44 protein-coding genes and 2 pseudogenes (1 of these 46 running past the window's edge) are annotated in these 57671 nt (G+C 54.0%); 21 read left to right on the forward strand and 25 right to left on the reverse strand.

Annotated features, from left to right (window positions below; all coding sequences use genetic code 11):
- The first annotated feature begins 22 nt into the window (after nucleotides 1-22).
- The 6 genes from tig (at nucleotide 23) to HBN63_RS11760 (ending at nucleotide 8503) form a co-directional block, all read left to right on the forward strand.
- The gene (gene tig, locus HBN63_RS11735; RefSeq protein ID WP_170049542.1) at nucleotides 23-1333 is read left to right on the forward strand and encodes a trigger factor; all 1311 of its coding nucleotides are present in this window, start codon (nucleotides 23-25) and stop codon (nucleotides 1331-1333) included.
- Between the two features lie 90 nt (nucleotides 1334-1423).
- Nucleotides 1424-2059, forward strand: a complete 636-nt coding sequence (gene clpP, locus HBN63_RS11740) for an ATP-dependent Clp endopeptidase proteolytic subunit ClpP (protein ID WP_090255862.1) — start codon at nucleotides 1424-1426, stop codon at nucleotides 2057-2059.
- A 113-nt stretch (nucleotides 2060-2172) separates the two neighbouring features.
- Nucleotides 2173-3453 carry an ATP-dependent Clp protease ATP-binding subunit ClpX gene (gene clpX / locus HBN63_RS11745; protein ID WP_090255861.1) on the forward strand — a complete coding sequence of 427 codons (1281 nt, stop codon included), beginning with the start codon at nucleotides 2173-2175 and terminating at the stop codon, nucleotides 3451-3453.
- Between the two features lie 149 nt (nucleotides 3454-3602).
- The gene (gene lon, locus HBN63_RS11750; protein WP_160088434.1) at nucleotides 3603-5996 is read left to right on the forward strand and encodes an endopeptidase La; all 2394 of its coding nucleotides are present in this window, start codon (nucleotides 3603-3605) and stop codon (nucleotides 5994-5996) included.
- Between the two features lie 136 nt (nucleotides 5997-6132).
- Entirely contained in the window at nucleotides 6133-6405 is a 273-nt protein-coding gene (gene hupB / locus HBN63_RS11755; RefSeq protein ID WP_010490206.1) for a nucleoid-associated protein HU-beta, read from the forward strand.
- A 220-nt stretch (nucleotides 6406-6625) separates the two neighbouring features.
- Complete coding sequence (locus tag HBN63_RS11760; RefSeq protein WP_170049543.1) at nucleotides 6626-8503, forward strand: SurA N-terminal domain-containing protein; 1878 nt, start codon at nucleotides 6626-6628, stop codon at nucleotides 8501-8503.
- Between the two features lie 69 nt (nucleotides 8504-8572).
- On the opposite strand, the gene fabI is transcribed toward HBN63_RS11760, so the two are convergent.
- The 6 genes from fabI to HBN63_RS11790 are packed head-to-tail and all read right to left on the reverse strand — an operon-like array spanning nucleotide 8573 to nucleotide 16782.
- A complete protein-coding gene (gene fabI, locus HBN63_RS11765) occupies nucleotides 8573-9367 on the reverse strand; it encodes an enoyl-ACP reductase FabI (RefSeq protein WP_090255858.1) in 795 nt (264 codons plus the stop codon).
- 30 nt (nucleotides 9368-9397) lie between these two features.
- Nucleotides 9398-11005 carry an ABC transporter ATP-binding protein gene (locus HBN63_RS11770; RefSeq protein ID WP_170049544.1) on the reverse strand — a complete coding sequence of 536 codons (1608 nt, stop codon included), beginning with the start codon at nucleotides 11003-11005 and terminating at the stop codon, nucleotides 9398-9400.
- Between the two features lies 1 nt (nucleotide 11006).
- Complete coding sequence (locus HBN63_RS11775) at nucleotides 11007-12026, reverse strand: ABC transporter permease (protein ID WP_160088428.1); 1020 nt, start codon at nucleotides 12024-12026, stop codon at nucleotides 11007-11009.
- 1 nt (nucleotide 12027) lies between these two features.
- Nucleotides 12028-13101 carry a microcin C ABC transporter permease YejB gene (locus tag HBN63_RS11780; RefSeq protein WP_160088426.1) on the reverse strand — a complete coding sequence of 358 codons (1074 nt, stop codon included), beginning with the start codon at nucleotides 13099-13101 and terminating at the stop codon, nucleotides 12028-12030.
- Nucleotide 13102: 1 nt separating this feature from the next.
- The gene (locus tag HBN63_RS11785; protein WP_170049545.1) at nucleotides 13103-14956 is read right to left on the reverse strand and encodes an extracellular solute-binding protein; all 1854 of its coding nucleotides are present in this window, start codon (nucleotides 14954-14956) and stop codon (nucleotides 13103-13105) included.
- Entirely contained in the window at nucleotides 14953-16782 is a 1830-nt protein-coding gene (locus HBN63_RS11790) for an extracellular solute-binding protein (protein WP_170049608.1), read from the reverse strand. The genes HBN63_RS11785 and HBN63_RS11790 overlap by 4 nt, the downstream gene beginning before the upstream one ends.
- Before the next feature lie 167 nt (nucleotides 16783-16949).
- On the opposite strand from HBN63_RS11790, the gene HBN63_RS11795 reads away from it, so the two are divergent.
- The gene (locus HBN63_RS11795; RefSeq protein ID WP_170049546.1) at nucleotides 16950-18374 is read left to right on the forward strand and encodes an HDOD domain-containing protein; all 1425 of its coding nucleotides are present in this window, start codon (nucleotides 16950-16952) and stop codon (nucleotides 18372-18374) included.
- Here HBN63_RS11795 and HBN63_RS11800 read toward each other — a convergent pair whose 3' ends face one another.
- Both HBN63_RS11800 and gloB read right to left on the reverse strand, forming a co-directional pair.
- Nucleotides 18375-19955 carry a lytic transglycosylase domain-containing protein gene (locus HBN63_RS11800; protein ID WP_170049547.1) on the reverse strand — a complete coding sequence of 527 codons (1581 nt, stop codon included), beginning with the start codon at nucleotides 19953-19955 and terminating at the stop codon, nucleotides 18375-18377. It lies immediately after the preceding gene.
- Nucleotides 19956-20053: 98 nt separating this feature from the next.
- Nucleotides 20054-20827: a hydroxyacylglutathione hydrolase gene (gene gloB / locus HBN63_RS11805; RefSeq protein WP_170049548.1), complete on the reverse strand. Its 774-nt coding sequence runs from the start codon at nucleotides 20825-20827 to the stop codon at nucleotides 20054-20056.
- Nucleotides 20828-21079: 252 nt separating this feature from the next.
- Here gloB and HBN63_RS11810 point away from each other — a divergent pair, with 252 nt between their 5' ends.
- From HBN63_RS11810 to HBN63_RS11820, 3 genes and pseudogenes are all read left to right on the forward strand, one after another.
- Complete coding sequence (locus HBN63_RS11810; protein WP_160088416.1) at nucleotides 21080-21841, forward strand: methyltransferase domain-containing protein; 762 nt, start codon at nucleotides 21080-21082, stop codon at nucleotides 21839-21841.
- A 37-nt stretch (nucleotides 21842-21878) separates the two neighbouring features.
- Nucleotides 21879-22331: a ribonuclease HI gene (gene rnhA / locus HBN63_RS11815; RefSeq protein ID WP_090255849.1), complete on the forward strand. Its 453-nt coding sequence runs from the start codon at nucleotides 21879-21881 to the stop codon at nucleotides 22329-22331.
- Nucleotides 22332-22585: 254 nt separating this feature from the next.
- Nucleotides 22586-23677 (forward strand): annotated as a pseudogene (locus HBN63_RS11820) (IS3 family transposase).
- Nucleotides 23678-24053: 376 nt separating this feature from the next.
- On the opposite strand, the pseudogene HBN63_RS11825 reads toward HBN63_RS11820, so the two are convergent.
- Nucleotides 24054-24776 (reverse strand): annotated as a pseudogene (locus HBN63_RS11825) (DUF1329 domain-containing protein); the annotation flags it as partial.
- Nucleotides 24777-24833: 57 nt separating this feature from the next.
- Here HBN63_RS11825 and HBN63_RS11830 point away from each other — a divergent pair.
- Nucleotides 24834-26333 (forward strand): DUF1302 domain-containing protein, encoded by a 1500-nt coding sequence (locus HBN63_RS11830; protein ID WP_330219703.1) that lies wholly within the window; start codon nucleotides 24834-24836, stop codon nucleotides 26331-26333.
- 11 nt (nucleotides 26334-26344) lie between these two features.
- Nucleotides 26345-27700, forward strand: coding sequence for a DUF1329 domain-containing protein (locus HBN63_RS11835; protein WP_058182732.1), 1356 nt, complete (start codon nucleotides 26345-26347; stop codon nucleotides 27698-27700).
- 32 nt (nucleotides 27701-27732) lie between these two features.
- Here the strand turns inward: HBN63_RS11835 and HBN63_RS11840 are convergent, their stop codons facing one another.
- The 5 genes from HBN63_RS11840 to HBN63_RS11860 all read right to left on the reverse strand — a co-directional run bounded on the left by HBN63_RS11840 (nucleotide 27733) and on the right by HBN63_RS11860 (nucleotide 34634).
- Nucleotides 27733-30303, reverse strand: a complete 2571-nt coding sequence (locus HBN63_RS11840) for a LuxR C-terminal-related transcriptional regulator (RefSeq protein WP_162237613.1) — start codon at nucleotides 30301-30303, stop codon at nucleotides 27733-27735.
- Between the two features lie 158 nt (nucleotides 30304-30461).
- Nucleotides 30462-31328, reverse strand: a complete 867-nt coding sequence (locus HBN63_RS11845; RefSeq protein WP_170049549.1) for an alpha/beta hydrolase — start codon at nucleotides 31326-31328, stop codon at nucleotides 30462-30464.
- A gap of 193 nt (nucleotides 31329-31521) precedes the next feature.
- Nucleotides 31522-32826, reverse strand: coding sequence for an IS1380-like element ISPa33 family transposase (locus HBN63_RS11850; protein WP_038409882.1), 1305 nt, complete (start codon nucleotides 32824-32826; stop codon nucleotides 31522-31524).
- 432 nt (nucleotides 32827-33258) lie between these two features.
- Entirely contained in the window at nucleotides 33259-34242 is a 984-nt protein-coding gene (locus HBN63_RS11855) for a sterol desaturase family protein (protein WP_079984710.1), read from the reverse strand.
- Nucleotides 34243-34244: 2 nt separating this feature from the next.
- Nucleotides 34245-34634: a DUF4345 domain-containing protein gene (locus HBN63_RS11860; RefSeq protein ID WP_071535718.1), complete on the reverse strand. Its 390-nt coding sequence runs from the start codon at nucleotides 34632-34634 to the stop codon at nucleotides 34245-34247.
- A 93-nt stretch (nucleotides 34635-34727) separates the two neighbouring features.
- On the opposite strand from HBN63_RS11860, the gene HBN63_RS11865 reads away from it, so the two are divergent.
- Nucleotides 34728-35732: an AraC family transcriptional regulator gene (locus HBN63_RS11865; protein ID WP_071535719.1), complete on the forward strand. Its 1005-nt coding sequence runs from the start codon at nucleotides 34728-34730 to the stop codon at nucleotides 35730-35732.
- A gap of 1039 nt (nucleotides 35733-36771) precedes the next feature.
- On the opposite strand, the gene HBN63_RS11870 is transcribed toward HBN63_RS11865, so the two are convergent.
- Nucleotides 36772-37311: a hypothetical protein gene (locus HBN63_RS11870; RefSeq protein WP_055984944.1), complete on the reverse strand. Its 540-nt coding sequence runs from the start codon at nucleotides 37309-37311 to the stop codon at nucleotides 36772-36774.
- Nucleotides 37311-37637, reverse strand: coding sequence for a hypothetical protein (locus tag HBN63_RS11875; RefSeq protein WP_055984948.1), 327 nt, complete (start codon nucleotides 37635-37637; stop codon nucleotides 37311-37313). The genes HBN63_RS11870 and HBN63_RS11875 overlap by 1 nt, the downstream gene beginning before the upstream one ends.
- 755 nt (nucleotides 37638-38392) lie before the next feature.
- Here HBN63_RS11875 and HBN63_RS21690 point away from each other — a divergent pair.
- Together HBN63_RS21690 and HBN63_RS11885 are read left to right on the forward strand one after the other, a co-directional pair.
- Nucleotides 38393-39622, forward strand: a complete 1230-nt coding sequence (locus HBN63_RS21690; protein WP_201011727.1) for an HNH endonuclease — start codon at nucleotides 38393-38395, stop codon at nucleotides 39620-39622.
- A gap of 175 nt (nucleotides 39623-39797) precedes the next feature.
- Complete coding sequence (locus HBN63_RS11885; protein WP_055985741.1) at nucleotides 39798-40037, forward strand: hypothetical protein; 240 nt, start codon at nucleotides 39798-39800, stop codon at nucleotides 40035-40037.
- A gap of 175 nt (nucleotides 40038-40212) precedes the next feature.
- Here HBN63_RS11885 and istB read toward each other — a convergent pair whose 3' ends face one another.
- From istB to HBN63_RS11915, 6 genes are all read right to left on the reverse strand, one after another.
- Nucleotides 40213-40956 carry an IS21-like element helper ATPase IstB gene (gene istB, locus HBN63_RS11890; protein ID WP_055985738.1) on the reverse strand — a complete coding sequence of 248 codons (744 nt, stop codon included), beginning with the start codon at nucleotides 40954-40956 and terminating at the stop codon, nucleotides 40213-40215.
- Nucleotides 40946-42451: an IS21 family transposase gene (istA, locus tag HBN63_RS11895; RefSeq protein WP_154100871.1), complete on the reverse strand. Its 1506-nt coding sequence runs from the start codon at nucleotides 42449-42451 to the stop codon at nucleotides 40946-40948. Before istA ends, istB begins: the two co-directional genes overlap by 11 nt.
- A gap of 376 nt (nucleotides 42452-42827) precedes the next feature.
- Nucleotides 42828-43253, reverse strand: coding sequence for a hypothetical protein (locus HBN63_RS11900; protein ID WP_055985733.1), 426 nt, complete (start codon nucleotides 43251-43253; stop codon nucleotides 42828-42830).
- 22 nt (nucleotides 43254-43275) lie between these two features.
- On the reverse strand, nucleotides 43276-45144 hold the full coding sequence (locus tag HBN63_RS11905; RefSeq protein WP_234493349.1) for an integrase: 1869 nt from the start codon (nucleotides 45142-45144) through the stop codon (nucleotides 43276-43278).
- A 200-nt stretch (nucleotides 45145-45344) separates the two neighbouring features.
- A complete protein-coding gene (locus HBN63_RS11910; RefSeq protein WP_154100872.1) occupies nucleotides 45345-47051 on the reverse strand; it encodes a site-specific integrase in 1707 nt (568 codons plus the stop codon).
- A gap of 3 nt (nucleotides 47052-47054) precedes the next feature.
- Nucleotides 47055-48260: a site-specific integrase gene (locus HBN63_RS11915; RefSeq protein ID WP_055985726.1), complete on the reverse strand. Its 1206-nt coding sequence runs from the start codon at nucleotides 48258-48260 to the stop codon at nucleotides 47055-47057.
- Nucleotides 48261-48383: 123 nt separating this feature from the next.
- On the opposite strand from HBN63_RS11915, the gene dnaQ reads away from it, so the two are divergent.
- The 5 genes from dnaQ (at nucleotide 48384) to nudC (ending at nucleotide 55145) form a co-directional block, all read left to right on the forward strand.
- The gene (gene dnaQ / locus HBN63_RS11920) at nucleotides 48384-49148 is read left to right on the forward strand and encodes a DNA polymerase III subunit epsilon (protein WP_170049550.1); all 765 of its coding nucleotides are present in this window, start codon (nucleotides 48384-48386) and stop codon (nucleotides 49146-49148) included.
- Nucleotides 49149-49276: 128 nt separating this feature from the next.
- Complete coding sequence (locus HBN63_RS11925; protein ID WP_170049551.1) at nucleotides 49277-51535, forward strand: Orn/Lys/Arg decarboxylase N-terminal domain-containing protein; 2259 nt, start codon at nucleotides 49277-49279, stop codon at nucleotides 51533-51535.
- A gap of 237 nt (nucleotides 51536-51772) precedes the next feature.
- Nucleotides 51773-52585, forward strand: a complete 813-nt coding sequence (locus tag HBN63_RS11930; protein WP_170049552.1) for a crotonase/enoyl-CoA hydratase family protein — start codon at nucleotides 51773-51775, stop codon at nucleotides 52583-52585.
- Nucleotides 52586-52635: 50 nt separating this feature from the next.
- Nucleotides 52636-54315, forward strand: a complete 1680-nt coding sequence (locus tag HBN63_RS11935) for a ferrous iron transporter B (protein WP_170049553.1) — start codon at nucleotides 52636-52638, stop codon at nucleotides 54313-54315.
- A gap of 2 nt (nucleotides 54316-54317) precedes the next feature.
- Complete coding sequence (nudC, locus tag HBN63_RS11940; RefSeq protein WP_170049554.1) at nucleotides 54318-55145, forward strand: NAD(+) diphosphatase; 828 nt, start codon at nucleotides 54318-54320, stop codon at nucleotides 55143-55145.
- Here the strand turns inward: nudC and HBN63_RS11945 are convergent.
- A complete protein-coding gene (locus tag HBN63_RS11945; RefSeq protein WP_090255844.1) occupies nucleotides 55113-55898 on the reverse strand; it encodes a TSUP family transporter in 786 nt (261 codons plus the stop codon). The genes nudC and HBN63_RS11945 overlap by 33 nt on opposite strands.
- A gap of 102 nt (nucleotides 55899-56000) precedes the next feature.
- On the opposite strand from HBN63_RS11945, the gene HBN63_RS11950 reads away from it, so the two are divergent.
- Complete coding sequence (locus HBN63_RS11950) at nucleotides 56001-56648, forward strand: hypothetical protein (protein WP_170049555.1); 648 nt, start codon at nucleotides 56001-56003, stop codon at nucleotides 56646-56648.
- Nucleotides 56649-56703: 55 nt separating this feature from the next.
- Here the strand turns inward: HBN63_RS11950 and HBN63_RS11955 are convergent, their stop codons facing one another.
- Nucleotides 56704-57471 carry an SDR family oxidoreductase gene (locus HBN63_RS11955; protein ID WP_170049556.1) on the reverse strand — a complete coding sequence of 256 codons (768 nt, stop codon included), beginning with the start codon at nucleotides 57469-57471 and terminating at the stop codon, nucleotides 56704-56706.
- Between the two features lie 37 nt (nucleotides 57472-57508).
- A protein-coding gene (locus HBN63_RS11960; protein WP_160086808.1) for a phosphotransferase family protein crosses the window boundary here: on the reverse strand, nucleotides 57509-57671 show its end. It continues 905 nt past the right edge of the window; only the last 163 of its 1068 coding nucleotides appear in the window; the start codon falls outside the window, past its right edge; it ends in the stop codon at nucleotides 57509-57511.

The following is a 57671-nucleotide window of genomic DNA, read 5'->3' on the forward strand; positions in this document are numbered from 1 at the left end:
GTCTGTGCAACGAGGATTATCCATGCAAGTTTCTGTTGAAAGTACCTCTGCTCTCGAGCGCCGTATGACCGTTGGCGTCTCTGTTGAGCGCATCGAGACTGAAGTCAACAAGCGTCTGCAGCAGACTGCCCGTCGTGCCAAGGTCCCTGGTTTCCGTCCTGGCAAAGTGCCAATGAGCGTGATCCGTCAGCGTTATGAAGATGCTGCGCGTCAAGAAGCTCTGGGCGACCTGATCCAATCCACTTTCTACGAAGCCGTTGTTGAGCAGAAGCTCAATCCAGCTGGTGCTCCGGCCGTTGAGCCGAAGTCATTCGAGAAAGGCAAGGATCTGGAATACGTTGCAACCTTCGAAGTGTTCCCGGAATTCACCGTTGGCGGCTTTGAATCCATTGCCATCGAGCGCCTGCAGGCTGACGTAGCTGACGCTGACGTAGACAACATGCTGGAAATCCTGCGCAAGCAGAACACCCGTTTCGAAGCTGCCGAGCGCGCTGCCGAAAATGGTGACCAGCTGAACATTGATTTCGTTGGCAAGATTGACGGCGAAGCCTTCGCTGGCGGCTCGGCCAAGGGCACTCAGCTGGTTCTCGGCTCCGGTCGCATGATCCCTGGCTTTGAAGATGCACTGGTCGGCGCCAAGGCTGGTGAAGAGCGTGTAATCAACCCAACTTTCCCGGCTGATTATCAGAACCTGGACCTGGCAGGTAAAACTGCTGAGTTCACCGTTGCTGTTAACAGCATCGCTGCACCTCAGCTGCCTGAACTGAATGATGACTTCTTTGCCCTGTTCGGTGTTAAAGAAGGCGGTCTGGAAGGCTTCCGTGCTGAAGTGCGCAAGAATATGGAGCGTGAGCTGCGTCAGGCCATCAAGTCCAAGGTTAAAAACCAGGTGATGGACGGTCTGCTGGCTGCCAACCCGATCGAAGTGCCGAAGGCGCTGATCAGCAACGAAGTGAACCGTCTGCGTGTGCAAGCTGTTCAGCAGTTCGGTGGCAACCTCAAGCCTGAGCAGCTGCCAGCTGAGCTGTTTGAAGAGCAAGCCAAGCGCCGCGTTGTGCTGGGCCTGGTTGTGGCTGAAGTAGTTAAGCAGTGTGAGCTGAAGCCAGATGATGCCCGCGTTCGCGAAATGATTCAGGAAATGGCTTCGGCTTACCAAGAGCCTGAGCAGGTTGTTGCCTGGTACTACAAAAACGACCAGCAAATGAACGAAGTACGTTCAGTTGTACTGGAAGAGCAAGTTGTAGATACTGTTTTGCAGAAGGCCAACGTGACCGATAAAGCGGTCTCGTACGAAGAAGCTGTCAAGCCGGTAGAAACACCTCAAACCGCCTGATTTCTTTACCTCGTTCGAACACGCCATAAGCCAGCCTCCCCGCTGGCTTATGCGTATTTGTGACATGACTATTTAGGGAGCGAGTGCAGCATGTCCCGCAATCCTTTTATGCATCAAATGTCTGATATCCAAGCTGCTGGCGGCTTGGTGCCAATGGTTGTTGAGCAGTCTGCTCGCGGTGAGCGTGCGTACGACATCTATTCGCGTCTGCTCAAAGAGCGCGTAATCTTTCTTGTCGGTCCTGTAGAGGACTACATGGCCAATCTGATCTGCGCGCAATTGCTGTTCCTTGAAGCGGAAAACCCGGACAAGGACATCCATCTGTATATCAACTCCCCGGGCGGGTCGGTGACTGCGGGTATGTCGATCTACGACACCATGCAGTTCATCAAGCCCAACGTGTCCACCACCTGTATTGGTCAGGCGTGCAGCATGGGCGCATTCCTGCTGACCGCTGGCGCCGAGGGCAAGCGTTACTGCCTGCCGAACTCGCGCGTGATGATTCACCAGCCACTGGGCGGCTTCCAAGGCCAGGCGTCGGACATTGAAATTCACGCCAAGGAAATCCTCTTCATCCGTGCGCGCCTGAATACGCTGATGGCGAAGCACAGTGGACGGACCTTGGAAGAAATCGAGCGCGATACCAATCGTGATAACTTCATGAGCGCCGAAGCCGCTCGTGAGTACGGGTTGATCGATGCTGTGATTGAAAAGCGACCTGCTTAAATATAAGCAGCTCAAAATAGGGCGGGCCGGCTTGTCTGGCCTCCGGCGGGCTTGAAAAAGCCCGCATAAGCCTTCATCTTGTGTTGCAAGCCTATCGGATTTGGATCGAACGAATGACTGACACCCGCAACGGCGAGGACAACGGCAAGCTGCTTTATTGCTCCTTCTGCGGCAAAAGCCAGCATGAAGTGCGCAAATTAATTGCCGGCCCCTCGGTCTTCATCTGCGACGAGTGCGTAGACTTGTGTAATGACATCATCCGCGAGGAGGTGCAGGAAGCTCAGGCCGAGAGCAGTGCGCATAAATTGCCTGCCCCCAAGGAAATCAGCGGCATCCTTGATCAGTATGTGATTGGTCAGGAGCGCGCCAAGAAAATTTTGGCTGTAGCGGTTTATAACCATTACAAGCGCCTCAATCAGCGCGATAAGAAAGATGACATTGAGCTGGGCAAGAGCAACATCTTGCTTATCGGCCCGACGGGTTCAGGTAAGACCTTGTTGGCTGAAACCCTAGCGCGGCTTCTCAATGTACCGTTCACGATTGCAGACGCCACCACACTGACCGAGGCTGGTTATGTGGGCGAGGATGTCGAAAACATCATTCAAAAGCTGTTGCAGAAATGCGACTACGACGTAGAAAAGGCCCAGATGGGTATTGTCTACATCGACGAGATCGACAAAATCTCGCGTAAGTCTGATAACCCTTCGATTACCCGTGATGTATCGGGTGAGGGTGTGCAGCAGGCGCTGCTGAAACTGATTGAAGGCACTGTTGCCTCTGTTCCTCCGCAGGGAGGGCGTAAGCACCCACAGCAAGAGTTTTTGCAGGTTGATACTCGCAATATACTGTTTATTTGTGGTGGTGCTTTTTCTGGCCTGGAAAAGGTCATTCAAGGCCGTTCTACCAAAGGCGGAATCGGTTTCAATGCCGAGGTTCGCAGTAAGGAAGAAGGCAAGAAAGTTGGCGAGTCACTTCGCGCTGTTGAGCCCGATGACTTGGTCAAGTTCGGCTTGATTCCTGAGTTCGTTGGTCGCTTGCCGGTCATTGCAACCTTGGATGAGCTTGATGAGGCGGCCCTGGTACAGATTCTGACCGAGCCGAAGAATGCCTTGACCAAGCAATATGCCAAGCTGTTTGAAATGGAAGGGGTGGATCTTGAGTTCCGTCCTGATGCGCTTAAGTCGGTTGCGCACAAGGCGCTTGAGCGTAAAACCGGCGCTCGCGGTTTGCGTTCGATTCTCGAAGGTGTGCTGCTCGACACCATGTATGAGATTCCTTCGCAGTCGGACGTCAGTAAAGTGGTTATCGATGAAAGCGTTATCGATGGCACCTCCAAGCCGTTGCTCATTTATGAGAACAACGAGCTGCCAGCTAAGGCTGCGCCTGACGCGTAACAGCGTTGTAACATGTTGAAAGCAAGGGGCCTGCGGGCCCCTTTGCTTTTACTGTGTCGACGCTTGTTTTTTGTTGGGGCTGCCCCCATCTTAGGGTTAAGGGTTATCCCATCCGTTCACGGCCATATGGCCGCCGTAGAGCCGAAATCATGAAGACAACCATCGAATTGCCTCTCTTGCCGTTGCGCGATGTTGTGGTCTATCCGCACATGGTCATTCCGTTATTCGTCGGGCGTGAGAAATCCATTGAAGCGCTTGAAGCTGCAATGACGGGCGAGAAGCAGATTCTGCTTCTCGCGCAGAGAAATCCTGCCGACGATGATCCAGATGAGGCTGGCCTCTATCGGGTTGGTACAGTCGCCACCGTTTTGCAGTTGCTCAAGCTTCCAGACGGCACCGTCAAGGTACTGGTCGAAGGCGAGCAGCGTGGTGAGATTGAGCGTTTTATCGAGGTCGATGGTCACTGCCGTGCTGAAGTGCAGCTGATCGACGAAGTTGATGCCGCGGAGCGTGAGTCTGAGGTTTTCACCCGTAGCTTACTGAGCCAGTTTGAGCAGTATGTTCAACTCGGTAAGAAAGTACCTGCCGAGGTGTTGGCATCGCTGAACGGCATTGATGAGCCGAGCCGTCTAGTCGACACCATGGCGGCACACATGGTGCTGAAGATCGAGCAGAAGCAAGAAATTCTGGAAATTACCGATCTGGCTGCTCGGGTTGAGCATGTTTTGGCGCTGCTGGATGCGGAAATCGACCTGCTACAGGTTGAGAAGCGCATTCGCGGTCGGGTCAAGAAGCAAATGGAGCGTAGCCAGCGCGAGTACTACCTGAATGAGCAGATGAAGGCCATTCAGAAAGAGCTTGGTGACAGCGAAGAAGGCCACAACGAACTTGATGAGTTGAGAAAGCGCATCGACAACGCCGGACTCACAGCTGAAGCGCTGAACAAAGCCAATGCGGAGCTCAACAAGCTCAAGCAGATGTCGCCGATGTCCGCTGAGGCTACTGTGGTGCGCTCCTACATTGATTGGTTGGTCAATGTGCCATGGAAAGCGCAGAGCAAGGTACGTCTCGATCTGGCACGCGCTGAAAGCATTCTGGATGCGGATCACTATGGCCTGGAAGAGGTTAAAGAACGCATTCTTGAGTACCTCGCCGTGCAGAAGCGCGTAAAGAAACTCAAAGGCCCGGTGTTGTGTTTGGTCGGACCACCTGGTGTGGGTAAAACCTCACTGGCAGAGTCGATTGCCAGTGCCACAAACCGTAAGTTCGTGCGTATGGCGCTCGGTGGTGTGCGTGATGAAGCTGAAATCCGTGGTCATCGCCGCACCTATATTGGCTCCATGCCGGGTCGATTGATTCAAAAGATGACCAAAGTCGGCGTGCGTAACCCGCTCTTCTTGCTCGATGAAATCGACAAAATGGGCCAGGACATGCGCGGCGACCCTGCGTCGGCGCTGCTTGAGGTGCTGGATCCAGAGCAGAATCACAACTTCAACGATCACTATCTGGAGGTCGACTACGACCTGTCCGATGTGATGTTCCTCTGCACGGCTAACTCGATGAATATTCCGGGTCCGCTGCTGGACCGCATGGAAGTGATTCGCTTGCCGGGTTACACCGAAGCCGAGAAGATCAACATCGCGATCAAATACCTGGCGCCCAAGCAGGTTCAGGCCAACGGTCTGAAGAAAGCTGAGCTGGTGTTTGAGGACGCGGCGATTCGCGACATCATTCGCTACTACACCCGCGAGGCCGGTGTGCGCGGCTTGGAGCGGCAGATTGCCAAGGTGTGCCGCAAAGTGGTCAAGGAGCACTCCACCGAGAAGCGCTTCCAGGTCACCGTTACGGCCGAGTCGCTGGAGCATTTCCTCGGCGTGCGCAAGCATCGCTACGGTTTGGCCGAGCAGCAGGATCAAATTGGCCAGGTCACCGGTCTAGCATGGACCCAAGTTGGCGGTGAGCTGCTGACCATCGAGGCAGTCGTGGTCCCTGGTAAAGGCCAGTTGATCAAGACCGGTTCGCTTGGCGATGTAATGCTGGAATCCATCACCGCTGCGCAGACCGTTGTTCGCAGTCGGGCTAAGAGCCTGGGCGTGCCTGTGGACTTCTATGAGAAGCAGGACATCCACATCCACATGCCGGAGGGAGCAACGCCCAAAGATGGCCCTAGCGCAGGCGTTGGCATGTGTACGGCGCTAGTTTCAGCCCTGACACAGATTCCTGTGCGTGCAGATGTGGCCATGACTGGGGAAATTACCCTGCGTGGGCAAGTATTAGCCATTGGCGGTTTGAAAGAAAAACTGCTGGCTGCTCACCGCGGTGGAATCAAGACCGTCATCATTCCGGAAGAGAATGTGCGCGATTTGAAAGAGATTCCGGAGAATATTAAGCAAGACCTGCAGATTAAACCGGTTAAATGGATTGACGAGGTCCTGCAAATTGCGCTGCAATACGCCCCGGAGCCCTTGCCTGATGCGGCTCCCATGGTTGCAAAGGATGAAAAACGCGAGACTGATTCCAAGGAGCGAATTAGCACGCATTAGCCGGAGGGGTTTCTTGACACATTTTTAGAGCCCTTGTTATAAAGCGGCTCTTATCGTGTCGGCAGGCTCTCCGCACCAGCTTCGCTTACATTTAAAAGCAAGAAATAAACTCAACAGAAATTAAGGGGACTTAAGAGTGAACAAGTCGGAACTGATCGATGCCATCGCTGCATCTGCTGATATCCCAAAAGCTGTTGCCGGCCGTGCGCTGGACGCAGTAATTGAATCCGTTACTGGCGCTCTGAAGGCCGGTGATTCCGTAGTACTGGTTGGCTTCGGTACTTTCGCTGTGAAAGAGCGTGCTGCTCGCACTGGCCGCAACCCACAGACTGGTAACCCAATCAGCATTGCTGCTGCCAAGATTCCAGGCTTTAAAGCCGGTAAAGCCCTGAAAGACGCTGTCAACTAAGCCTCTTTCGGTTTTGCCCAGCAGATCAGTTGAATGGCTGATCTGATGCGGGGCGGGATGTTCAGCCGAGCATGGCTCGCTGAGCACTACGAATCAGCTGCTTGAGTTCGATCCGCTTCGCCAGTTACGAGAAGGCGCATCCACTGATGCGCCTTTCTTCTATCCGGATTTTACCCACACTGCGCGACTGCTTTATTTTTACAGTCGTTCTGGGGGACGCATGCTGCAAAACATCAGGGACAATTCACAGGGTTGGATTGCCAAAACCATCATTGGCATTATCGTCGCGCTGCTCGCGCTGACAGGTGTTGATGCCATTTTTACCAGCACCAGCAACAGCCAGAATGCGGCTGAAGTGAACGGCGAGAAGATCACTACTACTGAACTCAGCCAGGCGGTTGAGATGCAGCGTCGTCAATTGCTTCAGCAGTTGGGGCGTGATTTCGATGCGTCCTTGCTGGATGAGAAACTGCTGCGCGAAGCCGCGCTAAATGGCTTGGTTGAGCGTACTTTGTTGCTCGATAGCGCCAAAGACGCCAAGTTTGCCTTCTCGCAACAAGCGTTGGACCAACTGATCCTGAAAACCCCTGAGTTCCTGGTTGATGGCCAGTTCAATGCAGAGCGCTTTGATCAGGTTATCCGTCAGTTGGGCTACAGCCGTTTGCAGTTCCGTCAGATGCTTGAGCAGGAAATGCTCATCGGTCAGCTGCGCGCCGGTTTGGCTAACAGCGGTTTTGTCACTGATGCTCAGGTGCAGGCGTTTGCCGCACTGGAGAAGCAGACACGTGATTTCGCGACCCTGACTCTCAAGGCTGATCTGAACGCGGTCACGCTCAGCGATGACGACATCAAGGCCTACTATGACGCTCAGGCCAGTGAGTTCATGACTCCTGAGCAGGTTGTGCTGGAATACGTTGAGCTGAAAAAAGACGCTTTCTTCGATCAGGTTGAAGTCACCGATGAGGCCCTGCAAAGCGCTTATCAAAGTGAAATCGCCAACCTCGCCGAACAGCGCCGTGCTGCGCACATTCTGGTTGAGGTCAACGATAAGCTGAATGACGAACAAGCCCAGGCCAAACTGGTCGCGGTGCAGAAGCGTCTTGAGCAGGGCGAAGACTTCGCCGCGCTGGCCAAAGAAGTCTCCGATGACTCGGGTTCGGCAGGTGAGGGCGGTGATCTGGGCTTTGCCGGCCCAGGCGTGTATGACCCGGCCTTTGAAGAAGCACTGTATGCGCTGGAAGAAAATGCCGTGTCTGCTCCCGTGCGCAGCGAGTTTGGTTGGCACTTGATCAAACTCCTGGGTGTTCAGGCGCCGGAAGTGCCGAGCTTCGCCAGCCTGGAAGAGAAACTGCAGCGCGATCTTAAGGCGCGTCAGGTTGAGCAGCGCTTTGTTGAAGTGTCAAAAGACCTCGAAGACGCCGCGTTTGAGTCATCTGACTTGGCTCAGCCCGCTCAGGAACTCGGCCTGGAGGTCAAGACGACCGAAGCGTTCGGTCGCCAGGGCGGCGCTGAAGGTCTGACGGCCAATCGTCAGGTGATTCAGGCGGCATTCAGCGATGAAGTGCTGGAAGACGGCAGCAACAGCAGTGTGATCGAGCTTGATCCGAACACTGTGGTGGTGGTGCGCGTTAAAGAGCACAACAAACCTGAGCAGCTGCCGCTTGAGCAGGTTGCCGATAGCATCCGCGCCCAGTTGACCAAGGTTCGCGCAAGCGAAGCCGTGAAAGCCAAGGGTGAAGAGCAGCTGGCTGCTTTGCGCGACGGTCAGACGCCGGTTACCCAGGCCGATGCCAAGCAGGGCTGGAATGTGGTCGAAGCGGCCACTCGTAGCCAGGAAGGCGTTGAGCCGGTGGTGCTGCAAGCGCTGTTCCGTATGCCTAAGCCTGAAGCAGCTGACAAGCCGACCTCCACCGGCCTCAGTTTGAGCAACGGTGATTTTATGATCATCCGTCTCAATGGCGTGAGCCAGCCGGAGCAAGCGTTGTCAGATGAGGACAAGGCCATGTACAGCCGCTTCCTCGCCTCACGCGTCGGTCAGCAGGACTTCGAAGCGTTCCGCAAGCAGCTGGAAGAGACAGCGGATATCGAACGTTTCTGATCGATATCACTGAAGAATAAAAAAGGCCGCTTAATTAAGCGGCCTTTTTTATTGCTGCGATTTAACTGCTTACTCTTCCATAGCGCCCATGGCGGTGGTGTTGAAACCGCCGTCGACGTACATGATCTCGCCGCTGACGCCCGAGGCCAGGTCCGAGCACAGGAAGGCGCCGGCGTTGCCGACTTCTTCGATGGTCACGTTGCGACGCAGTGGGGTCTGCTTCTCGTTAGCGGCGAGCATCTTGCGGAAGCTCTTGATACCGGAGGCGGCCAGGGTGCGGATCGGGCCTGCAGAGATGGCGTTGACGCGGGTGCCTTCTGGGCCGAGGCTGCCGGCCAGGTAGCGTACACCGGCTTCCAGGCTGGCCTTGGCCATGCCCATCACGTTGTAGTTAGGCATGGTGCGCTCGGCGCCCAGGTAGGACAGGGTCAGCAGGCTACCATTGCGGCCTTTCATCATTTCGCGGCCGGCTTTGGCCAGGGCGACGAAACTGTAGGCACTGATGTCGTGTGCGATGCGGAAGCCTTCGCGGGTGGTGACGTCGGTGAAGTCACCGTCCAGTTGGTCGCCAGGGGCGAATCCAACGGAGTGAACGATGCAATCCAGGCCGTCCCACTTCTTGCTCAGGGCTTCGAAGACCGAGGCGATTTCCTCATCGTTTGCCACATCGCATGGGAAGCACAGGTCAGCGTTCGAGCCCCAATCAGCGGCAAAGCCTTCAACGCGACCTTTGAGCTTTTCGTTTTGATAGGTGAAGGCCAGTTCGGCGCCTTCACGGTGCATGGCTGCTGCGATACCGGAGGCAATGGACAGTTTGCTGGCGACGCCAACGATCAGTACGCGCTTGCCGCTTAGAAAACCCATGGGTGTGATTCCTCTTCCTGTCTACAAGAATTAGCCAGCTGGGACCATAAAGGCCGCTTCCAGCAACTGTTGTGTATAGATGTCCTGTGGCGCGGCAAAGACACGTTCAGCCGGGCCTTGTTCGACCACTTTGCCTTGTTTCACCACCATCACCTGGTGACTCAGGGCCCTGACCACGGCCAGGTCATGGCTGATGAACAAGTAGGTCAGGTTGTATTTGGCCTGAAGCGAACGCAGTAATTCGACGACCTGGCGCTGCACGGTGCGGTCGAGGGCCGAAGTTGGCTCATCCAGCAGGATCAGTGCAGGTTTCAGCACCAGTGCGCGGGCGATGGCTATACGTTGGCGCTGGCCGCCGGAGAACTCATGGGGATAACGGTGGCGGGTTTCCGGGTCAAGGCCGACCTCTACAAGTGCGGCGATGATGACTTGTTCCTGCTCGGCCTCGCTGCCCATACGGTGAATCTGCAAACCCTCGCCAACAATCTGGCCCACTGACATGCGCGGGCTGAGGCTGCCAAAGGGGTCCTGAAACACCACCTGCATCTGCCGGCGCAGTGGGCGAACGTCATGTTGCGAGAGCTGGTCGATCGCCTGGCCCTGGAAGCGGATGCCGCCTTGGCTGCCGAGCAAGCGCAGGATCGCCAGACCCAGGGTGGATTTTCCCGAGCCGCTTTCACCGACGATGCCCAAGGTATGACCCTGCGGCAGGCTGAAGTTGATGCCGTCCACGGCTTTGACATGGTCGACCGTGCGGCGCAGCAGGCCCTTCTTGATCGGGAACCAGACACGCAGGTTGTCGATTTCCAGCATAGTTTTGCCAGGCGGCTGATCGACCGGGCCGCCAGTGGGTTCGGCTCCCAGCAGCTCGCGGGTATAGGGGTGTTGTGGGTCTTTAAACAGCGTTTCGCAGGCCGCCTGTTCGACGATATGCCCGCGCTGCATCACGCACACACGGTGGGCAATCCGTCGCACCAGGTTGAGGTCGTGGCTGATCAGCAGAATCGCCATGCCCAGGCGCGCCTGCAGGTCCTTGAGCAGTTCAAGGATCTTCAACTGCACGGTGACGTCCAGCGCGGTGGTGGGCTCGTCAGCAATTAGCAGTTCCGGCTCATTGGCCAGGGCCATGGCGATCACCACGCGCTGGCGTTGGCCACCGGATAACTCATGTGGGTAGGCCTTGAGGCGCTTGTGCGGTTCAGGAATACCGACCAGCTCGAGCAACTCCAGGGTACGTGCTGTGGCGGCCTTTCCGCGCAGGCCTTTATGCAGGGCCAGCACTTCGTTGATCTGCTTCTCGATGCTGTGCAGCGGGTTCAGCGAGGTCATGGGCTCCTGAAAGACCATGGCGATGCGGTTGCCACGGATGCCACGCAGTTTGTTCTCGTTCAGTTTGAGCAGGTCTTGCCCGGCGTAGTGAATGCTGCCGCTGGGGTGTTGAGCCAGCGGGTAGGGCAGCAGGCGCAGGATGGAGTGCGCGGTGACCGATTTGCCGGAGCCGCTTTCGCCCACCAGGGCCAGGGTTTCGCCGCGCTTAATATCGAAGCTGACGCCTTCCAGCACACGCTGTTTCAGACTGCCGGTGACGAATTCGACAGCCAGGTCGCGGACTTCGATGAGGGTGTTGGAGTCGGTCATGTCATTTCCTCGGATCGAAGGCATCACGTGCCGCTTCGCCGATAAACACCAGCAGGCTGAGCATCAGGGCGAGCACGGCAAAGGCACTAATACCGAGCCAGGGCGCTTGCAGGTTGGATTTGCCCTGGGCCACCAGCTCGCCGAGTGACGGCGCGCCAGGAGGCAGGCCGAAGCCGAGGAAATCCAGCGCGGTGAGGGTGCCGATCGCGCCGGTGAGGATGAACGGCATAAAGGTCATGGTGGAAATCATCGCGTTGGGCAGGATGTGACGGAACATGATTGAGCCGTTCTGCATGCCCAACGCACGGGCTGCGCGCACATATTCCAGGTTGCGCCCACGCAGGAACTCGGCGCGCACCACGTCCACCAGGCTCATCCAGGAGAACAGCAACATGATGCCCAGCAGCCACCAGAAGTTCGGCTGCACGAAGCTGGCGAGGATGATCAGCAGATAGAGCACTGGCAGCCCGGACCAGATTTCCAGAAAGCGTTGCCCGGCCAAGTCGACCCAGCCGCCATAGAACCCCTGCAGGGCGCCGGCAAATACTCCGATTACCGAACTGGCCAAGGTCAGAATCAGGGCAAACAGCACGGAAATGCGGAAGCCATAAATCACCCGCGCCAATACATCGCGGCCCTGGTCATCGGTGCCCAGCAGGTTTTCCGCCGAGGGTGGCGCGGGGGCGGGCACTTGCAGGTCGTAATTGATACTGGAGTAGCTGTAGCGGATCGGCGGCCAGATCATCCAGCCGTCCTTTTCCTTGATCAACTCCTGGATGTAAGGGCTTTTGTAGTTGGCCTGCAGTGGGAATTCACCGCCGAAGGTGGTTTCCGGGTAGCGCTTGAATACCGGGAAATATAGTTCGCTGTCGTAGCCCACCACCAGCGGTTTGTCGTTGGCGATCAGTTCTGCACCGAGGGTGACGAAGAACAGTGCGAGGAACACCCACAGCGACCACCAGCCGCGTTTGTGTGCCTTGAACAGCTGGAAGCGGCGTTGATTGATTGGGGACAGTTTCATCTCAACCCTCCCGGCTTTCGAAGTCGATACGCGGATCGACCAGTGTATAGGTAATGTCGCCGATCAATTTCACCACCAGGCCCAGCAACGTGAAGATAAACAGGGTGCCGAACACCACCGGGTAATCGCGGTTGATTGCGGCCTCGAAACTCATCAGGCCCAGGCCGTCGAGGGAGAAGATCACCTCGATCAGTAATGAGCCGGTAAAGAAAATGCCGATAAAGGCCGCCGGGAAGCCGGCGATGATGATCAGCATGGCGTTACGGAACACATGGCCATAGAGCACGCGGTTGTTGCTCAGGCCCTTGGCGCGAGCGGTGACCACGTACTGTTTGTTGATCTCATCGAGAAAGCTGTTTTTGGTCAGCAGCGTCAGGGTGGCGAAGTTGCCGATTACCAGTGCCGTGACGGGCAGCGCCAGGTGCCAGAAATAGTCGAGCAGCTTGCCGGTAAAGCTCAGCTCGTCGAAATTGTTAGACGTCAGTCCGCGCAGCGGGAACCAGTCCCAGTAGCTGCCGCCAGCAAACAGCACGATCAGCAGAATGGCGAAGAGGAAGGCGGGGATGGCGTAACCGACGATGATCGCCGAGCTGGTCCAGACGTCGAAGGCGCTGCCGTGGCGCGTGGCCTTGGCGATGCCCAGCGGGATCGACACTAGGTACATGATCAGCGTGCTCCATAGCCCCAGGGAGATCGACACCGGCATCTTCTCGATGATCAGGTCGATGACCTCCGCATCGCGGAAGAAGCTCGAGCCAAAGTCCAGCTGCGCGTAGCTCTTGAGCATCAGCCAGAAGCGTTCCGGGGCGGATTTATCGAAGCCGTACATGCGCTCAATTTCTGCCACCAGCTCGGGGTCCAGGCCCTGGGCGCCGCGGTAGTTGGAACCGGCCACCGAAACTTCGGCACCGCCGCCGGCAATCCGGCTGGTAGCGCCGTCAAAGCCTTCCAGCTTGGCGATCATCTGCTCGACCGGGCCACCGGGGGCGGCCTGGATGATGATGAAGTTGATCAGCAGAATGCCGAACAGCGTGGGGATGATCAGCAGCAGCCGACGAAAGATATACGCCAGCATCTTATTGCTCCACGTCTACGGCGGGGTGAGCGGCAGCTTCGTCGGCTACGGCTTCAGGTGATTTCTCGCGGGCCCACCAGGTGTGCAGGCCTATGTCGTATTTCGGGCTTATTTCCGGGTGCTCAAAGCGGTTCCAGTAGGCCACGCGCCAGGTCTTGATATGCCAGTTGGGCACCACGTAATGGCCCCACAGCAGCACACGGTCGAGGGCACGGGTCTGGGTGATCAGGCTCTGGCGCGAGTCGGCTTTGATCAGACCCTCGACCAGGCTGTCCACTGCAGGGTCTTTCAGGCCGATAAAGTTGCGGCTGCCGGGGTTGTCGGCGCTGCTGGAGTGCCAGTATTCGCGCTGCTCGTTGCCAGGGGAGTTGGACTGACCAAAGCCACCGACGATCAGATCAAAGTCACGTGAACGCAGGCGGTTGATGTACTGGGACACGTCAACGCGGCGGATCACCAGTTCGATGCCCAGGTCAGCCAGGTTACGTTTGAACGGCAGCAGGACGCGTTCGAATTCGGTTTGCGCCAGCAGGAACTCGAAGCTCACCGGTTTGCCTGTGCTGTCGAGCATCTGATCGCCATCCACGCGCCAGCCGGCTTCCTGCAGCAACTGATAAGCGCGGCGCTGCTGCTCACGAATGATGCCGCTGCCATCGGTGACAGGGGGTTGGTACTCGTCGGTAAATACCTGGGGCGGAATCTGCGCGCGCAGCGGCTCAAGCAGCCTCAACTCATCTGCGGACGGTAGGCCGATTGAGGCCAGTTCGGAGTTGTCGAAGTAGCTGCGCGTACGCGTGTAGGCGCCGTTGAACAGCTGGCGGTTGGCCCACTCGTAATCGAACAGCAGGCCCAGGGCTTCACGCACGCGACGGTCCGTGAACAACGGACGGCGGGTGTTGAAGATAAAGCCCTGCATGCCCGTGGGGTTATGGTTGGCGATTTCTTCCTTGATCAGCTGGCCGTTGGCAACTGCGGGGGTGTTGTAGGCGGTGGCCCAGTTCTTTGCGCTGGTTTCCAGCCAATAGTCGAATTGCCCAGCCTTGAGTGCTTCAAGGGCGACGGTGTTGTCGCGGTAATAGTCGATTTCCAGGGTGTCGAAATTGTAGAACCCGCGATTGACCGGCAAGTCCTTGCCCCACCAGTCCTTGACCCGCTCATAGCGAATCGAACGGCCGGCATGCACGTCCGCCACCTTGTAAGGCCCACTGCCCAGCGGCACATCGAGGTTGCCTTTACTGAAGTCACGCTCGGCCCACCAGTGTTTTGGCAGCACCGGCAGCTGGCCGACGATCAACGGCAGCTCACGGTTACCGGCATGCTTGAAGACAAAACGCACGCGGTGGGTGCTTTCGACCTCCACCTTGTCGACGTCGGCGTAGTAGCCGCGGTACATCGGTGCGCCTTTGCTCATCAGCGTATCGAAGCTGAACTTGACGTCTTCGGCGGTCACCGGCTGACCGTCGTGGAAGCGTGCCTCTGGGCGCAGGTAGAAGCGTACCCAGGCGTTGTCCGGGGCTTTCTCGATCTTTTCTGCGAGCAGACCGTATTCGGTAAAGGGTTCATCCAGACCATGGCGTGTCAGGGTGTCGTAGATCATGCCGATATCGTCGGCCGGCACGCCCTTGTTAATGAATGGGTTGAGGCTATCGAAGCCGCCAAAACCGGCCTGACGCAGGGTGCCGCCTTTGGGCGCATCCGGGTTTACATAGTCGAAGTGCTTGAAGTTAGTCGGGTACTTGGGAGGCTCGTCGTACAGGGTTTGTGCGTGCTTGGGGCCGGCCAGGGCCAGGCTGGCAACGCCAAGCAGGGCAATGCCACTGACGTGGATTAACAGGGCGCGCAATGCATGGGTCATTCAGCGTTCTCCATGGATTTCAGCCACCAGGTACGCAGGCCCAGGGTGTAGGGCGGCGTGGTGACGAAGGCAAATCGGTTGCGGTAAGCCAGGCGGTGGTAATCGATATACCAGTTTGGAATGCTGTAGTGCTGCCACAACAGTACCCGGTCAAGGGCGCGAGTGGCGGCGATCTGCTCGTCGCGGCTCTGCGCCGATAGCAGTTTTTCGATCATGGCGTCGACCACCGGGTGGGTAACCCCCGCATAATTTCTGCCGCCTTTGACCTTGGCCTGAGACGAGTGGAAATACAGCGACTGTTCCAGGCCAGGGCTGAGGGTTTGCGGCAGGGTCAGCAGAATCATGTCGAAGTCGTATTGGTCTAGGCGCTGCTTGTATTGGGCGCGGTCGACGGTGCGCAGGTTGGCCTGGATGCCAATGCTGGCGAGATTTTCGGTAAAGGGCTGGAGAATGCGTTCAAGGTTTGGGTTGACCAGCAATATTTCAAAGCGCAGCGGCTGCCCCTCACTGTTGAGCAGGCGTTGGCCGGAAGGCTTCCAGCCGGCTTCGGCCAATAGACCGAGGGCGCGGCGCAAGGTTTCCCGCGGGATACCCCGGCCATCGGTCTGCGGCATGCTGAATGGTTCGCTGAACAGGCGCGCCTGCAACTGTTTGCGGTAGGGCGAGAGCAACAGCCACTCGGCGCCTTCTGGTTTGCCGCTGGCTGAGAACTCGCTGTTGGGGTAATAACTTTTGGCGCGGGTGTAGGAGCTGTTGAACAGTGCGCGGTTGGCCCACTCGAAGTCGAACAGCAGGCCCAGGGCTTCGCGTACCTGGCGGTCAGCAAACACCTCGCGGCGGGTGTTCATAAACAGCGCTTGGGTCTGGGTCGGGATCTGGTGCGGAATCTCGGCGCGGATCACTTCGCCTCGGCTCAATGCCGGGAAGCGATAGCCATTGGCCCAGTTCTTCGCCTGCTGTTCGATATAAATGTCGAATTCACCGGCCTTGAACGCCTCGAAAGCCACATGGCTGTCGCGGTAGAACTCCACGTCGACCTGGTCAAAATTGTACTTGCCGCGGTTGACCGGCAATTTGGCGCCCCACCAGTCCTTAACTCGTTCAAAGCGCAGGCTGCGCCCAGGGCTGACTTGGGTAATTCGGTAAGGGCCGCTGCCCAGCGGCGGCTCATAAGTGGTGGCCTTGAAGTCGCGGCCTTTCCAGTAGTGCTGCGGCAGCACCGGCAATTCACCGAGGCGCAGAATGAGAAGAGAGTTGCCGGCGCGCTTAAGCACAAAACGAATGCTGTGGCGGTTGAGGATATCGACCCGTTTTACTTCCTGCAGGTTGGTGCGGTACTGCGGGTGACCGTCCTTGAGCAGCAGGCGGTAGGAGAAGGCCACGTCATAGGCGGTGATCGGTTTGCCGTCGTGAAAGCGCGCTTCGCGGCGTAGGTTGAACACCACCCAGCTACGGTCATCACTGTATTCCACTGATTCGGCGATCAGGCCGTAACTGGAGGCCGGCTCATCACCGGATGGGTCATAGGCGCCGGTGCCGACCATCAGCGGCGCGTTCAGCTCGTTGACCCCGTACTGCAGGAAATTGGCCGTGCTGATCGGGCTGCTGCCCTTGAAAGTGTATGGGTTGAGCGTGTCGAACGTGCCGTTGGCCATCATTCGCAGCGTGCCGCCTTTGGGGGCTTCCGGATTGACCCAGGCGAAATGGGTGAAGCTGGCGGGATACTTCAGCTCGCCAAACTGGGCGTAACCATGGCTTTTATACAGAGTGGCCCAGGCAGATGAACTGATGGCCATGCAGAGAAGTAACGAGAGGAGGGGACGTATCAAGTGAAATATCCGATCCGTGGCGTCTTGTGGGCTGCTGGTCAGGCACATTAACAGCTTGTATCGGCTGGAAAAAGGGTAGGTTCGACAGCCGTTGATGGCGGCACTTTGACTACACTCAAGTGATCCACTGCGAGGGCATCATTTTGCTAACAGCCTGCCATGGTTTGCAGTCATGGATCGATCGCTTCAATCAAGCCGAATTACCCGCCCTGGCTGCGGTGGTGCAGGATCTGCATCGTTTGACCCTGGGTGACAAATCGTCCGTGCAGCAACTGGCAGACGTTCTGCTACGCGACGCGGCCTTGACCACCAAGGTGCTGCGTATCGGCAATAGTGTCTACTACAACCCCTCGCTGGAGCCTATTCGCACGATTTCCCGGGCAATCGTGCTGATTGGCTTCGACAACGTACGGCAAATCGGCCTGTCGATTAGCCTGATCGACGGCCTGCTGGCACGCAGCTCCCGCGATCAGCTTGCTGAACTGTTGGCGCGCTCGTTTCACGCCGCCGTGCAAGCGCGCAATATCGCCGGCTACGTGCTGACTAAAAATGATGAGGAAGTGTTTATCGCCGCCTTGTTACATAACGTCGGTGAGCTGGCGTTCTGGGGCTGCGCCGGTGATGCGGCGGATGACCTGGCCAGTGCTCTGGCGCAACCTGGAATCGATGTGGACGAGCTGGTGATGCAACAACTGGGCACCAGTTTCCGTCAGCTCAGTTTGGCGCTGGTGAAAAGCTGGAACCTGGGCGACACCGTTAGCCTGGCGCATCAGTCCACCAGCCAGAATGACCCGGCCGTCAAAGCCGTGACCCTAGGGGCAAAGATTAGTCAGGCCGCGCTGGATGGCTGGGATACTCCAGTAATGGAGACGCTGGTAGGGCAGTTGGCCAGTTTCATCGGTGTGACCCCTCAAGAAGCCATGCAGCAGGTGCTGGCCAGCGCTGAGGAAACCGTGAAGATGGCGGCAACCTTTGGCGCCAGTCAGCTGTGCAAGCTGATCCCCAATACCGACCCGGAGCAGATTCGTCTGCAGCAGGAGCAACGTAAGGCACGCCTGCTACAGCCCAACTTGCTGGTTTTGCAGCAAGCGCTGCAGGACCTTGGCTTGATGGTTTCGCGCCGTGGTGATCTGGGTATGGTGCTCGATACCTTGTTCAAGGGGCTTCATCTGGGCGCGGGGCTAGAGCGCATCATGCTGGTAGTGCTGTCAGATGGGCAGAGTTGTTTCCGCTGCAAGCGTGTGATGGGCGAGGGAACGGCCGGTTGGGCCCATGATTTTATTTTGCCGGTTGAACAAACCGAACAGCCGCATATTTTCAGTTATGCCCTGCGCAACAAAGAGGCCCTCTGGATGGGGGTGCCGGCCAGTTACAACCTGAATGAGTTGGTCACTCAACCGATTCGCCAACGCCTAGGGCAGGGGATGTTCTTTATTGCCCCCCTGTTGGCAGGCACCCGCGAAATTGGCTTGCTGTATGCCGACAGTCGGGTATCGGGGCGGGCCTTGAAGCACGAGCAGTTTGTCGCCTTTCAGCGCTTTACCCAGTTGACCGGGCGTTGCCTGGAGGCGATGAGCAAGAAGGCGTGATCAGTTTAGGCTGTACAGGGTCAAGGTCTGCCCTGGCTTGAGCGCTTTGCCAGCTTTGGGATTCCAGCTCTGCAGGCTCTTCATTGGCACCTTGAAGCGCTTGGCGATCAGGTACAGCGAGTCACCCTGGCGCACCTTGTAGTAGGTTGCGTTCTGCCGCCGTGGGGCGCTGCCACTGCTGCCGCTTGCACCGCTGAGTTGGCTGCCGGCTTGTAAGGTGAGCACTTGACCGACACGCAGGCTGTTGCCTGAAAGCTTATTCCAGCGCTGCACATCCTTGACGGCGACCTGGTGGTTTTTGGCGATCTGCCAGAGGTTGTCACCGTTTTTCACCCGATAGGTACGGCTGGGGGCACTGTGGGCCACGCTGCGTTGGAATACCGGTTCGCGCGCGGGTACACCCGGTTGCGCGGGGATACTCAGCACCTGGCCAATGCGCAGGTTATTGCTTGAAAGCTTGTTGATGTCTTTGAGGGTGTTAACCGTGAGCTGGTGCCGGTTGGCGATGCTGTGCAGGCTGTCACCGGAGCGCACGCGGTATTGCTGCCAGTCCACCTGCTCCTGAGGCTTCATCAAGGACAGGTTGGCGGTCAGCAACTCGGCTTTGTCAGTGGGTATCAGCAGGTGCTTGGGGCCGTCGAGGGTAATGCCTTTTTTGAACGCGGGATTAAGCAGGTACAGCTCGTCTTCATCCAGATCTGCCATGGCGGCGACACGCGCAAGGTCCATGCGCTGAGTGAAGGCAACCTTTTCGAAGTAGGGTTCATTGGCAATCGGCGCGAGGCTGACGCCATAGGCTTGAGGCGTCATCACCACTTGCGAGAGGGCCAGTAGCTTGGGCACGTAATTCTGGGTTTCCACTGGCAGCGAGAGGTTCCAGTAATCGGTCGGCAGGCCGAGCTTCTGGTTGCGCTCAATCGCCCGGCTTACACGGCCTTCGCCAGCGTTATAGGCTGCCAGGGCTAACAACCAGTCGCCGTTGAACATTTCCTTGAGACGAGTCAGGTAGCTGATTGCCGCATCGGTTGAGGCCATCACGTCGCGGCGGCCGTCGTACCAGTTGGTCTGGCGTAGGTTGAAGTTGCGCCCGGTGGAGGGGATGAACTGCCACAGCCCAACGGCATGTGCATGGGAATAGGCCAGTGGGTTGTAGGAGCTTTCGATCATCGGCAGCAGTGCCAGCTCCATCGGCATATTGCGCTGCTCCAGGCGCTCAACGATGAAGTGGATATAGGGGCTGCTGCGCTCGCCGGCTTTCTCGATAAACGTAGGGTTGCTGACGAACCACAGACGCTGTTGCTCGATACGCGGGTTGAGGGTGATGGTGTCCTGCAACTGGTAGCCGTTGCGTACCCGTTCCCAGATGTCTTTGGGTTCTTCGGGGGCAGGCGCCACGCTGCTGTTGAGCCATTCTGGCTCTTGCTCAAGACCGACCGCGCGGTCGGTGTCGCGGCCGCTGTCAGGGCGATATTGGTTGCTGGTCTGGCAACCTGCCAGGGTTACGCACATGATCACCACAAGCGTCTGAGCGCTTTGTGCCAATGCCTTTAAATTCAAGGTCTTGCGTGGTGATAGAGGCATTGGCGGCGATGTACTTCCCGGCGAAAAGGTCGGGCGATTCTAGGAACCAGCATGCCCCTGGTCAAGTTTTAACCAGTCTTTTGTGTGGTTGTCGAGGTTTAGAAATGGTCCTTCCAGGCGCGTAAGGCAGCGAAAACCTGCGCTGGCGAGCGGCTTGCAGGCCCTTCGCGTTCGCTGATGCGGTCGCCGACCGACGGTTGCGCGCTGCGCAAAAAAGGATTGGTGGCACGCTCCAGGCCAATCGACGACGGCAGGCTGATTTGCCCCTCTTCGCGCCATTGACTGACCTGAGCCAGGCGTTGATTGATGTCTGGATTATCGGGTTCAACAGCCACAGCAAAGCGCAGGTTGCTCAGGGTGTATTCATGGGTACAGAACACCTGAGTCTGTTCGGGGAGGGCGGCCAGGCGGCTGAGCGAGTTGTGCATTTGCTCGGGGCTGCCTTCAAACAAGCGACCACAGCCGCCAGCAAACAGCGTGTCACCACAAAACAGCCAGTGCTGCTCAGGCTGGATATAGGCTATATGCCCAAGTGTGTGTCCCGGCACTTCATATATGTCGAATCGCTGGCCCAGCACTTCAGCCTGGTCGCCGTCGCGCAGCGCCAGGTCGCGACCTGGAATTTTTTCGTTGGCCGGCCCCATTACTCGAGCACCGGTGGCCGCCTTTAGTCGTTCAATGCCGCCGACGTGATCGAAATGATGGTGGGTGATCAGAATATCGCTCAACTGCCAGCCTGGGTTGGCCGCCAGCCAGGCCTCGACCGGCGCGGCGTCACCCGGGTCAACAACCGCGCAGCGACGCTGCTTCAGGTCTTGCAGCAGCCATATATAGTTGTCGGAGAATGCGGGCAGGGCGTCGATTTTTATCATCAGTCGGTCGCTAAGCAGGGTACAAAAGTGCATCTTAGGCGGCAATGGCGGTGCTGGCTATGCAGTACGATCTGCTGCGCGTCGGCCCTGCTGCGTTAAAACAGGCTCGGATGCGAGCCCAGTCGGAATGCTCATGTAAAAAAGTACACTCCGTTTCCTCGCCTGTTCTTGCCTTGCAGGACTCTAGCTCGCGAGGTCGTGAATAGACTCTAAGCTCCAGCTCGGTCGTGAATAATACGGGAGTAGCCCCTTATGTCCGATCACCCTTTTGCCCATGCAGACAGTGAATGGCTTGACCTAATTGCCTCAGCGCGCACTTGGCTGAGTGGCCCACTCGGGCAGTTGCTGCTGGAGCAGGAGCGGCAATTGCTGGAGGAAGAGCTGGCGCGCTTCTTTGGCGGTTACCTGGTGCATTACGGCCCAGCCGCCGAAACGCCGCCGGATGCTCAGCAGATTCAGCGCAGTGTGCGCCTGGGCGCGCCGTTCAAGGGCGTGGAAATTGTTTGTGAGGAGCAATCCTGGCCGCTCACCGAGCATGCTGCCGATGTGGTGGTGGTACAGCACGGCCTGGATTTCAGCCTGTCACCCCACGGTTTGCTCCGTGAGGCGGCACGCAGCGTACGCCCAGGCGGTCATCTGCTGATCGTGGGTATCAACCCGATGAGCACCTGGGGTATGCGTCATTTCATAACACGCGATGCCTTGCGCCAGGCGCGCTGTATCGCGCCCAGTCGGGTCAGTGACTGGTTGCACCTGTTGGGTTTCGCGCTGGAGAAACGCCGCTTCGGGTGCTATCGTCCGCCGCTTTCTTCGCCGGCCTGGCAGGCGCGGTTGGCGGGGCTGGAGCGTTTAGGCGCAGCATGGCAGCCACCCGGTGGCGGTTTTTACGTGCTGGTGGCCCGTAAGCTGGTCGTGGGGCTACGGCCATTGCGCCAACCTAACCGGCAGCCGGTAGGTAAATTGCTGCCGATGCCCGTGGCCAAAGTCAGCCGCCGCGAAACACCTCAGAAATAGCAGCGGCCGGACTAATTGAGCGAGAGATTGCAGATACATGAGTGAACAGGTTGAGATCTACACCGACGGCGCCTGCAAAGGTAATCCTGGCGTGGGTGGCTGGGGAGCGTTACTGATTTGCAAGGGTGTGGAGAAGGAGCTGTGGGGCGGTGAACCCAACACCACCAATAATCGCATGGAACTGATGGCCGCGATTTGTGCCTTGATCGCGCTGACGCGTCCCTGTTCGGTGCGCCTGGTTACCGACTCGCAGTATGTGATGAAAGGCATCCAGGAATGGATGCCGAACTGGAAGAAACGCGGCTGGAAGACCGCCGCCAAAGAGCCGGTGAAGAATGCCGATCTGTGGCAGGCGTTGGACGAACAGGTCAATCGGCATAACGTTACCTGGCAGTGGGTGCGCGGTCATACCGGCCATCCGGGTAACGAGAAGGCCGATCAACTGGCCAACCGCGGTGTGGATGAAGTGAGGGCAAAGAAGCATGCGTAGCGTCGTCCTGCTCCGCCGCTAGGGTAGGTGTGTAAACGGATTCATTTCCAGTCTCAGTTCAGTCAGTGAAAGGGTCATCTGGGTGAAGACTGGGCTCGTTGCTACCATTACGCATAGAAATGTAAACCTTGGGTGTTCTGACCCTTGCATGGTTTACATTTTTCCTCGTCCTCCCATTCCTTCCTATGTTGTGGCTCAATGATTCTGGACACCCCGATAGGGCGTTAAGCTTCGCCCAGCAATGAGGTGTTTACGTGACCAGAAGATCATTCAGTACAGATTTCAAACTCGAAGCAGCAGGCCTAGTTCTGGATCAAGGCTATTCAATTCCCGAAGCTTGCAAGTCGATGGGCGTAGGCCCGACCGCATTACGTCGATGGGTGGAGCAACTGCGCCGTGAGCGTGGTGGCACAACCCCGCCGCGCAGCAAGGCCATGACTCCCGAGCAGAAACGCATACAAGACCTGGAGGCTCAGGTTCGGCGTTTGGAGCGGGAGAAAGAGATCCTAAAAAGGCTACCGCTCTCTTGATGTCGGACTCCCTCGATCAGTAGCGCTGATTGAGGCATTGGGCGAGCGGTATCCACGCGCCGAACTGTGCCGCGTATTTGGCGTAAATCGCAGTAGTGTTTACGACGCCTGCACACGGCGCCGTCGGATAGATCATCGGCGGGCTGCTATGCGTCAGCTGGCCACTGAGCTTCATCTACAAAGTCGAGGCTCAGCTGGAGCAAGAACATTGTCAGCGGCGCTGCGGATACAGGGTGTCGCTGTGGGGCGTTTCCTTGCCGAACGCCTGATGAAAGAGGCTCGGCTGTTCAGTTCGCAATCGCGCAAGCATCGTTATCGCCGAGCTGATGGTGAAAATGCTATCGCGGCGAATGAGCTAGATCGGCAGTTCAAAGTGAGCGGCCCCAACCAAGTGTGGTGCGGCGACGTGAGGGTAATCGCTGGATCTACCTGGCGGCGGTGATGGATCTGTATGCACGCCGCATCGTGGGCTGGGCGCTATCCAATCGACCAGACTCGCAACTTACGACGCGCGCTTTGCGCGTGGCGTTTGAGTCCCGTGGTTGCACGCAGCAACTGATGTTTCACTCAGACCAAGGCAGCCATTACACCAGCATCGAGTTACGTCAAATGCTGTGGCGCTATCGGATCAAACAGAGCATGAGCCGCCGTGGTAACTGCTGGAATAACGCACCGATGGAGCGCTTTTTCAGAAGTCTGAAAACAGAGTGGATGCCGGAGCATGGCTATACCAATCAAGGCAACGCTGAGGCGGACGTACTGCGCTATCTGACGGATTACTACAATCATCAGCGGCCACACAGTTACAACGGATAAAAAACGCCAGTGGAGGCTGAATCACTGGCCGGATAAACCTAAACCAGTGTCCAGAATTCGTTGATCACAACAGTTCTGGGTTCAAATCCCATTAAGGAGTTAAACCCGCACTGTGAATGTAGCTATTGGGCGCGACACAGAAATGATCTGCCTCTATGGACTTGATAGCTGCGCTACACACCTCAGATTCCATGAGCTCGCAGTCATTTTTGGGGGCAGTAATTAAAATTTTCCTAAGGCCGCTGTGTGACCAGAGTGCCTAAAAATATAAAATAGGACTCCCTGCAAGTAAATAAGAGAATTAATCTTAGAGTGAAAGGTAGAGTAGTGTAAAAGTACGCTTTAATAATATTAATATAAGATAAATTGGGTTTGCTTAGTGCTTATATTCCTCGTTGGCGTAGCGCTGAAGCGCTGAAGCGCTTAAGTCTGATTTGGATAATTTAGCATTAAAACCATACATTGCCTCGTTGTTGTCTAGCCTGTCTACAAAATAATATTTTTTCTTGAAGTTATAAATTGTTTCTAGCGTGCTAGAAAATACAGGAACTTCATAATAGCTGATTGGGTGCGATTCTTCTAAGTCAACAAGTTCACCGCGGTTGTTGCGTAGATCCGTTGCTAAGATCTGCCAGCTATCTTCGTCAAAATAGAATCGCCGCATTGCATGTGGATGGCTAAACCCCTCACGAAACTTTGCATCCACTACCCATGCACGGTGTAACTCGTGACGCAGAAACTCTGGGTTAATGGTGCTTTTAAGAAGGATTTAATCATAAGGAAGACCCTTTTGATGTGTTTCATAACTGTTGTAAGGAGTCAACATTTAAACTTTACCAAGCAAAGTCCACTTGTAACGATTTGAAGCGCCTTTATATATTTCAACCATGTCGGCTGCTGCTAGGCCATGCGTGTCGGGCTGTATTGCGGCGTATGCAAGTTCTGGTAAGCGTCTTACGCGTCGATCACTTCAAGCAAAGCGCCATGCTTTTCTTATTGATAGGATTTGATCTAGAGTTTCTTGTACAGCAAGAGAGGTTCGTACAAGTTTGCTAGGCGAGGTAATTACATATTTGTAGTAGAATATAGTGTTGTCTAGTCAATTGCGGAGGATGATGGTCGACTGAATTTCAAGGAAAATAAAACGTTCTCAAAGATCTTTAAAGGAATCCATGATCTTGAACTGCGTTATGGTGAATCTGGAGTATTTGTTCGCGGGAAATATTGGTATGACTTTGAGTTAAAAGATGAGCACCGCGAACTATACGATATTGATGATAGCGATCGTAAAGCAGGAGCCCAAGCGTCGGGGGGGCAAATTTTGGATGCCTTCATTTACCATAATTACTATATAAATGAAATTAATGGATCTGTTCGTGTTGGCAAACAGGTGGTAAGTTGGGGGGAGAGTGTTTTCATTCAGAATAGTATCAACACAGTTAATCCTTATGATATAGCTGCATTCCGTCGGCCCGGTGCGGAAATTAAGGAGGGGCTGATACCTGTTAATATGGTTTATGTATCGCAATCACTGGGCGAACAACTATCAGTAGAGGCGTTCTACCAGTTGCAGTGGGATAAAACAATTGTAGATAACTGTGGCACATTCTTCTCCACATCTGATGTTGCTGCAGAAGGTTGTAACGTTGGATTAAGCATGGCTGGCTCTGACTATAATCGAGATGATCCAGGATATATATATGTAAAAAAGAAGAACGACCGTGAGGCTCGCGATAGCGGTCAATATGGTGTAGCACTGCGCTGGCTCGCAGAAGAACTAAATAGCACCGAGTTTGGGTTGTACTCAATTAAATATCACAGCCGAAGTCCGCTAGTTAGTAGTTATTTAACTACCGCAAATCCATTTACAGCACCGGCATATGGTGGTGGTGATTCAGCAGTTCAGATTGAGTACCCAGAAAATATACAGTTATACGGAGCAAGCTTTCAAACAAACGTTGGTGTAGCAAGCGTGTCGGGCGAGATAAGCTATAGACCAAATCAACCACTACAGATAAACGCCTCTGATTTGGTTTTAACTTCATTTAATACTGGCCCTCTATTACCGACTCAAATACAGAGCTCTTTCATGTCAGGTGATTATCTTAAGGGCTATATGCGCAAGCCAGTAACACAGGCCCAAGCATCGCTTGTGCAAAATTTTGACCAAATATTGGGTGCCAGCCGTCTGATTTTTGTAGGCGAGGTTGGATATAACCATATAGCTGATATTGGTGAAGGTAGTGGTGACGAAGTTCGTTTCGGTCGTGATGGGATTTATGGCGCAGGTGAGTACACCCAGCAGTCTCCTCTCGGAGCTGGCCTCTGTGAAGCTTTACTTAACTCACGTGCAAAAGATTGCAACAGCGACGGCTTCTACACTCGTAATTCCTGGGGGTATCGCCTAAGTGCTAGCCTTGAATATAACGGAGTTCTATCAGGCATAAATCTTATTCCAAGCATCGCGTGGTCGCAGGATGTTCGAGGGTATAGCCAGAACTTCAATGAGGGCAGTAAGGCAGCTAGTATCGGACTAGGGGCTGATTACTTAAATACTTACACAGCAGGGATAACATACACTGATTTCTTCGGTGGAAAGTATAACTCACAGACAGACCGTGACTTCGTATCGCTCACATTTGGCGCAAATTTCTGAAAGGCACAAAAATGACTAAGTTAATCAGTTTAACAATTGGCCTAGCGCTTAGCGCTTCTATCTCGGCTTTTGCTGCAGTCTCACCAGAGCAAGCTACGGTTTTGGGCAAGTCGCTCACGCATATCGGAGCAGAGAATTCGGGTAATGAGGACGGAAGTATTCCTGAGTGGAACGGAGGGCTGCCTATCGATGCCGGCATTATTACGAATGGGTTTCGCCAAAACCCCTATGCTGACGAAAAGCCGATATTCGTAATCGATGGAAAAAACCACACCCAGTACCAGGACAACTTGAGTCCAGGTCAAGTAGCGCTGTTTAAGCGTTATCCGGAAACATTCAAAATGCCGGTATATGTTACTCACCGTTCGGCAGGATTACCAGAATTCCTTATTAGCGATATCAAGACCAATGCACTGAAGACGGTATTAGTTGAAGGAGGGAATGGATTGGAGAATTTCAAATCAGCAATCCCATTTCCAATACCTCAGAATGGCCTGGAGGTAATCTGGAATCACATAGCTCGTTATCGAGGGGGCAAAAGTAAGCGTCAGACATCGACTGTCACTCCTCAAAAGAATGGCGACTTCGTGCCAACTAACCTAGTCGAGTCATTTTCTTCCGCGGATCAACTGCAAGATTATGACCCCGCAGTATCTAGCAATATTTTGTTCTACTATATGTCTAGAACTACTGAGCCTGCTCGGTATGCAGGTAATGTACTGCTCGTACATGAAACGCTTAACCAAGTAAAAGAGCCCCGAATGGCATGGTTCTATAATTCGGGGCAACGCCGAGTTCGACGTGCGCCACAAGTTGCTTATGACTCACCAGCAGAGAGCACAGAAGGTCTCAAAACTGCAGATGGCCTAGAGATCTTCAATGGCTCGCCTGACCGTTATGAATGGAAACTTGTAGGTAAGCGTGAAGTCTATATTCCTTACAACAGTTATCTTGCAGGATCACCAACGGTTGACTATAAAACACTGCTTAAGCAAGGCCACCTAAATCCTGATTACACGCGTTATGAGCTACATCGCGTCTGGGAGGTGGTCGCTACTCTCAAGAATGGGCAACGCCATATTTATGCTAAGCGACACTTCTTCATCGATGAGGATACTTGGACAATTGCGGTGGCGGATCACTACGATGGACGTGGCAATTTGTGGCGTGTTGGAGAGGCGCATCTTCAATATTTTTATGACGTTAAGGCCACATATCAGACGCCAGAGGTGATCTACGATCTGCTCGCTGGTAGATACGTTGTTACTGGCCTGATAAATGAACGACCTAATGCATACGACTTCAGTTTCACTTCGAAGAAGAGCGATTACACACCATCTGCTTTACGAAACATGGGTATTCGCTGATTAAGATTGGGCCACCGTCGGTGGCCCTTTTATCATAGAATGCCAAGATATTTAGCTCTCGAAACTGCTTGGGTTCTGCGTTTTACTTCCAGTTTTCCGCACAATTTTTGGACGTGACACTTCACAGTAAATAGCGAGATATATAGTTGGTCGGCTATTTCCTGGTTCGAATGCCCCATTTCTACTAACCGGAGCACTTGCGTCTCTCTGGGGCTGAGTAAAAAAACCGAAGGTTCTCCGCTGAACAATCTGACCATCTTGTCATTACGGTATTTAATACTATCGATCGGCAACCGGTAGTGCAGGCGCTCGCATTCGTTAACCGCACGATTATAAAGTTTCTTAGCCATAATAGTGTCGCTCCGTTCAAACGCTATTTCTGCTTGTACGAAGAGACCATCACAAAAAATTAGTAGCAAGCCGTTGGTAAAAGCCATTTTTATCACAAGCTGAATCCTCGCTTCAGCCTCTTCAATCAAGCCAGACTTTAGTTCTGCACGGGCTAGGAGTAGTTGTGTCTCGTACAAGAAGTCAGGTTTTGCATTCGCTTGGATGACATCGGGGTTATGCAGGGAACCATGTCGGACAACTAAATTTTCGAGTATAATACGAGCTGGCGATACATCTCCGCGTTCGATTAAAATTTCGGCTCGAGTTTTATCAATAACACTGCGGTATGTTGTCTCCTCGACAGCTTGATCGTGCAACCATCGCTCTGCGTTCTGCACATGTTCCTCTGCTAGTTTAGTGTCCCCCTTGACTAGGGCGATTGACGCATACCCTAAAAAGATTTGATAACCGAAAACTTCAGAAGTCTGAAAGGCGAGACTCTGAATTTGCTCAAATTCCTGCTTTGCCTCGGTGATCCGTCCCATTCGAAGCTTGAGTGTTGCTTGTAATAATCTCAACCTTAAATACAGAGTTGATTTGTGGTATTGCGCGTGCTTAATATTATCTGATTGCTGCTCCAGAATAATTAATGCGTCATTTATGTGCCCTTTCACCTCTAATAGCTGCGATTTGTAAAGGGTTATGAAACATTCAGCTTCTTGGCATCTAATACTTTGAGAATACATTAGTGCTTTACAAATTAATCCCTCAGCTAAATTGAACTCAACTCGGAAAAGCCGATGTTGGATTAATACTGCCCAAGACATTGAAGCGATCAGCCAATTTTCATGTGAGATATTTTCAAGAAACTGACTGCACGAGTAGTATGCCGCTTGGGATTCGCCCGATAAATGCTGCGCTATTCCCTGTATGCCTCGACAGTATGTGGTTAAATCTAGTTGTTCAACAGCACTTGATGAAGGTAAAGCTTTATCAAGTATGGATAAGCTATCTTTAGCTTCTTCAGGTCGTAAAGTTATGATGCAAGAACATGCATATAATTTAGCCAGTTTCGTGTTACTTTCAACTATCTCTACCGGCAACCGATTTCGATAATTTATTATCTTTCGTGCTATTTGCACTTCTATTAAATCATTTATATTGACTACCTCAAGTAGCGCGGCAGCTTTTACAGGCTGCTCCGCTAGAAGAGCTTGTTCTATTGCTAAGTGATTCTCTCCCTTTCGTATATAATATTGATACACTTTAAAGTGTAAGTCACGTATTTGCTCGTCTTGTAGAATTGGAGCTAATAGCTTAGCTATTGGGCGTATCAAGCGGAATCCTTCATGTCGTCTATCAGAGGAAACTAATACTGATTCTTTTTCAATGAGCGATGTTATTATTTTATCTGACTTAAGAGATAGACCAAATAACTCGTAACACAGACCTTCATCGAAGATGGGTATGTTGCTCAGAGATATTAGTTTTTCGATTTCTTCTGTGTTTAGTTCACTCAAAAGCTCGTGTTGTAAGTATTCAAACAATAGTGACTGAACGTCAGCCCCTATCCGTAGGTGCAAGATTATCTCAGCACACCATCCTCCTGAGCGGATAAAAATATCTTTGGCTCGTAGGGCCGAAATTCCTGCGGAGCACAACAGGTTATTAGTTTCATCGCTATTGAATGCAAGTTTATCAAAGTTAATCTCAAGTAGATTTCCATCCAGAATTAGCTTCGGAAAGTTGAGTCCAGGCCGCCGCCGAGCTGTTACCCACCATGAGATATTGTCTCCATGCGATGCGAGCAGTTGACTGAATGCTTTATCAAAGCTCTTTTCGACTCCGCACGGAAAATTATCTATCATCAGCCACAGTTTGTGCTGGTTACGACAGAGAGAGGTCTGTAGGCTGGTTTCTGTCCAGGGCCCAGAATCTGGCCAGATAGCATCAGCTAATTGATGTACAAATTCGTCAAATGTAAGTTTTCTTCCACTTAATGGTACCCAAATTACTTTGCAACTTGCGGTGCGGGCACAATCGGCCATTAAAACTGTTTTTCCATAACCCGCAGGCGCAACAAGAAGCCGAAGGCGACAGGAAGAAGCTTGAAGCGATTTAACTAGCTTCAAGCGTTTGACGTGGGGGTGCGGCATCTTGGGTAAGTTTGCAGCTTTAATCTGCGTCGCGAGTTCAGAAGTTATTTCGGTTTTTTCTTCATGCTCGTGTGTGTTGTCTTTTTCGTAAGATCTTGTTTTAATTTCGCAGTTCATAGTGAATATCACATAGCAGTCATAGTTAAATGTCATTCTATCAATATACTAGAATCCTTCTTTGATTCTGCCCACCATAGACATTGATAGTTTGCGCCACATCGTGCGTAGGCAGAATATGTAGGCAACAGGTTAAATTTTTCTTATGCGTTTACGGTTTATTTAGATAGATTCTTTTGAATTATATATCCTACTTCAGCTATCGCGTCTCGCGATTCAGGCATCCAATTTCCGAAGCTCTGCCACACATGCCACATGCCTCTCCATACTTTGACCTGAACATCCACCCCCGAGATTCTTGCAAGGTTCGCTAAACGCAATGAGTCGCTTAGTAGAATTTCGTCACTACCGACTTGGATGAAAATTGGCGGTAAGCCTTTTAGTGAGCCAAAGAGTGGTGATATTTCGGCACTCTCTAGCGACATTGATCCTGCATAATCTAACGCCGCTTGAGCCACAAAGTCAGTGTTACTGAAGAATGGATCTTTTTTGAGCATTGTTTTGATTGATTCACCACTCAGGCTCAGGTCTGTCCATGGCGATAGACATATCAAGGAGCAAGGAAGCCGCTTGGATGTATCCCTTAAACGCATTGCAGTCGCTAAAGTTAAGCCACCTCCAGCAGAGTCCCCAATAATGATAATGCGGTCTGCTGGAATACTATGTTCAGCCTGAATCCATTCAAATGCTTTGGTAGCGTCATCGATTGCTGCAGGGTATGGATGCTCAGGTGCCAATCTATATTCAACTAACAAAACCCTTACTTTACTGCTTTTTGCAATATTAGAGGCTAGAGATCGGTGAGATTCTAACGACCCTGAAACATAAGCTCCGCCATGTAGATACAGCACAGCTTCATTGGCTTGTTCACCTTCCGGAATAAGCCATTCCGCTGGGCTTGCTCCCGCCACTGTAGGTTTAATATGAACACCTTCAGCATTTTTAAATCGACGCGAGTTTAGATCCAATGATTGACGTATATCATTAATTCCAAGAGGCTCGTGATTTTTTAGTGTCCTTCGCATAAAAAAACGAATTATATTACTTCGAATACTAGCCCGGATTTCTCATGAGGCCGGCAGGCGTGGCCGGTGAAGCCTCGGTGTATCAACAACCTGCCTTCCACCGCTAAAAATTGATCGTTTTTTATTCAATTCCCGCGTATGGGGCGCACTGCCCCCTTTCCCCCATTGAGCCGGGCCGGGGGCGCCCGCCTGTTCAGGTCGGCTTGAGGCGGGCAACCAGCCCCGCAAAGAGTTCCTGATGCGGATAGGCCTCGCTGATCAGCACGCGGATGCGCCGGCTGTTGCGAATGATCACCGCACCGATCTTGAGCAGTTTCAAGCGCAGGTTATGGATGCTCATGCGCGCCAATGCGGTGCCCTGGAGATGATCGCGTAGCCGTTCGAACAGCACATAGGCAAAGGCCGACAGCATCAGCCGCCACTGGTTGGTCCACCAGCGTGGGCTGGAGGTGCGGTCGGCGAACAGATCCAACTGTTGGTCCTTGATCCGATTCTCCATGTCGCCACGGCCGCAGTAGTCTTCGTAGTACTGCTGGGCAGCATCCTCGGCAAAGCGGGACACGACGATGAAGCGTGGATTGGCACCCTGCTCGCCATGTTCCAGGCGCGACACGACCAGGCGGCGCCTACGCCAACTACCGGCCTGATAGAGGAAGCGATACACGCCGGACATCTTCTGCCCGGTTTCTTGGTAGGCCTCGGCGACAGCTTGCATGGCCGGCGCCGCCATCCGCTGCAGGCGGGTGTTGCGGGCCAGACCCACCACATAATCCACCTGCTTGCGGTCACACCAGTCGAGCATGCGATGTCGGCAAAAACCGCCGTCACCGCGGAACACGATGCGGGTCTCTGGCCAGAAGCGGCGAATGAACTTGACCAGCAGTGCCAGGATGGCCCAACTGTGTCGGGCGCCATCGATGTTGCTCGGGCGCAAATAGCTCACCAGCAGATGGCGACCACAGAACACATAGAGCGGCAGGAAGCAGTAATGGTCGTAATAGCCATGGAAGAAGCGCCCTTCCTGATCACCATGCACCGGCACATCGGTCGCATCGAAGTCGAGCACGATCTCAGCCGGCGCCTGGTCATGCTGGGCGATGAAGTGCTCCCACAGCAGGCGATGGGCTTGCACCACCGTTTCGCGATCGGCTTGCTGTTCCAGGCGCCCCAGAGTGGATTTGCCGGCCAGCGGTTGCAGGCGGTTGACCGCAGTCTGCAGCGCGTAGTCATGGCGCAGGCCGTCATGATCGTTGAGATCCTCGTAGCCGGCGGCCAGTGCATAGATACGCTGGGCGAGCAGTGTCTGCAGTCCGTGCTGGACACGCCCAGGATCACGCCGATCGGGAACGATTTTGGCCAGGCGGCGGGTCAAGCCATGTTGCTGGTCGACCTCGCGCAGCAGCAACAAGCCCGCATCCGAGGTGATGTGACCACCGGTGAAAGAGGCCTCGACGAGGCGGCGAGAGAGGGGTGAAAAGTGGAGTTTTTCTGGTAGCATTTTGTGCGCGGCTGAAGACTTATGGGGCTTTGTTTGGCGACAAGAATCATAAGGCTTTCAGCCGTTTTTGTTTATGCGGTCATGAGAAATCCGGGCTAGGCATGTCTCTGATATCCATTTCGATTGATGTTGAGTGCAACCGTATCTGATTTTTTAATCCCAAAATGTAACCATTACCCAGGGCTAGCAATACTATCGGTGTAGGAGTGCGGCTCCTGATTGTAAATAGTAAAAGTGTGTGTAATGAGTGTCTCTTGGTATTAATTGCGTGCTCGGTCGGGTTTTTATTTTCTTACTGTAGGTGTGTTTCTTCTAGTGCAGTCGGTCATGTTATAAGAGGGTAAATGCAAGGGTTGTAAATTTTTATGTTTGAACTAGAACACCGGCTTTTAGCCGGTGTGATGTGTGGTTATATATTGTATGAAATGTAAATCATAAGATTTTATTTGGGTTTCCGGTTTCAATGTCGCCTATTTGTTCTGTATCGCTCGTAGTTGTGCGCCAAGTTCTGATTGGAGTATGTCCTTCCCTTGTCCAGTCTGGTGGCATAAAGAAATGCTTTATTCTTTCTGATACTGGGCCTGGAGCCATCGCATCTCGAAGCACATCCACTAATTCGTGAATATTTAAAATTAATGGATTGTTTGACTCGATTTGATTCGTGATGCCGTAAATGACTTTTTCTTGTTCCGGTTCAAATGTGCCGAATAATCGGTCAAATATTATGAGAGTTCCACCGTAATTCTTGTCAATGTATTTAGTGTTTTTTCCATGATGTACTCGATGGTGTGATGGAGTATTAAATATAAATTCAAACCAATTGGGGAGTTTTATTATTATTTCAGTATGTATAAAGTATTGGTACGCTAAGTTTACAGCTATAAGAGACCCAATTACGGCTGGAGGAACACCCAGGTAAGCGAGAGGTGCATAAAATACCCATGTTCCTACAACAGAGTTCAACATGCTTTGGCGTGCAGCAGTCGAAAAATTCATATTCTTACCACTGTGATGTGGTACATGCGCAGCCCAAAACCATCTAGCCCGATGAGATACTCGATGGAATACATAGAATGACAGATCGACTGCTAGAAATAGCGGGATGGCAGTCCAAAGATTAATGGTAATATCAAAAACACGATGCTCGTAGAAGAAAGTAAGAGCAATACCTCCGGTTACCATTGCCACAAGTGCTTCTGCTCCTAGATAGCTGAATCCTAATGAAAAGTTTGTGACTATCTCTTTCCAGTTAAATGATCTAGTGTCTCCATTTATTTTCTTTACGGTGTATTCAGTCATAAATGCAATTATGAAAATAGGTGTCATGGCTATTAAGAACAATCCTCCCCAGTCAACGTTATTGCCCATAAAAGATTGAATAAGAGAAAAAATACCTTGCTCTATATTTTCGTACATTATTAGATCACCTCTTTTTGTTTGTTTTTATATAAAAATGTAGTTGCTATAACTGCAGTTATAATCTCAAGTACTAATAGGGAGTTGTTTAGAGTGGAGGGTATGCCATCTATTAATAAGCCGACTGTTCGGCCAAAAGCTAGGCCTGCAGTTATAGCGAATAAGAAAATAAGCGAAGGTGTTCTGAATTTATTTTCTATAGCCCCATAAATAAATAGGAGCCCGAATGCAATGTGCATGCCGCCATAATTTGCATATAGTTCATTTTTCGCATTGGTTGTGTTTATACCAAGATCAAGGGCGGCGAGGGCTTGAATTGGGTCACTTAATGCATTTGCTCCAATAGCAAAAAATACCAAACCACTTACAAATAAATATATTTTGCAGCTCATTTTTAGTGCATCCTATTTGGTTTTGATCTATTATGCATAAGGCCAATGGAGTGGTATTGACATTTTCTTAAATAATTTTGCATTGTCTGCCATATGAAAAAAAACAACCTAGAAATAACAATAGATTCGTCCGCGATTGGTCTTCTGACTGTCTTTCTCGATTCGCAGCCGTCAAAGCCACTTCAACTCAATGAGCGGTTAATTATCCTGCGAAGAGAACGCAGGATACCTATAGAGATCTGGTGGTCTCTGTTAGATGATTTTCATGATCATTTCCCAATTGCTGGCCTTGGGCTAAAAATTGGCCAAGGCCTACAGGCTCATCATGCAGGCCTCCTCGGATATCTAGTAATGCATAGTTCCACTTTGGGACAAGCTTTATTACGATTTCATAGATTCCAACCACTTTTGCATAACCTAGTACCGACTGAGTTTAAGCTAGAAGATGATCGGCTAATTCTTGCTTGGGGTACTGCAAGAAAGTCTACGGGACTATCCGATGAGATTTTTGGGGTGGCTCTTTTAAAATTACTTCGTGATATAACCGGCGACGATTCTCTGAAGCCTTTACTCATCAGGCAACAGTGGCCAGAGCCACCGAATGTCGATTTGTATAAAGAATTTTTCTGTTGCGATTTTGAATTTAGCTCGCCGGTTAAAGAAATTCATTTCCCAAAAAAAATTACCTCACTACCCATCAGTACTCAGGATCCCCACCTATTAAGGTTGATGGAGAATCAAGCTGCAGCTTTGATTGAAGCGTTTCCGTGCCATGATAATTTTTTTGATTTGGTTAAAGATGCGATTTTAAAAGTTTTACAAGATGGCCCTCCAACAGCTGCTGCTGTCTGTAAGTATCTCGATACATCTGAGCGTACTTTCTATAGATATTTGGGAAGTCGGCGTATTAAATTTTCTGATATTGTTCGCTCTGTAAGATTTGAACTCGCTAAGTCGTATCTCGCAGATAGTAATATCTCATTAAACGAAATCGCAATGATTTTAGGATATGCTGACCAGAGTGTTTTTACTCGAGCGTTTAAGCAGTGGAGTGGTGAGGCGCCACTAAATTGGCGTAAGAAGAAAATGTTTATTTAAATTAATAGTATGTTGCTATTTAGTAGTTCAGCCTGTCTTGAAAATCCTTTCGTTTAATTCAGTCCGCGAAAGGCTGGCTGTCTGTCGCTTGTGCAGTTTCGTACCTGCATTCGCAGAGCGTATATCCCTCAGTTTGCTCAAATGGCGATGGTGATTATGTCAACTCATCTTTCTTAAGTCTGCCACCTTGCCGGCCTCTCGGCCCATGTGATTGAATTTAAATCACCCTGGCCTTTAACATTGCTTCTATTGTTTTAGCTAGAGTCTCGCTAACGCGCTGTGGTTGTGCATGCTTCTTACTCGATTTGTATTAGGGTAAGCAACTCGACACGCTACTCACCACGGAATTGGTCTTCATGTTGGTATTGACTTTCAGACGATTTTTCTCCGATCGGACAAGTCAATTACAAACGCTGGTGCAACAGCCTTTACTGTCAGTTCGAGACACATATGCCCGTTTTGTCTAAAACTAGACATTTATAGATGGGTTGGCCGATGCTTTTTTCGGTAGCTAGTAGTCGCGTTCACCCTACTGAATCACCTAGCATGCGCACTACGGAGCTTGCCTGATGAGAAAGAAATATGGAGAGCAACAGGATTTGAAAGGGTTGACTAAAACTCGGTACCCCAGCATATATTGAGAGTCCCAGCGTTGGTGGTGCCTTTTGGTCTTTTTCGGCATTCTCAAAGTCTCAAGAGAGCGAATTACTCACTATGACCTGAGTAGGCCCCTCTATCGAAGGCAGTGTTAATCCTTAGGTGATACCTGGATACAGTATCGTTTGTCTAAAACGCCGTAGTGTCCGCCTTCGGCCAGAGGCTGACCATGGGCATGCTGCGGCTCCATCAGTAATATGCACACAACCCATGTCGCTTTTACTCCTTGCCTCATGTCGCGTTTCCAGAGCGCCACTCAAGCTAAATAAGGAGTTGTGCATAGACAAGGAGCTTTACCAGATACAAGAGACACCAAGCATTGCGCAGGGTGCCCCTCCTATAAACTTGCTATCCCTTTTTGAGTATATTTGCCGTAGTACGGTTATTGTTTCTTGGTTTGCGCGGAAGTGTCACAGGTCTCTAGGCGGTTACTTTTTAGGTACTGGCAATCAAGACTAATGAACATCTCTCGTGAGGTGCAGTAGCGCTGTTGATACTGGAGAAACAGCGCGTCAATTTCTCCGGTTGCATAGATAGCGGCGATGCCACGTTCGAATCGGTCGCGCATTGCTTCATCGAGAAAGCCGAACCAGTATTGGTTCACTGCCGGAAGGATGTCGTGATATTCAAACGACTCGAATACTTGGCTGATTTGCGTCGGCGAGCTTTCGTTGGCGAGGTTAAAACAGAAAATGTCTGGCTGCGAAATAATCACGTCGGCACGATTTAGTGACAGCATTCGTGATGGCATATGCAGTAGTTCTAAATAGGCGCGATTGTGATTGGCCATAGCAGCAAACTCGGCGTCTAGATACAGGCTTGCCTCCTGGAAAGCCACAACCCGCAGTTTACCTAGGTCGGCAATGCTGTTTAGCTTTAGGTGTTTATTTTTGGAGGTGATGGCCTGGTTGCGAAAGGGCATTACCGGCCAGTGGCTTTTACGTTGGTGACTTTGTTGCCGGGCTTGTCATCAGTGAGCACATCCACCAATCCTGACTTGAACGCTAATGCTGTGCGCTTCGAGGATAGAAAGACGAACGTGACCGGCGTCGATTGGCTGGCAAAGGCGGCCCGAATAATTTCGACCTGCAGACTCGAGCCGGAATCCGGCAAGGTAAAGGGTTGCGTTGCATGATCGACAGCGACCATGACGGTTCTTTCACCCGCCAAACAGGTGCTTACTGCGATTGTCAGCAAGATGATCGATGCGCAAACCGAGGTCAGAGCTAGGCGGGGCAGCAGCATCATGGCGTTATTATCCAGTGTTAACTGAAACCAGAGCGCAGTTCATTTGCGCAGGAGCAGGAGCAGGCAAGGCATTGGCACGCAATACTATTTCACTGACCAGCGACATCTATGACTCGGGCTTATAGCCGATTGCTTGGAGGCGTGTGAATCGCCTCGAATTTTGTAAGCACATCCGAGCGACTGCTTCTGGCCGGGGGGCGGCCTGTCACCATAGGCTGGAGTCGGCCAAAAGCAGACCATCAGAAGTGTCTACGAAACTCGGGGCGATTCAGAGTGGGTACCTTAGTGCTTGAGGAAAAACTTCGGGTTAGGTGTTGTCTGGCGTGACTTAGCGCAGACTCCAAACTGCTCAAATCAATCAAGACGGCTTTTCTGTGGCTGCGTAAAGAGAGCCCTTGGTCGTCCTCAAAGCGAAGGCTTGCGGACAAATGTACGCCCACGTTGTTCGCCTTTTCGCAGATGTAGCTGCGAGGGTGTTGATCCTTGCAGATATCTTTCAGAAGAAATCGTGTGGCGCTGAACAGGCTTGCTCTGTCGATGATCGACAGAGCTGTTTCGGATATCTCTATTACTTCACGTAACGCGCATATACGGGCATCAAAAGCGTTCATCAACGACTCCATACGCTAGATAGATTTTTATCCCGAGCAATCTCCTTGGGTTGCTGGATAGAGTACCTTCCCGATCTACGGTTGTGCTGCTGTGACGAACGCCGGGTAGGCAAAATTCAAAGGGATCGAAAAGGTAGTGCGCGCATGGAATATCACATTTTCAACATTGATGAGCCGTACACCAACACCTGGTGGCATGAGCTTCGCACTCGAAGTGTTATCACTGCAGGCTTCTATTCAGAGCCCGGTGACCGTGGTGACGAAATTCTCCATGACATGGCTGAAGGCGACTGGCTGATCGCCTACTGCAACCGTCGCGGTTATGTCGGCGCTGGGGTCGTTAAGCCTATTGAGACCTATGTCCTCCATGAAGAAGGTGTTCTTGGATCGCAGTCGAGCAACCGCCATGAGCGCGGTGTTATTTGGCTACATGCTGTTGATGATGTCGCTCATGCAGTTCTTCTGTCGGAGCTTCAGCAATCCGCTCCTAGGCAGACAAAAGAGCGTGAGCGAGACGTTGCTTTAGCTGGAAAAATCATCGAGCTGTTAGCGGATCGAAGTAGGGCACGAGAGCGTGCAAAATACTGGCTTGTGCTTGATGCTGTACGGGCATTGGGAGGGCCATGCTCGGTAAGCGATATACAGCGCTGGTTGAGCCTGCATTACCCTCAGAAGCGCCTTGGTGATACCGAGGAGAATGTCAGGCTGCTGACAGTGAATGATGCGAACCGCCGTCACTATGATCCCAATCGCAAAGACTTCAGGAGCGATCAAGGGAACCCCAAGGACGCGCTTTTCCGTACGACTGTTGGGCGTCGGGTTTTCTACGACTTCTACCGCCCAGCTACGGACGGGATCTGGGATGTCAATAGTCCAGACGGAGCGCTCTTCCTGGCCATTCTGGTTCAAAGGAGCGATGTTGAGCAGGCACTTGCTAAGGCTCAGCAGCTTGTGGGCGATGAGCCAATCGCTGCCATCGAATCAGACGAGGATGCCAGGGTTCGAGAGCTTCGCGCTGTAGTGATGCGTGAGGGGCAGGGGGAATTCAAGAAGAGCCTCCTCGATGCTTACGAGCGCAAATGCGCGATGACTGGCTGTGCTGTTGTTGAGATACTGGAAGCCGCCCACATCAAGCCCTATCGGGGCCCTGAGACCAATCGCACCGATAATGGGTTGTTGCTACGAGCGGACATTCATACCTTGTTCGACAAGGGGCTGATTTGGGTCGACGAGCACTTCCTGATTCAGATATCAGACCGGTTGCACGGCAGCGACTACGCCGTGCTATCTGGCAGGCCCCTGCGCATGCCAACCCATTCTCCGAGTAGGCCGCATCCTGATCACCTTGAAGCCCACCGCCAGGCGGTAATCTAAAGAAGGCATGCGATGTGCGGTTCAGTGGACTGAATCGCCCCGGCACCTGAGAGAATGGCTGCATGGCATGGTTAACGCGCGCATCAGGCTTGTTGGTGGCGGACATCGATAATCTATCCTCGGTTGACGATCACTGTGATGATACAGAGTCGGATGATCACCCCAGGGCGCTGCGATGACTGGCCAGAAGAGAAACGTCGAAGAGTATGTACGAGCGCTCGCTTCGGCGCACGGCGTGACGCCCGAAGAGGATGCCTATGGCCGTATGGCACACGTGCTCACGAAGCTTTCGGGCGACGATGTCGAGCTTGATGAAGTGGAGCGGCTGCTGGTTGGGCTAAAACGAAATGGAGTGATCGCGAAGACCGAAATGCTGATGCTGCAGCTCGAGTATCTTAGTGGTAAATGTGGCTAGCACGGGGAGATAGGAATGACTGTTTACTGCGATCTCGAAATGGATACGGAAACCGCCCTTGAGCTGCTTGGCTTCCTCCAACTCCACCGGGAGTCGACGCCCGCGCTTGCACCGCTGTTCTGTCAATCAGCATCCAAAACTTTCCAGGTAACAGCGTCCAAAAGTTTCCAGTTGCTCAGGTGCTTTTCACCGCCTTTTTGCGTTGCTTGAAGCGGAACGAGTCGTTGCCGGTTTCGAGGATGTCGCAGTGGTGAGTGATGCGGTCGAGCAATGCTGTGGTCATCTTGGCGTCGCCGAAAACGCTGACCCATTCACCGAAGGACAGGTTGGTGGTGATGATCAACGAGGTCTTCTCGTAGAGCTGACTGATCAGGTGAAACAGCAGTGCTCCACCCGAGTCGGGGAAGGGTAAATAACCCAGCTCGTCGAGGATCACCGCGTCGATATGCAGCAGCTGCTTGGCCAGATTGCCGGCCTTGCCTTGCTGCTTTTCCCGTTCCAGTTGGTTGACCAGATCCACGGCGTTGTAGAAGCGCACGCGCTTGCCCTGGTGAATGGCCGCCACACCCAGCGCGGTGGCCAGGTGGGTTTTGCCGGTGCCGGTGCCACCGACCAGGATCAGGTTATGCGCGCTGTCCATGAAGGTGCTGCTGGCCAATTGCTGGATCTGCCCGTGATCGAGCGGGGTTTCCTGCCAGTCAAAACTACTGAGGTCGCGATGGATCGGGAAGCGGGCGGCCTTGAGTTGATAGCGCAAGCTGCGCACCTGGCGATCTGTTTGCTCAGCCTCAATCAGCCGATCCAGCCAGACTTCCGGGCGCGCGGGCTGGCGCGAGGCTTCGGCCTGCAACTCCAGCAAGGCGCTGGCCATGCCATACAGGTGCAGCGCTTTCAGGTGAGTGACGCGATCAATGGACATAGTGCGTGCCCCGCAGTTGTTCGTAGCGCTGGCAATCGGCGAGCGGCTCGACCCGTAGCTGTAATTGCTCGGGCAAGCTCAGTTGTGGCGGACGTGTCGGGGCGATCAACCGGCGCAGCTCATTCATCACCAGCGAACCGCTAACGACGCCGCACTCCAGCGCCAACTCGCAGGCCACTTGCAGCGGTTCCAGGCCAGCGTCGCGGGCAACCAGCAACAACTCGACGAAGGCGCGATCACCGCGTGGCTGCTTGAGCAGGCGCGCACGCACCTGTTTGATCGACGCCGGCAAGTCCCATTCAACGAAGGGCGCGCCGTTACGCAGCGCGCCTGGCTTCTTCTCCAGCACTGGCAGGTAATGCCAGGGATCGCAGACTAACTGATCACGACCAAAGCGCCGCTGATGCTCGGCGATCACCTGGCCAGCCGCGACGATGCGCACTCCAGTCGCACTACAACGCACGGAAACGGCCTTGCCTGCCCACTCGGCGGGGACGCTGTAGCGGTTGCGATCAACCCGCACCAGGCAGGTGCTGGAGACGCGCAGCATCTGCTCGACATAACCGTCGAAGGTGGCGCTGATGGCCCGCAGGTGAGCGCGTTCATGGGCCAAGCACTCGGCAATGCATTGGCCGGTGTCAGTGGGATGCTTGCGCTGGGCTAACTCCTGGCAACGGGTGGCCAGCCAGTCGTTCAAGTCCGCGAAGCTGGCAAAGCGTGCCATAGGCGTAAACAGCCACTCGCGCACGTTACCGACCTGACTCTCGACCTGCCCCTTCTCCCAGCCCGACGCCGGCGTACAGGCTACCGGCTCGAACAGGTAATGATTGGCCATGGCCATGAAGCGCCGGTTGAAGGTGCGTTCCTTGCCAACCAGGATCGCTTCAACCACGGCCTTGAGGTTGTCGTAGATCAGCCGCTGCGGCACGCCGCCAAAGAAGGTAAAGGCGCGATTATGCGCATCGAAGACCATCTCCTGCGTCTCGCGTGGATAGGCCGCGACGAACATCTGCCGGCTGTAGCTCAGGCGGAAGTGCGCGACCTTGACCGTCTGCACCACGCCCGCAATCTCGACCTGCTCATGGCTCCAGTCGAACTGGCAGGCATCGCCAGGCGCGAACACTAACGGTACAAACGCCTGCGTAGCCGCTGGGCGGGCCTTGCAGGTTTTCCACTGCTTCACGAAACGCTGCACGCTGTCATAGGCGCCGCGATAACCCTCGACCTGCAAGCCTTCATACAACCGCCGAGCCGTGCGCCGCTGCGCCTTGGGCAGGTGCTGCTCGGTAGTCAGCCAGGCTTCGAGTGTGGCTTGGAACTCGCCCAGCTTGGGCGCAGGTTGTTGCTGACGCTCATAAACCGGCGCAGCTGTGCTGTGCAGATGCTTGCGAACGGTGGGACGGGAAAGGTTAAGGCTGCGCGCAATGGCGCTAATGCTCTCGCCACTGACCAAGTGCCGCCGCCGAATTTCGGCAATGATGTCCATCGATAACACCCCAGATTCTCCGGCCAAAAGACCGGATGGTTGCACACACCGGGGTGGAAACTATTGGACGCTGTTTACCCCGGGAATCTGGAAAGTTTTCCACGCTGTTTCACACCCCCATGTTCCGGTAGCCCAGTTGAAGGAGTTTAAGCACTATTCCTGGCGGCCCTTGAGTTCATATGTGCACGGTGGGATTCACGCAGTGAATCGCCATGGCCGAGGGTTCCCGCTAGAGCTTGTGTGCATGCAGGTACGGCACTCCAATGGGCCGCTAGGCCTTGTAGGAAGCCTGCTACTGGTCATGGCAGGCTTGTCTCCAGAACAGCAGGTCATGGCAAAGCTATTCGAGGAATTCGAGGCGTGTTTTCCACCGGTTAGCGTGTAGCTAATTTTTGGTGGGCTCCTTTGAGGAAGGCATGGGCTTCATTAAGTCACTCTTCTTAAACCCGGCCAGGGATGCGTTGTAAACAATTAATCGATACAGTTCTGCAAGCTTGGAATTAAGAAGTTTGAGCTCCTCAATTTCCTTCTCGAGACGCGCAATGCGCTCAGCACCGTCCTTAATAGTCTTGGGGCGCGGAAGGTTATCGATCCGCTCTTGCTCTCTACGCAATACGTCCTTTTTCGCCTGATATGCAAGTTTGATAGTGGTTTTTTTGTTTAGTGCCTGACGAGTTGGAGGTTTGTCCCAGTTGAGGATTTCTTGCGCGCCTAGGCAAATAAGATTCCAGTCGAGTTTATGCTGCCTATCCCAGTTATGGATCATTCTGCAGATGTCGCGAGTCTGCTGATCCGTGATTACTTTCGGCATATAAGTCTCTTTAGTGAGTTGCTCAGACCAGCATTTTCAGGCATTCAATGAGGTCGCCGCCAAACTCTAGCGCGAGCTTTTCTCTGTCCAATAGTTCAACGCCAGCCTTCGCTGCCTGATCCTGAACAATCAGCGACTCATGATTAAAGTCGGTGCCAGTGAGCGCAATCGGAGTTCCGTCCGGAATATCAGGATTCTCCATGATGCCTACTAGCTCATCTAGGCGCTGGATCTGGGGTGTTGCCTTCTGCATCCAAAGCGATGCCGAGCGCTCACCATTCTGTATTGCGACCCTGGCAGCTTCGAACGTACGAACCATGTTATCCCGGTCGCCTTTTATCGCTGCTAAGGCAATCTTATCGCCCTTGCACGCTAGTAATTCGGAGCAGTTCGTACAATCCGCGAACTTGTTGCAGGGGCCGGCCCGCCAGGATCTCCGGCAAATACCATAGCGGCTCCGGTGAAAGGGGCCATATCCGTAGCTGGTAGCTTCTTCCTCGGTTACGGGCGCAAGCGTCTGATGCTCTTGCTTCGTGCTCATGATCAGCGAGGATCGTTCGAGTTTTTGGTCGTGTGTCTCGTGCAAGTACGTTCTGGTCTGACGCACGGATGCGCGCGAACTCCACTCCGTCAATTCGTCAATCGACATTCCATATTGCTTAGCGAGGCGGTTGATGAAGTGGCGCAAGCTATGGGAGTTCAGTCGCAGCGGGTTGAAGCCATGCTTGGTAAAAAAGCACAAAGGGCGCTGATTTTTTCGATCAAGCTTGACCACGCCGTCTAGTCGTTTCCGATAGAAGTCCGGATTGAATGGGGCAAGCAGGACAGGGCTTGTGCTTACGCGCGCGCCCAACTGAAGCCGCCTGAAGCACATAAGCGACTCGCTCATTTTTAGTGGCTTGAGGTCTTCCTGGGCGCGCTCCTGATAGGGGAAGTGTGGGTTGTTCTCGCGATGCTCAGCGAGAACAATTTCCCAGAGGGAGTCTAGAGTGAAGCCGGTTAGGGAATAGTTGCCGGTGTGCTTGCGCATGAAGTCTTCGCATGCCTTGCGGTGCATGAAACCGAGGGCTTGAGCGACTTGGTCACGAGTCAGTTCCTGATCATCAGGTACGTCAGGGCATGTCGAATGTCTATAGAAATGCTTAGGGCTGGTTTCCATGTATACAGCGAGGCGACGGCCTTCCTCTGTAATACTTATGAGTCGTTCGATAGCCTCCCGTGCGACCTCTGCTATGGTTGTCGGTACGCCTTTACGCGTGTAGCTGCGTGTCTTGGGGACGTAGTAGGCCAGGTAGCGCTGCGGATCGCCGTTCTTATCTGCATCTGTCCTCAAACAGTCGGTTCGCCAGCGGAGCGATTCTCCGATCCGCATGGGAGCGGAGAGCAGCAACGCGGTGATCGAGGTGACCATAATGTCGCTGTCATCAAGTTGACTAAGCGGCTTGCTGAATATGTCTGCAATGCTGAAAAATGCGTCTTGATCAGCAACTTTTGCTATCTTGACATCAGCTGGCGCATTGCTGCCCCGGACGTTGTCGTAAGACTTCTCCTTGACATACGGGTGCTGCCAGCGGATGACTTCCGCAGGAACAATAAGCTTTTCAGACAGTAAGGCGAGAATTTGAAGTAGTGACGCAAGAATTGCCTGCCGCCCAGACATATGCTCGACCAATTCAGCCGCTCGCTGAAAGTGCCGGAATTGCACATCAGTGACGTCGGGGACATCCATGTCCTCTGTCAGCGCTTTGTCTAGCGCTCTGAATGCCTGCAGTTCCCGGGCGAGGTTTCCGTGGGGCTTGAGCGTATGGCGATAGCGGAGGTACGATTTTATTACATCAATCAGGGCCGGATGAATAAGTTCTCGGTCGCTCGGAGCGACAGATGGGTGCATTCCTGCATTATCTAGATTGGTGAATCTTACGCGAGCGCCTCTAGATGGATTCGGCCAGTAAGCTGATTCCCACGAGAAGCCACTTTCTTCTTGCCACAGTGTTAACTCATTCTGGCAGTATCTAACGAAATTTCTGAGATTGGTCGTAGGGCTAAGTAGCGGATTTGGATTGAAGCTAACGAGCTTGAGGTGAGCTACCACTACTTATCCCCGCGTTTAATCTTGCAGAGCTCAATACAACGCTCAACGGCACGGATATCTTCCGAGAGGTCTATCGGGATGAGAAGATTCCGGAGGCTGCCAGGTTTAATCAGCGCGTGCTCTTGGGCCTGCCGGTAGTGCAGCGCATTCAGCACTTCTTCGTGAGGAGCACCTGCAATGGGCTCGAAATTCTTGCAGCGATAACAAGGGATAGGAATAGAGGTAGTCGCACAAAAACTGAACTTTCCGCACCGCCCGAGATACTCCAGTCGTTCATCTCCTGCGAACTCAAGGCGCTTGGACGGATCGCTGGGATGAGTAGCTTCAGCATCGGTGGCAATGATCTTTCCATGGAACGCTTGTGCAATAGGAGCTAGACCCTTGCCCATGATCTCGTCAAACCGACGAGCATCTTCGGCAGGATCATCGTAATAGGCATCAATGGCGGTATCTTCATTGTGCCCCAGCCAATAGGACAGAATTGCCTTAGGTACCCCCTGGCGAGCTAGCTGCCTCGCTCGGGTATGGCGGAGACGCGTAGCAGTCACGATGATTGGTTGATTCGTTCGTGAGCTGGTCGGTCGCCGAAGCAATTCTCTTTCATCTTTCCGAAGTCTTCGGCCAGCGCCTGTTCCTGCCATGTCAAACTCAAAAGCTATGACCCTTCCCACTTGCAGGGGGATTAGGTGAAATAGCTCATCATCGAGGCATTGGGAGGGATTTAAGTTTAGCTTTTCTTCTAACATTTCTGCAGCTGCAGCAATGCGTCTGCTATTCGTGAACACTGGAAGCTTGACGGCATCTGAGTCGCTCAGTTCCAGATTTAGTGTCTTTTCAAATAGAGCCTTAATTTCTTTGCGCTGGATTTTCAGCATGTCCCAAAGGTGCTTAGCAATGGGATGTGCTTCAACCTTTCCTGCCCTGAATTCAGAGCCGGCGTCTCTCTCTTTTGCTGCAGGAAAATGAATTTCGTTATCCGGTAACTCGCTTATTACTTTCTGCGTGTCTGACTTCAGATCGCAGAATTTCAGGCTGGCGAGCTGGGATGGGCGGCGAGCATACTGAGCTGATAAAAGTCTAATCAGGGCAGTGCTGGTACTGTTCGTCAGGTCGTAATGATTCCAACTGTATCGGACAATATCATCATACTCTTGATCGGTGAGCCAGCTTTTTGTCGGGTCATCAGACTCAACGTTTCGGGAGGATTGTTTCGGGTAAGCTGCCTGTAATAAAAAATTTAGCGCATCGTTTGTCACTAGGCCTGGGTGGCGATCATTTAAGAACTCTAAAAAATTGCATATTTGACGCTTTGAGCGCCGGAATGAGATGTTCTTTAGCGAGTGGCTTGCCCAAGTTACATCGAGCTTATTGGGGGAGAGCTCTTTACTAATGGCGCGCAGTATGCGGGCTACATGCATGACAAGTTCTAACCCAGGCTGTTTACTGTCGGCATACAGCAGAAAAGCTTCTTTGAAGGCATCGCTTGATGCTGCCGTAAAGCCTTGCAGGAATAGAGATAGGTCGGTGTCAGATCGACCTAGTCTGACTAAGACATTTCCCTTCCAGAAGATGCGTCCATCAATTGTTGATCGAGTCGTTGCATTTAGGTCAAGTGCTAGTTCGTTTGTGCTAATTGCGTCGCGGTCAGAAAGTAGATCTTCTTCTGCGGTGAGTGCTACATTTTTTTTGGTGGTCGCATAATTCATTTTTCATCGGCGCTCGGTATCGAGGGCTATTTTTCGCCCAACTTCCATTGCTTTTTCTTTTCTGTGGCGCTGATTATATATTTTTGCCATTTTTGACTCGGGAACCCACCCCATAGCTTCGCATCGTGCTTCGTTCTCCTCGGTTTCGGACATGCCCATTTCGTCTGCTTTAATAGAGAGTCGATAGTTCCAGTCATGCCGAAAGGCGTGAGGATGGAGGCCCGCTACAGCTGGGAAGCAAGACCGAAAATATGCAAAGGCAGAATTAAATCCATTTATGGTCAGGGGTGTGCCTTCATGCGCCCTAGAGTGGTGTACGCAGAAGATGAATGAGTCATCAGTGTGGCCTGCATTTCGTAGTTCAGCACGATAGCGAACTCTGTACTCAATCATTTGTTGTTCGAGTTGTTCTGAAATGGGAAGGGTTCGCCCAAGCGTTTTTGCAACAGGCTGATTAAGTCTGCGATCTAGCTCATCGCTGTGATTACGCTCAACAACGAGGTAGGCACTTTGGCCGCCGCTAGATTCAACGAAGTTCTTGAGCTTCAATGCAAGAAGTTCGCCTCTCCGCATGCCGGTTTCGTAGAGGATACGCAGCATTACTGTGTTGCGAAATCGAGTGGATTTGTAAATCTCGGTGATTAGACCCTTAAAAGGATCGTGGAATATGGAAAGAAGTTCTTCTCGCGCCATCTCTGGCAGCTTTTCTTCCAAGAGCTTCTGTTCTCGCCGTGCTTTGGAACCGGCTCGCTTAATAATCTTCCTGTCAAGCCGTCTGGCCTGATCTTCGACCAGCTTCCGGGTGTTCAAATCATTACGGTTTGGCAGTAGCTCGTCTGTCAGCCACTCTATATATGCGGTGATGTTAGCCCAATAGTTATTAAACTTAGTGCTACTAATTACGTCGTTTGCTTTGCCGGTGCGGCGAGCGAGGACATGCACGGCTAAATCATCAATTTCCCTGGCAGCCAGCAGCTCTCCAGCGAGGAGCATTGTTTCAACACTTTTTAGTCGGTCACGTTCCCACTCGCACAGCCGGCGGATCGATTCCAGTGCAACCAGCTGAGTGGCGTGGGTCTTGTCCATGCGTAAAGAGCGTGCAGCGAAGGCTGTCGGATAGAAAAGGGGGATCCCGCGTTCGTCAGCGCCATAGAGCAGTGAGAACCGTTCACCGCTTTTTTCAATGTAGTGCTTTATCTGGAATGTCATGTTTACATAATGACCGGTATATAACGGTAGAGCAAGCGTTGTTTACAGATTAATTTTTCGGTTGGATGGTTGTTTTGCGTGTGGTATCATTGTTTTAGAGGCTTCCAGAGGTTTTTAATTTTCATGGTTTACAAAAGTGCTCCTGCAAGAACCGTAGTACTCGATACCGAAACCACCGGTATGCCGGTGGCCGATGGTCACCGGATCATCGAAATCGGCTGTGTTGAACTGATCGGCCGGCGTCTGACCGGGCGGCACTTTCACGTTTACCTGCAGCCTGATCGCGAAATTGACGAAGGCGCGATTGCGGTGCACGGCATCACCAACGACTTTGTCAAAGACAAGCCGCGCTTCAATGAAGTCGCCGATGAGTTCTTCGAATTCATCAAGGGCGCGCAGCTGATCATTCACAACGCGGCGTTCGACGTTGGCTTTATCAACAACGAATTTGCCCTGGTCAAGCAGGACGACCGCGCCGATATCAGCGAGCACTGCTCGATCCTCGACACCCTGATGATGGCCCGCGAGCGCCATCCAGGGCAGCGCAACAACCTCGATGCCCTGTGCAAACGCTATGGCGTTGATAACTCTGGTCGTGATCTGCACGGCGCTTTGCTCGACGCCGAAATTCTGGCTGACGTCTACCTGACCATGACTGGTGGACAGACCAATCTGTCCCTGGCTGGCGATGGCTCGGAAGGCGACAGCAATGGCCGTCAGCAGCCCAGTGCGATCCGCCGTCTGCCTGCTGAGCGTGCACGTACGCGGGTGATCCAGGCCAGCGCTGCAGAGCTCGCCGAGCACGCGGCGCGTCTGGCGATCATCGAAAAATCTGCAGGTGCGCCGCCGCTCTGGGTGCAAATGGAGCAGCCCAAGGCTGAGGTATAAGAACGTCGCGAGTTATCCACTCGCGACCTTTTCGTACAGCGTCACGCAGAGGGGGTTCCGCCTGGCGGAGCCAGCCTCTACCCTGAGGCGATAGGCAGGCTCAGCCTGTCACACTCAGGGACGCCACAATGTATAAAGACCTCAAGTTCCCCGTCCTGATCGTGCACCGTGACATCAAGGCCGATACTGTGGCCGGTGACCGGGTGCGCGCCATCGCCCAAGAACTGGAGCAGGACGGCTTCAGCATTCTGTCTACCGCCAGCTCCGCCGAGGGGCGCATCGTCGCTTCCACGCACCACGGCCTGGCCTGCATCCTGGTCGCGGCCGAAGGTGCGGGTGAAAACAAGAACCTGCTGCAGGACATGGTTGAGCTGATCCGCATCGCCCGCCGTCGTGCGCCACAGTTGCCGATTTTTGCCCTCGGTGAGCAAGTGACCATCGAGAATGCGCCTGCTGAGGCCATGGTCGATCTCAATCAGTTGCGCGGCATCCTCTATCTGTTTGAAGACACCGTGCCGTTCCTGGCCCGCCAGGTGGCCCGCGCGGCGCGCAATTATCTGGATTGCCTGTTGCCGCCATTCTTCAAGGCGCTGGTGCAGCACACGGCGCAGTCCAACTATTCCTGGCACACACCTGGCCATGGCGGTGGTGTGGCCTATCGCAAAAGCCCGGTGGGGCAGGCGTTTCACCAGTTCTTCGGCGAAAACACCCTGCGTTCCGACCTCTCGGTGTCGGTGCCTGAGTTGGGTTCGTTGCTCGATCACACCGGCCCGCTCGCCGAGGCTGAAGCCCGCGCGGCGCGTAACTTTGGCGCCGATCACACCTATTTCGTGATCAACGGCACCTCGACGGCAAACAAGATCGTCTGGCACAGCATGGTCGGTCGGGATGACCTGGTACTGGTGGATCGCAACTGCCATAAGTCGATCCTGCATTCGATCATCATGACCGGTGCGATCCCGTTGTACCTTTGCCCAGAACGCAACGAGCTGGGCATCATCGGGCCGATTCCGCTGAGCGAATTCAGCCGTGAATCGATCCAGGCGAAGATCGATGCCAGCCCACTGGCACGCGGTCGTGTGCCGAGCAGCAGCGGGGCGATGGTCAAGCTGGTGGTGGTGACCAACTCGACCTACGACGGCCTTTGCTACAACGCAGAATTGATCAAGCAGACCCTGGGCAACAGCGTTGAAGTGCTGCATTTCGACGAGGCCTGGTATGCCTATGCAGCATTTCATGAGTTCTATGCCGGGCGTTACGGCATGGGCACCGCACGTACCGAAGCAGCGCCGCTGGTGTTTACCACGCACTCCACCCACAAATTGCTGGCCGCATTCAGCCAGGCTTCGATGATTCATGTGCAGGATGGCGGTGTGCGCCAATTGGATCGGGATCGTTTCAACGAAGCCTTTATGATGCACATCTCCACCTCGCCGCAGTACGGCATCATCGCCTCGCTGGATGTGGCTTCGGCGATGATGGAAGGTCCAGCAGGCCGCTCACTGATTCAGGAAACCTTCGATGAAGCGCTGAGCTTCCGTCGCGCCCTAGCCAACCTACGGCAGAACCTAAGTGCTGATGATTGGTGGTTTAGCATCTGGCAGCCGGCCAAAGCCGAAGGCACCGATGATGTGGTGACTCAGGATTGGCTGCTGCAACCGCAAGCCGACTGGCACGGGTTTGGTGATGTGGCTGAAGACTATGTGCTGCTTGACCCGATCAAAGTCACGCTGGTCACGCCTGGACTGACCGCCGACGGCAAACTGGACGAGCGGGGCATTCCGGCTGCCGTGGTCAGTAAGTTCCTCTGGGAGCGTGGCTTGGTGGTGGAGAAGACCGGGCTGTATTCCTTCCTGGTGCTGTTCTCGATGGGCATTACCAAAGGCAAGTGGAGCACGCTGCTGACCGAGTTGCTGGAGTTCAAGCGCAGCTATGACGCCAACTTGCCGTTAAGCGATGTATTGCCGTCTATCGCCCAGGCTGGCAGGACGTTTTATCAGGACATGGGGCTGCGTGACCTGTGTGATGCGCTGCATGCCTGCTACCGCGAAAACGCCACGGCCAAGGCGCTCAAGCGCATGTACACGGTACTGCCGGAAGTGGCGATCAAACCCGCTGATGCCTACAACCAACTGGTACGCGGCGAAGTCGAGGCAGTGCCGATTGAGCAGCTGGAGGGGCGGATCGCTGCGGTGATGCTGGTGCCCTATCCGCCAGGTATTCCGCTGATCATGCCAGGCGAGCGTTTTACTGCGCAGACGCGTTCGATCATTGATTACTTGGCCTTTGCCCGTACCTTTGACCGCAGCTTCCCTGGTTTCGATGCCGATGTGCACGGCCTGCAGCGTGAGAATGGCGTCTACACCGTGGACTGCATCAAGGCCTGATCCTGCTCTGGCCTGTACCTTTGCCCGGCGGCACCAGCGATATGCGCTGGTTTGCCGCCAGTCTTTCTCAGTAGATCAAGCGCTTATCGCCGATAAGTAAAAATTGAGCTTAACTTTGATGACGTGGCCTGCGTCACAGTGGCCAGCATCGACATTTGTCGGTTGGTTGTTATAGTTGCTCGATTTTTACCCTAATAAGATTCTACGCGCTCCGCGCCCTTGCTGAGGATGACTGCCGTGTCCGACTACAAAGCCTTTAATGTCGAGTTGGCAGATAAGGTCGCCCACGTGGTGATTAACCGCCCAGAAAAAGTCAACGCGATGAATGCGGACTTCTGGCGCGAGATTATCGAGATCTTCCGCTGGATTGATGACACCGATGAGGTGCGTGCGGTGGTGATCTCCGGCGCGGGCAAACATTTCTCCTCCGGCATTGACCTGATGATGCTCGCGTCGATTGGCAGCCAGCTGGGTTCGGATGTCGGTCGCAATGCCGAAAAGCTGCGGTGCAAGATTCTTGAACTGCAAGCCTCGTTCAACGCTGTAGACAATTGCCGTAAACCGGTACTTGCAGCCATTCAAGGCTACTGCCTGGGTGGCGCGATTGATCTGATTTCGGCCTGCGACATGCGTTACTCGACGGTCGATGCGCAGTTCTCGATCAAGGAAATAGATATTGGCATGGCCGCCGACGTGGGTACCTTGCAGCGTCTGCCGCGCATCATTGGTGATGGCATGATGCGCGAGCTGGCCTTTACCGGCCGCACCATTGAGGGTGAGGAGGCACGCAGCATTGGCCTGGTCAATCGTACCTATGCCGATGTCGATGCCTTGCTAGAAGGCGTGATGGGTATTGCCCGTGAGATCGCCAGTAAGTCGCCGGTCGCCATCCGTGGCACCAAGGAAATGATTCGCTACATGCGCGATCACCGCGTCGATGATGGCCTGGAATATATCGCCACCTGGAACGCCGCCATGCTGCAATCGGCCGATCTGCGGGTGGCCATGGCCGCTCATATGAGCAAGCAGAAACCGGAGTTTGCCGACTGATGTTGCCCTTCCACCTGTCTTTTTTCCTAACGCGGGAGGCGCAATAGCTCATGGTTTCTGGAGCCACGTCGCTTAATCTGGTGCGCGATGAGTTGTTTGCCACCATGGAAGAGGCCGAGTCGAGCCTCGAACACTTTATCGCCGACCGTCACAACGGCAGTCTGTTGCAACAGGCCGTGGAAAACCTGCATCAGGTACGCGGCACGCTGAATCTAATTGAGCTGGCAGGTGCCGAGTTACTGGCCCAGGAAGTGCTGGATCAGGCCACTGATATTCCCGCCGGTGCCGGCGAAGAGCGCGATGCGCAGCTTTCCGCCCTGAGCAACGCATTGCATGTGCTGCGCCGTTATCTGGAAAACGTTGAAGCCCACCGTCAAGAAATGCCGGAGCTGTTGCTGCCGGCGATCAATGATCTCCGTCAGGCCGGCGGGCAGTCCGCCTTGCCAGAAAGCTTTTTCTTTAGCGTGCGCCTCGACCACGCCCGCCCGCGCACCTCGCCGCCCTCGGTTGATGGCGCTGCCCGTGAGAGCGAAGCGCGTCGTTTACGCCACATGTATCAAGTGGGGCTGCTGGGCTTTATCCGTGAGCAGAACCCACAAGCCAGTCTCAAATTGATGGGGCGTGCACTGAGTCGTCTCGATAGCTTGTTTGCCAACGAGCCGCGCGGTCGCCTGTGCTGGGTCGGTGCAGCGGCTGTTGAGGCGCAGGTCGACGGTCAGCTGCTGGCGCGCAAGTCGCGTAAACAGCTGTTTTCGCGAATTGACCGCGAGCTCAAGCAACTCTTCGTCAATGGGCAATACGAAGCGCCTCGTGGGTTACTCAAAGAGTTGCTCTACTTGGTGGCCCTGGCCGACAGTCGTGGGCCGCAAGCGACCGCCCTAAGTGAAGTGTTCGGTTTGACGCCGTTACCCTTTACCGATCACCTGCTGGAAGAGGAATACCAGCGCCTGGCAGGTCCCGGGCAGGCCGTAATGCGCTCGCTGAGTTCGGCGATCCGTGAGGAGCTCAACAGCGTCAAGGATATGCTCGACCTGATCGAGCGCGGCACCCTGCAAAGTGACAGCCTCAACAGCTTGCATGCCCTGCTGGGTAAGCTGAGTAAGACCTTGGGTATGGTTGGCCTCAGTTCGGCTGGCAACTCCCTAAACGCTCAACTGCAGACTGTCGCCAGCTGGAGCGAGGAGAGTGCGCCGCAACCGCAGGAGCTGCATAAACTGGCCGATGCGGTGCTGTATGTCGAAGGCATGGTTGCCAGTCTGGATCGCGGCGAGCGCCGTGAAGTAAGACCCACGCAGGCTCAGCCTGGCGAAGAAGCTGACTCCTTTGCCCTGCACCAGCTCAATGAGGCCCGTATTGTGGTAGTCGATGAGGCCCAAGCCGGGCTGGCTCTGGCCAAGCGGGCAATTACCGCCTATCTCGAATCGGGCGGCGAGCGCATGCATCTGTCGAATGTTCCGTTCAGTTTGCAAGCCGTTCGCGGTGGGCTGTGGTTCCTCGGTCAGGAACGCGCCGCCCAGCTGGTCGGTGCGTGCGCCGATTACATTCAACAGCATATGTTTGACGCGCCGCACATGCCGTCCGAGCAGATGTTGGAAACCCTCGCCGATGCCCTTAGCAGCCTTGAGTACTACCTCGAAGCCGGGGCAGTGATGCGTCCGGAAACCCAGCCCAGCGTGCTTGATCTCGCGGCAGAAAGCGTGCGTGCCCTGGGCATGCCGCTGGAGGTGTGAGCATGCTCCGCTGGCAACCTACACTGCTTGACAGCCAGCAGCCTGGTGGCTGGGCGGTTGTGCACTGCAAACAGCATTTTCTAGCAGACAGCAACGGTGTGCTGTTTCCCCGTGAGTGGTTAAAAAAGCAGGATTTACCGATCATCGCTGAGCATGGCTTAGGCCACTTTGATGGCGACGCTGTTTATCTGCTGGAGTTGAGTCAGCCATTCGACATCCCGGGCTGCGCCTGGCAGAGCCTTCGCCAATTTATGCTGCAAGGCGATGCCGATACCTTCAAGTTGCTCAGCTACGCCACCCAGATTGGCACTTGGGCCAGTCAGCATCGTTTCTGTGGCAGCTGTGGTGGATCGATGCAACATATGCCGGGCGAACGCGCGATGCACTGCATACGCTGTGAGCTGCATCATTACCCGCGGCTTTCACCCAGCATGATTGTGCTGGTTACTCGCGGCGATGAGGTTCTGCTGGCGCGCTCGCCGCGCTTTGTGTCCGGGGTTTACAGCACTCTGGCAGGTTTCGTGGAGGCGGGGGAGTCGGTCGAGCATTGCGTAGCCCGTGAAGTACGCGAAGAGGTCGGGGTCGAGATCAAGAACCTGCAGTACCTGGGTAGCCAGGGTTGGCCGTTTCCGCATTCGCTGATGCTGGGCTTCCATGCTGAATACGCCAGTGGCGATATCGTCATGCAGGTCGATGAAATCGAGGATGCGCAGTGGTTCAGTGTGCATGACCTGCCGCCACTGCCGGCTTCGCGTTCGATTGCCCGTTATCTGATCGACGTCTATGTGGCGCGCCGTCTAGGCCAGCCCGAACCAGTGCTGCCAGGCTAGGCGTACGGTCAACGCCAGGACCACCAGAATAAATACCGGGCGGATAAACTTCGATCCGCCCTTGATCGCGGTGCGTGCCCCGAGAAACGCCCCAACCATCAACGCCAACCCCATGCAGATACCCAGCAGCCAGGCCACTTGTCCGCTGATGATAAATACGGTCAGTGCGCAGATATTGCTGACGAAGTTCATGCTGCGGGCCACGCCGCTGGCTTTGACCAGGTCAAGCGGGTAGAGCAGCAGGCTACTGACCGTCCAGAAGGCACCCGTACCAGGGCCTGCAACCCCATCATAGAAACCCAGGCTGAGGCTTTGTGGCCACTGCCGGCCTTTGGCAATCGGCGCTTCGGCAAGCAGCGGCGCATCCGGTGTTTTGCCAAACAGCAGGTACAGGCCGCAGCCAAATACCACGGCGGGTAGCAGCTGGTTCAACCACTCCGACGGCAGCCATTGCGCCATCGCGGCTCCGAGAAGCGCGCCGACGGCCGTGCCAATCAACGCGTTGCGCCATTGGCCGGGGTCAAACAATTTGCGCCGGTAGAAGGTGTAGCTTGCAGCAGCCGAGCCAAAGGTCGAACTGAGTTTGTTGGTGCCCAGAGCCAGGTGCGGCGGTAGGCCGGCCGTCAGCAGCGCCGGGATGGTCAGCAGACCGCCACCGCCGGCAATTGCATCGATAAAGCCAGCAATAAACGCGACCATGGCGAGAATCGCCAGTGTGCTTAGATCAACGCTGAGTTCAAACGGGAAAGCCATTTAAAAACACGTCCTGTGTCTAATTGTGGTGTTCTCTGGCTGTTCTATAGCCAGGTAGCTGCGCATAATGCCGGCAATCTCACGCATAAGGAATGCACGGCAATGCAATACGGCGGACTGGCATGGGCAACGGCATTGCTAGGGTTATTGGCGGCGTTTGTTGCGGCGCGCATCCTGTTCAATCGTCACTGGTTTCTCGGTTGGTTGCGTGGCACCTGCGGCCTGGCATTTCTCGCCTTGGCGGCGCTGGTTGGTCTGTTGGCCAACGATTTGCGCAGCTACGCAGCAATTCCTGAAGGTAAGCCGCTGGCCACGTTGAGCTTCAAGGCTGACGGCCCGCTGTATCGCGTCAGTGTGCTGGAGGGCGGTCGTGAGCGCACACTGACCATGGAGGGCGACCTCTGGCAGCTTGATGCGCGATTTCTGCAGTGGAAGGGGCTGGCCGAGTTGATTGGTTTGCAGCCAGGTTATCGCCTGGAAAAGCTCTCAGGGCGTTTTCTTTCCATCGAACAGCAGAGCCTGGCGCAGCATACCCGTGTCGAGCTGGCGCACAGCCCGTATGGTATCGATCTTTGGCGCTGGCTGCGGTTGGGTCAGCATGATCTGTTTATCTTCGATCCACAGGCGCGCCGGGTAACGTACCTGCCGCTGGCCGATGAGGCGGTGTACAGCATCAACCTTACACCTGCTGGCTTGCTCGCCGAGCCAATGAATCCGGCGGCCAAGCAGGCGCTGAAGGACTGGCAGTAAATTCCAGGCTGCAAAAAAGGGACCCGAGGGTCCCTTTTTTATTGGATTAGCTATCTCAGGAGAGGAAGCCGCCATCCACATTCAATGCCACGCCGGTGGTGTAGCTGGAGGCATCGCTGGCCAGGTACAGCACGGTGCCAGCCATTTCACTCGGATCAGCCACACGCTTGAGCGGGATGCGCTGCAAGGCGACTTTGAGGATGGCATCGTTCTTGGTCAGCGCTGAGGCGAACTTGGTGTCAGTCAGGCCTGGCAGCAGGGCGTTGCAGCGAATGCCGAACTGCGCGCATTCCTTAGCGAAGACCTTGGTCATGCTGATGACGGCAGCTTTGGTGACCGAGTAAATACCTTGGAATTCACCCGGCGAGACGCCGTTGATCGAGGCCACGTTGATGATGCTGCCACCACCGTTGGCCTTCATCAGTTTGCCGCCCTCGATGGACATGAAGTAGTAACCGCGAATGTTCACATCAACGGTCTTCTGGAACGCGCCCAGGTCGGTGTCGAGCACGTTGCAGAACTGCGGGTTGGTGGCGGCGTTGTTGACCAGCACGTCGAGACGGCCGAATTGCTCTTTGATCTGCGCGAAGACGTTGCTGATCTGCTCCATCTCGCCAATGTGGCAGGCAATTGCCGTGGCCTTACCGCCGTCTGCGATGATGGCATCCGCGACTTTTTGGCAGTCGTCGATCTTGCGGCTCGAAACAATGACGTGAGCGCCTTGTTGGGCCAGCAGTTTGGCAATGGCCTCGCCGATGCCACGGCTGGCGCCGGAAACGAAAGCGATCTTGCCGTCGAGGTCGAACAGTTGGGTCTTGGACATGGGCTTTTCCTTTCTTATGAGAGGCCTGTTCGGCCGTTTACAGCTGCGATTTATTGATGACCTGCAGGCTCATCTGCTCCAGCAGCTTGTTCATGTGAATGAACTGCGCGAAGCGTTTGTCCTGAGTCTGGCCATGGAAGTAGCGGTAGTAGATCTGCTGCACGATGCCGGCCAGGCGGAACAAGCCGTAGGTGTAGTAG

Source organism: Pseudomonas sp. WS 5011 (genome assembly GCF_012985775.1).
Lineage (GTDB): Bacteria > Pseudomonadota > Gammaproteobacteria > Pseudomonadales > Pseudomonadaceae > Aquipseudomonas > Aquipseudomonas peli.

Bases quoted from the DNA above. Each gene is read 5' to 3' on its own strand.
- tig (WP_170049542.1), top strand. From the start codon at position 23: ATGCAAGTTTCTGTTGAAAGTACCTCTGCTCTCGAGCGCCGTATGACC.
- clpP (WP_090255862.1), top strand. From the start codon at position 1,424: ATGTCCCGCAATCCTTTTATGCATCAAATGTCTGATATCCAAGCTGCT.
- clpX (WP_090255861.1), top strand. From the start codon at position 2,173: ATGACTGACACCCGCAACGGCGAGGACAACGGCAAGCTGCTTTATTGC.
- lon (WP_160088434.1), top strand. From the start codon at position 3,603: ATGAAGACAACCATCGAATTGCCTCTCTTGCCGTTGCGCGATGTTGTG.
- HBN63_RS11760 (WP_170049543.1), top strand. From the start codon at position 6,626: ATGCTGCAAAACATCAGGGACAATTCACAGGGTTGGATTGCCAAAACC.
- fabI (WP_090255858.1), bottom strand. From the start codon at position 9,367: ATGGGTTTTCTAAGCGGCAAGCGCGTACTGATCGTTGGCGTCGCCAGC.
- HBN63_RS11770 (WP_170049544.1), bottom strand. From the start codon at position 11,005: ATGACCGACTCCAACACCCTCATCGAAGTCCGCGACCTGGCTGTCGAA.
- HBN63_RS11775 (WP_160088428.1), bottom strand. From the start codon at position 12,026: ATGAAACTGTCCCCAATCAATCAACGCCGCTTCCAGCTGTTCAAGGCA.
- HBN63_RS11780 (WP_160088426.1), bottom strand. From the start codon at position 13,101: ATGCTGGCGTATATCTTTCGTCGGCTGCTGCTGATCATCCCCACGCTG.
- HBN63_RS11785 (WP_170049545.1), bottom strand. From the start codon at position 14,956: ATGACCCATGCATTGCGCGCCCTGTTAATCCACGTCAGTGGCATTGCC.
- HBN63_RS11800 (WP_170049547.1), bottom strand. From the start codon at position 19,955: ATGCCTCTATCACCACGCAAGACCTTGAATTTAAAGGCATTGGCACAA.
- gloB (WP_170049548.1), bottom strand. From the start codon at position 20,827: ATGATAAAAATCGACGCCCTGCCCGCATTCTCCGACAACTATATATGG.
- HBN63_RS11810 (WP_160088416.1), top strand. From the start codon at position 21,080: ATGTCCGATCACCCTTTTGCCCATGCAGACAGTGAATGGCTTGACCTA.
- rnhA (WP_090255849.1), top strand. From the start codon at position 21,879: ATGAGTGAACAGGTTGAGATCTACACCGACGGCGCCTGCAAAGGTAAT.
- HBN63_RS11835 (WP_058182732.1), top strand. From the start codon at position 26,345: ATGACTAAGTTAATCAGTTTAACAATTGGCCTAGCGCTTAGCGCTTCT.
- HBN63_RS11840 (WP_162237613.1), bottom strand. From the start codon at position 30,303: ATGAACTGCGAAATTAAAACAAGATCTTACGAAAAAGACAACACACAC.
- HBN63_RS11845 (WP_170049549.1), bottom strand. From the start codon at position 31,328: ATGCGAAGGACACTAAAAAATCACGAGCCTCTTGGAATTAATGATATA.
- HBN63_RS11850 (WP_038409882.1), bottom strand. From the start codon at position 32,826: ATGCTACCAGAAAAACTCCACTTTTCACCCCTCTCTCGCCGCCTCGTC.
- HBN63_RS11855 (WP_079984710.1), bottom strand. From the start codon at position 34,242: ATGTACGAAAATATAGAGCAAGGTATTTTTTCTCTTATTCAATCTTTT.
- HBN63_RS11860 (WP_071535718.1), bottom strand. From the start codon at position 34,634: ATGAGCTGCAAAATATATTTATTTGTAAGTGGTTTGGTATTTTTTGCT.
- HBN63_RS11865 (WP_071535719.1), top strand. From the start codon at position 34,728: ATGAAAAAAAACAACCTAGAAATAACAATAGATTCGTCCGCGATTGGT.
- HBN63_RS11870 (WP_055984944.1), bottom strand. From the start codon at position 37,311: ATGCCCTTTCGCAACCAGGCCATCACCTCCAAAAATAAACACCTAAAG.
- HBN63_RS11875 (WP_055984948.1), bottom strand. From the start codon at position 37,637: ATGATGCTGCTGCCCCGCCTAGCTCTGACCTCGGTTTGCGCATCGATC.
- HBN63_RS21690 (WP_201011727.1), top strand. From the start codon at position 38,393: ATGGAATATCACATTTTCAACATTGATGAGCCGTACACCAACACCTGG.
- HBN63_RS11885 (WP_055985741.1), top strand. From the start codon at position 39,798: ATGACTGGCCAGAAGAGAAACGTCGAAGAGTATGTACGAGCGCTCGCT.
- istB (WP_055985738.1), bottom strand. From the start codon at position 40,956: ATGTCCATTGATCGCGTCACTCACCTGAAAGCGCTGCACCTGTATGGC.
- HBN63_RS11900 (WP_055985733.1), bottom strand. From the start codon at position 43,253: ATGCCGAAAGTAATCACGGATCAGCAGACTCGCGACATCTGCAGAATG.
- HBN63_RS11905 (WP_234493349.1), bottom strand. From the start codon at position 45,144: ATGCACCCATCTGTCGCTCCGAGCGACCGAGAACTTATTCATCCGGCC.
- HBN63_RS11910 (WP_154100872.1), bottom strand. From the start codon at position 47,051: ATGAATTATGCGACCACCAAAAAAAATGTAGCACTCACCGCAGAAGAA.
- HBN63_RS11915 (WP_055985726.1), bottom strand. From the start codon at position 48,260: ATGACATTCCAGATAAAGCACTACATTGAAAAAAGCGGTGAACGGTTC.
- dnaQ (WP_170049550.1), top strand. From the start codon at position 48,384: ATGGTTTACAAAAGTGCTCCTGCAAGAACCGTAGTACTCGATACCGAA.
- HBN63_RS11925 (WP_170049551.1), top strand. From the start codon at position 49,277: ATGTATAAAGACCTCAAGTTCCCCGTCCTGATCGTGCACCGTGACATC.
- HBN63_RS11935 (WP_170049553.1), top strand. From the start codon at position 52,636: ATGGTTTCTGGAGCCACGTCGCTTAATCTGGTGCGCGATGAGTTGTTT.
- nudC (WP_170049554.1), top strand. From the start codon at position 54,318: ATGCTCCGCTGGCAACCTACACTGCTTGACAGCCAGCAGCCTGGTGGC.
- HBN63_RS11945 (WP_090255844.1), bottom strand. From the start codon at position 55,898: ATGGCTTTCCCGTTTGAACTCAGCGTTGATCTAAGCACACTGGCGATT.
- HBN63_RS11950 (WP_170049555.1), top strand. From the start codon at position 56,001: ATGCAATACGGCGGACTGGCATGGGCAACGGCATTGCTAGGGTTATTG.
- HBN63_RS11955 (WP_170049556.1), bottom strand. From the start codon at position 57,471: ATGTCCAAGACCCAACTGTTCGACCTCGACGGCAAGATCGCTTTCGTT.